A 57,388-nucleotide genomic window follows, 5' to 3' on the forward strand; every position below is an offset into this window, starting at 1 on the left:
TCAGTTTTCCGCGCAGCACTTCGCTTCCCGCGATGTGCGAATGCCCGAAGCAGATAATATCCGCTCCGAGCTCTTCTGCACGATAGTATACGTTTAACAAGGTCTGTTTTATACCGTGAAGGTGGCCGTGTGTGACCAGTATTTTTCTTGAACCGGCAGTTAGAAGAAGCTCGTCCTTAAAATCGCCGGCAAAATCGCAATTGCCTTTTACAACCGCATAAGGCTCCAATGCCGGATGCCCTGTTTCTAGCTCAGAGTCTCCGCAATGAATCATAAGGTCAACTTCTGCTTCGTGCCGTTTCGCAATGGTCTGGAGTTCTTCTTCAAGCCCATGGCTGTCACTGATAATCAGCACGTTCATGTACGAGCTCCCTCCTTATGCCTCCAAAAGCTTAGACAGCTTTTTAAGCGCGTCAGCCCTATGGCTGATTTTATTTTTTTCATCACTAGTCAGTTCAGCCATTGTCTTATCTTTATCTTTCACGATAAAGATTGGATCATAGCCAAAGCCGTATTCTCCTCTCGGTTCTTCAGCAATATACCCTTCAACATGGCCTTCGACTGTTTTTGTTTCCTCTCCCGGAATACTCACGGCCAATGCGCAGCGGAAACGGGCGGTGCGCTGTTCTTTTTCGATTCCTTTCAGCTCGCTGATCACTTTATTGATATTTGCCTGGTCGTCTTTCTGTTCCCCTGCATAGCGTGCTGAATAAACCCCGGGTCTGCCGCCAAGATTATCGATGGATAGGCCTGAGTCGTCCGCAATCACCATTTTGTTCACTGCTTTGGCAACAGCTTCTGCTTTCAGAATGGCATTCTCTTCAAATGTATGGCCTGTTTCTTCAATTTCTTCTGTGAATCCAATTTCAGCTAACGATTTGACATCATAGCCTTTTGGCTCAAGAATTTCTTTAAATTCCTTCACTTTTCCCGGATTATGTGTCGCAATAATTGCTTCTTTCATGATGATCAAGCCTTTCTGTCTTTATTTCAGTTCTGGCAGAGAATCCCCCAGCACTTCTTTTTGCTTGTCAATCAGCTCTTGAATTCCTTTTTCCGCAAGACCGAGAAGACCATTCAGATCCTCCCTTGAAAAAGTCGCCTCTTCGCCGGTTCCCTGCAGTTCCACGAAACGGCCGCTGCCTGTCATGATGACATTCATGTCAACTTCAGCAGAGGAATCTTCTTCATAATTTAAATCTAACAAAATTCCCTGTTCCTTATCAATTCCAACAGAGATCGCAGCGAGAAAATCCGTGATCGGATTTGTCTTGATTGTTCCTGCTTTGATCAGCTTGCCAATCGCAATCGCCATCGCAAGAAATGCACCTGTAATGGAAGCTGTTCTTGTTCCGCCATCAGCCTGAATGACATCACAGTCAATCCAAATCGTCCGTTCACCGAGCTTTTCCAGATCTACAACAGCCCGAAGCGCGCGGCCGATCAGGCGTTGGATCTCCATTGTTCTGCCGGAAATTTTCCCTTTAGAAGATTCTCTAATTGTTCTTTGATTAGTTGCCCGCGGCAGCATGCTGTACTCTGCTGTAATCCAGCCTTTCCCTCCGCCCCGCAAAAACGGCGGTACGCGGTCCTCAACAGACGCGTTGCAGATTACCTTTGTATTTCCCGCTGTTATTAGAACAGAACCTTCCGGATGGCTGATAAAATCCAAATCGAATGTGATTGGACGCAGCTCATCGTGTTGTCTTCCGTCATGTCTCATGTTTTACCTCCGATTGTATGTACATAAACCATTTTTGTCCCGGAATTGAATAAAGAAAGAGGCAGCCGGAACGCTAACCTCTTTCTTTCTAGTATATCAAAAATCCCAATTTAAAAACTACCCGTATTCACTTGAGAAGGTCTGGAGACCGGTTCTGTGAGCTTTTCGCCTTTTTCGTTTACAAGCTCTGATTTTCCATTCACTTTAACAGAGACGCCTTTTACATCCGGCTGTTCCGTTAACGTCAGCACAATGCTGTTCAGCACTTCTGAAGAAATCATTTTCGTCTTCTCATCGGCGCTGCCGAATATAGATTGATTGAAATCCAACGTCACGCGACCGTCTTTCATTTTCGGTTTGCTGACCAGCTTTACATCTTCATTGAAGTCTGTTAACAGCCCGCTCACCTTGCTTGGGCCTTTAGCCAATTCATTGATGGCTGCTGTAATGTCGTCTTTTTCCGAATTGTCGATTCGTTTCGTCACAGGCACGTAGTACTCACTGTCTTCGTTTTCCGCCAAATAGTAGACTGTCAGCGGGTGGGTAGCAGTGAGATCATTTACACCGGCTGTTTCCAAATTAATGCCGTCTTTGCGGCTTAAATCATCTGAGATCGGCGTCCCTCCTACAGGCATCTCCTTCAGCTCATGCCCGTTTATTCTCAGCTTCACTTTATCTATCGAACTGAATTGCGTCAGCGTCCACGTCACAGATTGAACGATTTTCTGTTCGTCCTCTTTCTTATAATTTTTGAACTCATTAGAGAAATCAGCTATCGCGGTTCCATCTTTTTTGATGTCAACGTTAACGGTTGTGTCAGCCGGCAATACTGCTCTGAAGCCATTCGGAAGAATTTCAGACACAGGCCCGCCCTGTACGAGGTATTCAAGCGCCTGCTTAGCCGTGCTCTCACTTTTAGGAAGAGGCAGCGTTTGCGCGACGACATACCCGTTTTTATCAATAAGATATAGCTCCCTCATAACAGCAGATGAGGCTTGATCCGTTTTTGCGGTATCACTCTTTTTATTCTCTGTTTTTTCGGCTGCTGTAGTATTTGACTTAGCCCCCGCTTCATCGTTCACGTATGTAACGTCTTGAGGCGGATCAATTTCCTTGGCTGCCTTATCAGATTGAAACAAACCGCATCCGGATAAAAGCAAGGCAGAGGTGAGACAAGTCGCACCAATGACTGCAGGTCCTTTTTTCAGCATACTTTTCCCTCCTAAGGATGTTTGTACTATTATGTATACGAGCCTCTTTAGGAAATAGACCGAAGAATTCCGGCAAAACAGAAAAAACCCGCAACATTCCGTTGCGGGAAAACCTATCTTTTAATCGGTTCTTGCAGTGAGATACATTCCACATGCCCCACTTCATGGCCAAACCAATCGTCTGCGATTTTTGCAAACTGATCACGCGCCCCTGTTGTCAGGAACTGATGATTCGGGGCAATCGGAGACTGGTTCAGCAGCCCTTTATAAGAGAGAATTGTGCTGACTTCCCGGGCTGTTTCATCGCCGGACGAAATAATGTTTACGCGCTCTCCCATATATCTTTGAATGGCTTCTTTTAAAATAGGGTAATGGGTGCAGCCTAAAATCAGCGAATCAATCGATGTGTCTTTTAACGGGTACAGCGAGGTTTTGACAATCTCGTCTGCTGTTTTGTCGAGAAACTTCCCGCTTTCCACAAAAGGCACAAGCAGCGGGCAGGCAAGGTTTTCAACCTTCAAATCAGGATTTAATGCCAAAAGCGCTTCTTCGTATGCATTGCTCTTAATCGTATTCTCTGTGCCGATGACACCGATATGCTGATTATCCGTCACTTTTATCGCTGCTCTCGCACCAGGCTGGATGACTCCGACCACCGGTATACCGACGCTGCGCTGGATGTCATCCAAAGCGATCGCTGTTGCTGTGTTACAGGCGATCACGAGCATTTTGATGTGGTGGTTTTCGAGTAAATAATTCGTCAGCTCCCACGTATATTGAAGCACCTCTTCTTCAGGGCGCGGCCCGTACGGACACCGTTTCGTATCCCCGACGTAGATAATATTTTCTTTAGGTAGCTGTCTCATGATTTCCTTCGCAACGGTTAAACCGCCAACCCCGGAATCAATGACCCCTATTGGTTGTTCCAACAAAATCGCCTCATTTTCTCTTCATTTCATGCTGCAGTTTCATCAAAGATTTTTCGAAGATGGCTATTTCTTCATCTGTAAACGATTCGAACATATCACGCAAATATTCCTGCCTTTTAGTAATGACCTCTTGGATAATCCGTTCTCCTTCAGGCAGCAGATGTATCCGGACAACACGTCTGTCCGCCGGGTCCTTGACCCGCTCAACAAGCTCATTTTTTTGCATGCGGTCGATTAAGTCCGTTGTCGTGCTGCATGCCAGATACATTTTGCCCGATAGTTCGCCGATTGTCATATCTCCCAGTTCATAAAGCCATTGCAGGCCGACAAATTGCGGCGGCGTAATTGCATATTGGTTAAGGATTTCTCGTCCTTTTTGCTTAATGATCGCGGCAATGTGGCGGAGAGACTTTTCAATATCCGCAACATGCTCCAAAGGTTTTGATGTCATTTGTCCATCCCTCACTCAAGGATCTCTTACGCACAAAAGCGTTCCGTGTCTATTTTCCTTCTTTTTTGAAGAAAATGCAAGACTCGCAGGAGAGAAATAGAGGACTTTAGTCAAACAACATCAAGCAAAAAAATTCATTTTATGACTTGCCTACGTTTTGCACAGCATTCAAAAATATGGTTTCGAATGTTCCAAACAAACAGCAATAACCGGCTCCTTCCTGAAAAGAAGGAATACCGGCAAGAATTAAAGCTCTAGCTCACCCATTCTAAGAAGCTCAACAACGGCTTGCGAACGCCCTTTCACACCCAATTTCTGCATGGCATTTGAAATATGGTTTCGAACGGTTTTCTCACTGATAAATAGCTCGCTTGCAATCTCCTTTGTTGTCTTATCTTGAACGAGCAATTCGAACACTTCTCTTTCTCTTTTCGTTAGCAGCGGCTTCGATTGAAATTCTTTCTCCTTCAAGTATTGTAACCCTCCTTGCTAAGGTGAGAGCGAATCAGAAACGAATGGGTTTTGATATAGTCGAGATATCATATGTAAGAAGGGCGCAGGGGGTGACGTTTACAAGAGAATTAGTTTATCGTGTATGGAGAAGCGTTTCTTTCTCATCATCCGTCCAGCTGACAGCCTTGCCGCTTTCCTTCGAGACTTGAACCATCACGACTGCTCCGGTGAAGCAAGGTTCGCCTTTGTGGTTCTCTCCGAGATAATGCAAGGTAAGAGATGAACTGCCGACAGCGCTTGTTTTCACATAGATGCGCAGCTCTTCATAAGGCATGACTTGGCGCAAATAATCGCACTGCTGGCTTGCCACAACTGTCATGGTCTGTTTGTTTTCACTCATCATATTCAGCTTTTTAAAATAAGAAATTCGCGCCTCCTCAAAATATATAAAAGGGGTTACATTATTCATATGCCCAAACATGTCCGTCTCGGAAAATCTTACGGATACCTCATTAAAAAAAGAAAAGGATCTTTTCCATTCTGGAAACGGCATATCAATATAAGCGGGAAGTTTCATCTTTTTTCATCTCCTTATTGTTTAAAAAAACCTCTCCCATGCGGAAGAGGTTTTTTCTTCTTATACTCTGTCGCTTCCGAAGAAATTGCGGAACGCTTGTAAGTTTGTGTCTCTATTTAAGGCTGCAATCGAAGTGGTAAGCGGAATGCCCTTCGGACAGGATTGGACACAGTTTTGCGAGTTGCCGCAATCTGCAAGGCCGCCTTCATCCATTAGTGCTTCTAATCGGTCAGATTTATTCATGGCGCCTGTCGGATGTGCGTTAAACAGGCGGACTTGAGACATCGGTGCAGGCCCCATGAACTTCGATTTGCTGTTCACATTCGGGCAGGCCTCGAGGCAGACGCCGCACGTCATGCATTTCGATAATTCATATGCCCATTGACGGCGTTTTTCCGGCATTCTCGGTCCCGGTCCTAGATCGTACGTGCCGTCAATCGGTATCCACGCTTTTACCCTTTTCAATGAATCAAACATTCTGCTGCGGTCAACCTGCAAATCACGAACCACTGGGAATGTTTTCATTGGTTTTAAACGGATCGGCTGTTCAAGCTGGTCGATAAGCGCCGTACAAGACTGGCGGGGTTTTCCGTTTATGACCATTGAACATGCGCCGCATACTTCCTCAAGACAGTTCATATCCCATGTGACAGGGGTTGTCTTTTCACCTTTGACATTAACCGGATTCCGGCGGATTTCCATCAGAGCGGAAATGACGTTCAGATTCGGGCGGTATGGAATCTCAAATTCTTCATCGTAAGGCGTGCTGTCGGCTGTATCTTGACGTGTGATAATAAATCGTATGGTTTTTTGTTCACTCATGATTATTTCGCCACCTTCTTCTTCGAGTAATCCCGTTTCCGAGGCGTTATCAGTGATACATCGACATCCTGATACTCAAATTCCGGCGCTTCATACGGGCTTACATGTTTAGCCATTGTTGTTTTGAGCCATTCATCATCATTACGTTCAGGATAATCCGGTTTATAATGGGCGCCCCGGCTTTCATTACGGTTGTAAGCGCCAAGGGTAATCACCCTCGCAAGCTGGAGCATGTTCGAGAACTGGCGTGTGAACATCGCCCCCTGGTTGCTCCATTTTGTCGTGTCATTGATGTTGATCTTTTTAAAGCGCTCCATTAATTCCTGAATTTTGTCGTCCGTTTTCAAAAGCTTGTCATTATGGCGGACAACCGTTACGTTCGCCGTCATCCACTCACCGAGCTCTCTGTGAAGAACATAGGCATTTTCGGTTCCGTCCATGCTCATAATATCAGCCCATTTTTCTTCTTCTTTTTTAACGTGAGCGTCGAATAAAGAAGAAGACATGTCTTCCGCTGAAGATTCTAAGCCGTTTACATATTTCACCGCGTTCGGTCCGGCCACCATGCCTCCGTAAATCGCAGACAGCAGGGAGTTTGCTCCCAAGCGGTTGCCTCCATGCATAGAGTAATCACATTCTCCAGCCGCAAACAGTCCAGGGATGTTTGTCATTTGATCGTAATCCACCCATAAACCGCCCATAGAATAATGGACCGCCGGGAAGATTTTCATTGGAAGCTTGCGCGGGTCGTCTCCCATGAATTTCTCATAAATCTCAATGATACCGCCAAGCTTAATATCTAGCTCTTTCGGATCTTTATGAGACAGATCGAGATAGACCATGTTTTCACCGTTAATGCCAAGCTTCTGGTTCACACACACATCAAATATTTCACGTGTCGCAATATCACGCGGCACCAGGTTTCCGTATGCCGGATATTTTTCCTCGAGGAAATACCACGGTTTGCCGTCTTTATATGTCCACACGCGGCCGCCTTCACCACGCGCTGATTCACTCATCAGTCTTAGTTTGTCATCGCCCGGGATGGCTGTCGGGTGGATTTGAATGAATTCTCCGTTTGCATAGTACGCTCCCTGCTGATAAACGATTGAAGCAGCAGATCCTGTATTAATCATGGAGTTCGTTGATTTTCCAAAAATGATCCCCGGTCCGCCCGTCGCCATAATGACCGCGTCAGAACGGAAGGATTCAATTTGCATGTTTGTCAGGTTTTGCGCAACAATTCCGCGGCAGGTTCTGTCATCATCTAATACAGCGCCAAGGAATTCCCAGCCTTCGTATTTTGTGACCAGACCCGCAACTTCGTATCTGCGCACTTGCTCGTCCAGTGCATAAAGCAGCTGCTGTCCCGTCGTCGCACCCGCATAAGCCGTTCTGTGATGCTGTGTACCCCCGAATCGACGGAAATCAAGCAGGCCTTCAGGCGTCCGGTTAAACATAACACCCATCCGGTCTAATAAGTGGATGATCGAAGGCGCCGCTTCACACATTGCCTTGACCGGCGGCTGGTTGGCAAGAAAGTCTCCCCCGTATACCGTGTCATCAAAATGTTCCCACGGAGAGTCACCTTCCCCTTTTGTATTGACCGCTCCGTTTATGCCGCCTTGCGCACAAACTGAATGAGAACGTTTGACAGGAACGATGGAAAACAGCTTAACCGCCATTCCTGATTCCGCTGCTTTAATTGTCGCCATGAGGCCGGCAAGACCTCCGCCGACTACGATAATGCTTGATTGACTCATGATAGCCCCTCTCCCTCTAGTAATCTAGTACTCTTAAACAAATGCGAAAATCGCTTTTAAGCCTACGTATGACAGTGCAACAAAAATAATCAGCGTAACGTATGTCGAAATTCTTTGAGAACGAGGCGTTACCGTGATGCCCCATGTAACAGCGAAAGACCATAAACCGTTCGAGAAGTGGAAAATTGTTGATAAAACACCGACAATGTAAAAGCCAAGCATAGCCGGAGAGCTCAAAATATTCGCCATCATGTCGAAATTGACCTCAGCGCCCATTTGTGCGGCAATGCGGGTTTCCCACACATGCCAGCTGACGAAAATAAGAGTGATGATACCGGTTACACGTTGCAGGACAAATAGCCAGTTTCTCATATAGCTGTATTGGCCTGCGTTATTTTTCGCAGTAAACGCTATGTACACACCATAAACTGCATGATAAATTAATGGTAAGAAGATAATAAAAATTTCCAAGGCATACCTGAAAGGCAGGCTATCCATAAAATGAGCAGCGCTATTGAATGCTTCAGCGCCCCTTGCGGCAAACTGGTTGACGACTAAATGCTGAATGAGAAAGATGCCGACCGGTATGACGCCAAGCAAGGAATGCAATCTTCGAAAATAAAACTCTCTGTTCCCAGACATTACTTTACCCCCTGTTTGATAAGTGCGAAATGTGCTAAATCTCTTCCTCCACTTCTTTCAATTGTAAGCACTTTATTAAGATTTATTGACAATTTCATTTTACTCCTCCCTCAAAAGGGCGTCAAGAAAACGCGTACATAAATTATAATTTTCCGAATTGATTAGTTGATTGAAAAATTTTATTTTATCAATATATATTTCTCGCTTAATTTTTCATAAGAATTACAGGATCATTCTGTAATCCTCCCCCCTGTTTGAGCTATAATATACGCAGGAGAGAGGGGAGACAGATATGAAGTCTAAATTTGAAGCATCTATTGACAACCTAAAAGAAATTGAAATGAACGCCTATGCCTACGAACTAATACGAGAGATCGTTCTCCCAGATATGCTTGGCCAAGATTACTCTTCCATGATGTATTGGGCAGGAAAACATCTCGCCCGTAAGTTTCCTCTTGAATCATGGGAGGAATTTCCGGCCTTCTTTGAAGAAGCGGGCTGGGGAACCCTCACCAACGTAAGCGCTAAAAAACAGGAGCTTGAATTTGAACTTGAAGGGCCGATCATTTCCAACCGGCTTAAACATCAGAAAGAACCTTGCTTTCAACTGGAAGCTGGTTTTATCGCTGAACAAATTCAATTGATGAATGATCAGATTGCCGAATCATATGAACAAGTGAAAAAGAGAGCCGATAAAGTGGTTCTGACTGTGAAATGGGATATGAAAGACCCAGTGTAATCAAAAAGGCGGTGACTGCATAGTCCCGCCTTTTTGATTGTCATTACACAGCTGAAGGGTGTTTTGAAAGCTCAAATGCATCGTGAAGCGATTCGACTGCTTTCACCATATCGTTTTCGCTTACGACGGTTGACACTTTGATTTCAGATGTGCTGACCATTTTGATTAAAATGTTTTTTTGCGCCAGTACAGCAAACATTTCAGCCGCTACACCGGGATTTGAGACCATGCCGGATCCGACAATGGATACTTTGGCCAATTTGCTTTCAGTCTCAATTTTCTCGAATTCCAGCGCGTCTTTATACTCTTCAAGCACCGCAACGGTTTGGTCTGCATCTTCTGTTTTGACAGAGAAGGAAATTCCAGTCTTGTCCTCGGCCTGCGTTTGGATAATGATATCCACGTTTATGTTTCTTTTGGCAAGTGTCGTAAAAATAGTAGACAACGTTGTCAGGCCGCTAGTCAGCCCGTAAATGGTTACCCTTGTGATTTGATCTTCAAATGCAATGCCTCTGACAATTAAATTCTGTTCCATGGATGATTCCTCCTCAATTAATGTCCCCGCTTCGGTTTCTGTACTTGATCGCACTTCTAACGGCACTTGGTAATTTTTCGCGAACTCAACAGCTCTCGGATGAAGAACGCCGGCGCCTAAATTGGCAAGCTCAAGCATTTCATCGTATGAGATGCCGGCAAGTTTTCTCGCTGATTTCACATAGCGCGGATCAGTTGTAAACACACCGGGCACGTCTGTATATATGTCACATTTATCAGCTTTTAAAGCGGCAGCCAAAGCAACTGCTGTTGTATCTGAACCGCCCCGGCCCAATGTCGTAATTTCACAATCCTCTGTCATGCCTTGGAATCCTGCAACAATGACGATTTTTCCTTCTTCAAGCCGGTCTGCTAAAACCGATGTGTCGATATCTGTAATTCTGGCGTTTCCGTGAACGGCCTCCGTACGGATTCCCGCCTGCCAGCCAGTATAAGACACGGCGTCATAGCCTTTTTCCTGCAATGCCATTGAGAGGAGTGAAATCGTGACCTGTTCGCCTGTCGCCAGCAGCATGTCCATTTCGCGTTTGCTCGGCTGGTCAGAAATGGCTTTTGCAAGGCCGACCAGTTCGTCAGTGGATTTTCCCATAGCTGACACGACAACAACGACTTGATGGCCTTTCTGTTTTTCTGCAATCGCGCGGTTTGCCGCATTTTGAATTTTTTCGACTGAGCCGACGGAAGTACCTCCGAATTTTTGTACAATAAGACCCATGATTACCACCCTTTACATTTTGGTTCGTGCGGGTGAGGAGAAAGAGCGCTTTGTCCACAATAAAAAAAGCAATGAGAGGAATACTCTCATTGCTTATCAATTAATCATCATGAATGATTATGAACAACGAGATAGCCCTCCAAGAAAATGATTTCTTGACAGCCTTACATTTATTCAATGCACGGCCAGCAAATAATACCGATGGGGTTTTATTTGCTTCGGCGACGCTCCCCTTTCAGCCTTTTTCACAGAATCCATCTTTCTCCAAAGGCATACTCTTGAAGTTCGCACCTCTATCTTCACCATATAACACGATCTATGAAATTAGTTCACATTTTATCAGATCTTATTGAAAAGGACAACATTATTTTTGCAATTTATCGTAAAGGAGCTGAGCCGCCGCAGCGGGAACACCCGCTTTTTTGATGTCCTCAAGGCTTGCTTCCTTCATTTTTTTAACGGAACCGAAATGCTTTAACAGCATTTTCTTTCTTTTCTCTCCGATACCCGGGATATCATCCAATACGGATTGAAACGCGCTTTTTCCGCGGATTTGTCTGTGAAAACTGATTGCAAAACGGTGCACCTCGTCCTGAATGCGCTGCAGGAGGTAAAATTCCTGGCTGTTTCGCTCCAGATACACCACCTCCAGCGGCTCCCCGATCAGTAAGTTTGAGGTTCTGTGCTTTTCGTCTTTCACTAAACCGGCGATCGGGATATCCAAGCCGAGTTCATTTTCAATGACATCCCTTGCAGCGTTGATCTGTCCTTTTCCTCCGTCAATGATGATCAGATCAGGCAGCGGCAGATTTTCACGAAGCACTCTTGTGTATCGTCTTCTGACGACCTCTCTCATAGAACCGTAATCATCCGGTCCTGTAACGGTTTTGATTTTATATTTGCGGTATTCCTTTTTGTACGGTTTGCCGTCGATAAACACGATCATCGCGGAAACCGGGTTTGTCCCCTGTATGTTTGAGTTATCAAACGCTTCAATTCTGTGCGGCGTATAAATATTCAATGCCTCACCGAGTTTCTGCACAGCCCCGATTGAACGCTCCTCGTCCCGTTCGATTAAGGAGAATTTTTCTTTCAGTGCAATTTTCGCATTTTTATGGGCCAGCATGAGCAGTTCTTTTTTCTGGCCCTTCTTCGGCTGGTGAACGTTTGTTTCCAGCAGCTGCTCGATCATGGATTGATCTACGCTGTCCGGAACTAAAATCTCCTTCGGAAGGAAGTGGTTGTTTTTTGAATAGAACTGTCCGATGAATGTAAGGAACTCTTCATCCGCTTCCTGATAAAGCGGGAACATGCTGACATCGCGCTCAATGAGCTTCCCTTGGCGGATGAAAAAGACCTGCACGCACATCCAGCCCTTGTCATATGCGTACGCAAATACGTCCCGGTCGACTAGATCGTTCATCGTCATTTTTTGTTTTTCCATCGTTGATTCAATATGGGCGATCTGGTCACGAAGCTCTTTTGCCCGTTCAAACTCAAGATTCTCAGCGGCTTCGTGCATTTTTTCTTCGAGCTCTTTTTTGACCTCATTATAGCCGCCCCTTAAGAAACGGGTAATGCTTTCAACCAGCTCTCTGTTCGTCTCTTCGGAAATGTCCTTTACGCACGGAGCAAGACATTGGCCCAGATGATAGTAAAGGCACACTCTGTCCGGCAGCTTGGAGCATTTTCTGAGAGGGTACAGACGGTCGAGCAGTTTTTTTGTTTCCCTTGCTGCCTGTACATTCGGGTACGGTCCAAAATATCGCCCTTTGTCTTTTTTGACATTGCGGGTGACAATCAGCCTTGGGTGGCGTTCATGGGTGAGTTTTATGAAAGGATAGGTTTTGTCGTCTTTGAGCATGACGTTGTATTTCGGATCATGCTTTTTGATCAGATTCATTTCTAAAATAAGCGCTTCAAGATTGGAGGACGTCACAATATATTCAAAGTCCTCGATTTCCGTCACAAGCCTTTGGGTTTTCGCGTCGTGAGAACCGGTGAAGTAGGAGCGCACTCTGTTTTTCAGCACCTTTGCTTTTCCTACGTAGATCACAGTCTGCTGCCGGTCCTTCATGAGATAACAACCCGGTTGATCGGGAAGGAGGGCGAGTTTTTCTTTCAGTTGTTTGTTCATATAGTACCCTTCCTTATATTTAATCCTTTGTTTCCAGTTTAACACGAACGTTTGTTTTTCTCTATGATTCACAATTGGCGAATAAAAAAAGCGATCCCTCAATCGGAATCGCTCTGGCATGTAAGCAGCCGAAAATTAAAGATGTTTGTTTACAAGCTCTTGAAGCGCTTCTTTCGGTTTGAAACCGACTGAAGTTTCAACTACTTCTCCGTCTTTTAAGATAAGAAGTGTCGGGATGCTCATAACGCCGTATTTTCCAGCTGTTTCTTGGTTTTCGTCTACATCGATTTTTACGATTTTCAGTTTATCTCCCATTTCTTGATCCAGTTCTTCAAGAACAGGTGCAATCATTTTACAAGGTCCGCACCAAGGAGCCCAGAAGTCTGCCAGTACGACGCCTTCGCTTGTTTCAGCTGAGAAAGATTGATCAGTTGCTTTTACGATAGCCATTATTGAATTCCTCCAATGTGAAATGATGATTTTTAGTATAGCATCTCCCATTCGTTCACGCTATCTTAATGCTTACAAATTATTTTTTCCTGATCATAACCGGTTTACTCATTTTTATCCGGGTTGAATGGGATGTGTCACTTTTATTAAAACACGAATCTGATAATGGCACCGATTACTACAATAGCCCCGATAATCATTAGAATAGTACGAAGCATGGGATAACATCTCCTCTTCACTGTCATGTACTTTACCATGCCCTTTTAATACTGTTTTAAAACATGAAAAAACGCCGGCACAAAGCGCCGGCGCTCTCGCGCGATTATGAATCAGCATGCAGCGTAAGCAAGACGACTGACATTGGCGGGAGTTTTACTTTCAGTTTGTTTTTGCTGAGCGTGTATTGTCTGAACGCTTCCGGTTTGACGTGATGAGGATCGTCAAATGTGTTATGTGCATTCATTTTTTCTGCCGTAAGAATGACTCCGGAATGGTCCGCTGCCTTGTGTAAGCCTCTCAGCTCGATCTCAGCCTCTGCTTGGTTTTGGTGATCGATGTTGCAAATCGTGATATTGATATCGCCTCCAGCTTGTTTTGACGCTGAAATGCTGATTTGCGGGAGCGTTTCACCCTTCCATTCATAGTCGGCACACAATACCTCTGTATCTAAAAGAGAAGCATCCTGGTGCACCTTAAACATATCAAACACATGATACGTCGGTGTCAAAAGCATCCGCTCTCCCTCAGTCAAAATCATCGCTTGAAGAACGTTTACTGTTTGAGCGATGTTGGTCATTTGCACCCGGCGGCAATGCTGATGGAAAATGTGAAAATGAGAAGCCGCCACCAGTGCATCACGTATGGTGTTTTGCTGATAAAGGAAACCTGGATTCGTGCCTGGCTCAGGATCAAACCACGTGCCCCATTCATCAATAATCAGCCCGACCCGCTGCTCCGGATCGTACCGGTCCATAATCGTGCCGTGTTTTTGAATCAATTCATCGATGTATTTGGCTTTTTTCATTGTAATGAACCATTCATCCTCCGTGAATTCTGTGGCTGATCCTTTGCCCTTCCAGAAATCGCCCGGAATCGTGTAATAATGAAGACTCAACCCGTCCATCAGGCCAGCGGCTTTTTTCATAAGCACGTCCGTCCAGTTAAAATCATCGACATTTGCGCCGCCTGCAATTTTATAAATTTCATTCCCGCTGTAATTGCGGACATAAGTCTGAAAACGGCGGTACAGATCTGCGTAGTATTCGGGATGCATGTTGCCGCCGCAGCCCCAGTTTTCATTGCCTACGCCAAAATATTTCAGCTTCCAAGGCTCTTCTCTTCCATTTTGTTTTCTCCAGTCTGACATGGGCGTGCCTTCTTCAAATGTCATGTACTCAATCCATTCCGCCATTTCCTGAACGGTTCCGCTTCCGACATTGCCGCAAATATATGGCTCGCATTCAAGCAGCCCGCAAAGCATCATAAATTCATGCGTTCCGAATTCATTTGATTCAATTGTACCGCCCCAGTGAGTGTTAAGCATTGTTTTACGGTCACCGACACCGTTTGCCCAATGGTATTCGTCCGCAAAACACCCGCCCGGCCACCTGAGGACAGGAATATGCAGCTGTTTGAGCGCTTCCAGCACGTCCTTTCGTATTCCGTTGATATTGGGAATGTCTGAGTCCGTCCCGACCCATATCCCCTCATAAATCCCTCTTCCTAAATGCTCAGCAAAATGACCGTATATATTTTTGTTAATGGTTCCTTTTACGATATCTGTTTGAATCACAGCTTGATGTTCAGACATGCCTCTGATCATTCCTTTCATACGAATATGAAAAGCACCACAGTCAAATATGTGATCTGTCGTTTGCCTGAGGAGTCAGCATGAATGTAAGCGCTTTTAAAGTAACCATATTATATATGTTCGTACATGTCAACGATATTTTCTATCTTATTTATATTTGTACGTATGTATTTATAAATTTAAAAACCCGGACTTTAAAAGTCCGGGTTTTCCTTTATGAGTGTATATTCAACTGTTTGAATTCCTCAGTTAATAACGGGACGACTTCAAATAAATCTCCGACAATGCCGTAATCGGCTATTTTAAAGATGTCGGCTTCAGGGTCTTTATTGATGGCGACGATCACCTTGCTGTTTGACATGCCGGCCAAATGCTGAATGGCGCCGGAAATGCCGCATGCAATGTACAAATCCGGGGTGACGACTTTCCCGGTCTGCCCGATTTGGAGAGCGTAATCGCAATAATCAGCGTCACATGCACCGCGAGAAGCCCCGACTGCGGCTCCCAGGACCTCAGCAAGCTCCTCCAGCGGCTGAAATCCTTCCTTGCTTTTGACTCCGCGGCCGCCCGCAACGATAATTTTCGCTTCAGAAAGATCAACACCGTCGGCTGTTTTTTTCACGACCTCTTGGATCACGGTACGGAGATCAGTTAGAGAAACATCAACGCTTTCGATGCTTCCCGACCTGCTGGTGTCTTTTTCTAAAGCTTGAATGTTATTAGGGCGAATCGTTGCAACAATCATCGGATCGGTGGAAATGACCCTTTCAAAAGCTTTCCCCGAGTAAATCGGGCGTGTGAACACAACATTCCCTCCGGTAACGCTTACATCTGTAGCATCAGAAATTAAGCCTGTTTGCAGCCGGGCAGCAAGCTTCGGCGAAAGGTCCTTCCCCATTGCCGTATGCCCGAATATGACTGAATCAGGCTTTTCTTGCTCAATCACACCTCTCATGACCTGGCTGTATCCGTCTGCCGTGTATGATTTCAGCTTCGGATCCTCGGCTGTGAGAACTTTATCTGCTCCGTAATGAATAAGTTCTTGTGCAATGCTTTGTACATTTTCGCCGATCAGAACACCGATAACTTCTCCATCGCCTGAAATGGTCCTTCCTGCAGCTATTGCTTCAAAGGTGACATTTCGTAATTCTCCGTCGCGTATTTCTCCGAGTACGATCACTTTTTTTCCCATTCTAACATCCCCCTGTTTCTTTGAATGTCCAAGCTTTAAATGACTTTAGCTTCGCTGCGGAGCAATGAGACAAGCTCTTTTGCCTGTTCGGCAGGCTCTCCCTGCAGAAGCTTCCCGGCTTCTTTTTTCGGCGGCAGAAAACGTTCAATGGTTTTCAGCTTTGGTTCGGCGTCCTCCTCGTCCAGGTCAAGATCATCAAGCTCAAGCTCTTCAAGCGGCTTTTTCTTAGCCTTCATAATTCCCGGAAGTGATGGATAGCGCGGCTCGTTTAAGCCCTGCTGAGCTGTGACAAGCAATGGAAGCGTCGTTTTGATTTTTTCAACATCCCCTTCGACATCCCTTTCTGCTTCTGCATCAGTTCCGTTGATGTCGAGTTTGGTGATCGTAGTGATACACGGAATGTCCAGGAGCTCGGCAAGCCTAGGCGCCACTTGTCCTGAGCCTCCGTCAATGGCAACATTTCCGCCGAGAATCAAGTCAAACTCCTGATCCTTCATATAATGGTATAACACTTGAGAAATGGAGTATTGGTCGGGTTCTTCGAGATCATCTTCTATGTTGATTAAAACGGCTTGGTCACATCCCATGGCAAGCGCAGTACGCAACTCTTTCTCCGCTTCTTCACCGCCGACCGTGACTGCGGTGATCGAACCGCCGTGCTTTTCCTTCAGCTGGATGGCTTCTTCTATCGCGTACTCATCATATGGATTAATGATCCATTCCGCTCCGTCATCCTGAATCTTTCCTGCTTCAATGACGATTTTTTCCTCTGTGTCAAACGTCCGTTTCATCAGTACAAATAGATTCATGATCATATCCCCTTTTATTCGCCTTTGAATTGAGGCTTTCTTTTTTCGAGAAATGCCTGGATGCCTTCCTTGGCGTCCTCTGACTCAAATGCTTCCCCAAATCGTTTTGCTTCAAGCTTTAAGCTTCCTTCGTAGGAATACACCTTGTTGGAATAAAGAAGCTCAAGCAAAGACGCAAGCGTTTGCGGGCTTTTCTCTGCAAACTTAGCGGCAAGTGCTTTTGCTTTTTCAAGCACTTCTGCCTCATCTTTTGCTCCAATTGAGACAAGTCCGAGATCAAGCGCTTCTTTTCCGGATATCGGTTCTCCTGAGCCGATGAGCTCTAGTGCCTTGGCTGTACCGACATATTTCGGAAGACGCTGTGTTCCTGCAAAACCCGGGATGATACCAAGGTTAAGCTCTGGGAGCCCCAGCTTAGCATCTTCTGCCGCGATTCTGATGTGACAGGCCATTGCAAGCTCCAGCCCGCCTCCGAGAGCAGCGCCGTGAATCGCTGCGATAATCGGTTTTGGAAAGCTTTCGATTCTCTCCATTAACTGCTGGCCGCGCTCAGCGAGCAATGAGGAATCCTCATTGCCTTTAAACGATGTGAATTCTTTAATATCAGCGCCGGCTGAGAAAAATCTTCCCTCGCCGTGAATGATAATGCTTCGTACGCCTGCATCTGTCTCACATTGATCAAGACAGGAAGACAGCTCTTCTAATATCTGGCTGGAAAGCGCGTTTGCCGGCGGATTGTGAATCGTCAAGATTGCCACAAATTGATCCACCGTAAGTGAAATTGCATTCATAGGACAGAACTCCTTTACTTATTGTGAATTCCGGATACCAATAATTCTAAAACGCTGTTTGAAAGCGCAACAAGATCGTACTTTTGGTCATTCATCACCCAAGTTGTCACGGTTTCGTCAATCGTTCCAAAAATCATCTGCCGGGCGAGGCGGACATCGAGGCCTTCTTTTATTTCGCCTGATTGTATACCTTCCGTCAAAATGCCATCCAAAATATTCAAGTAGCCTTTTAATATTTCGTTGATTTTCTGGCGCAGTTCCAAGTTGGATTGGCGTAGTTCAAGCTGAGTGACAATCGCGAGATTATGGTCACCTGCTAAAAGGGAAAAATGCTTTGAAATCACAAGCGCCAATTTCTCCTTCGCTGTTGTTTTTTCTTTAATGTCCTCTTCCATCCGCTCAATAAATTGGCCCATTTTTTCTTTGAAAAGAGAAATTAAAATATCTTCTTTGTTTTTAAAATAGAGATAGATGGTGCCGTCCGCTACTCCGGCTTGTTTGGCAATTTTGGATACCTGTGACTGGTGGTAGCCGTTTTCCGCAATGACTTCTACTGCTGCATCAATAATCTGCATATACTTTGGCCGTTTTTGCTTCAATGTTCATCGTTCCTTCCTATAGAAATGAATGACTATTCATTCATAATTTCATGATAAGAAGGATTTTCGGGTTTGTCAAGTTTATTCATAGGCGTTCTTTTTTATTTGATATGATGATTTTCCGCTTCTTCTTCAAGTAAACGCCTTCTTAAAATTTTTCCGACCGCCGTTTTCGGCAGCTCTTTTCTGAACTCATAGGCTTTGGGCACCTTGTATGGCGCCAGTCGGGATCTCGCAAAGGCGTCCAGTTCTTCTGCATCGGCATTTGCGCCTTTCTTTAATACGACAAATGCTTTTACTGTTTCTCCCCTGTAGGAGTCGGGCACACCTGCGACGACAATTTCCTGGACGGCTTCATGTTCATAAAGCGCTTCTTCTACTTCACGCGGGTAAATATTGTAACCTCCGGCAATGATGATATCCTTTTTCCTGTCAGCAATATAGAAAAAACCTTCTTCATCCATATAGCCCATGTCCCCGGTGAACAGCCAGCCATCTCTCAGAACAGCGGCGGTTTCCTCTGGTTTATTCCAATATCCTTTCATGACCTGCGGACCTTTTACAATGATTTCTCCATGCTCATACGGAGCGGCAAGCTCACCCGTCTCTTCAGAATAGATCGCGGCGTCCGTACTCGGCCAAGGACAGCCGATACTGCCCGGCTTGTTTTTCCCCCAGATAAAGTTGGCGTGCGTCACTGGGGATGCCTCAGACAAACCATAGCCTTCCACAAGCTTTCCGCCAGTCACCTTTTCAAATTTCTGCTTTACCTCCACAGGGAGCGCGGCTGATCCGCTAAGACAGCTTTTAATGGATGACAGATCATAATGCTGCAATTCGGGGTGATGCAAAAGACCAATGTAAATTGTCGGTGCCCCTGGAAAGAGCGTCGGTCTGTGTTTGTCGATGATTTTAAGTGTTTCAAGCGGATCAAACTTAGGAAGAAGAATCATTTCGAAGCCTAGTTTAATCGAATAGTTCATGACTGCCGTCAGTCCGTAGACATGAAAAAACGGGACAATGCCCAGCACTTTTTCAGCGCCTTCCTTCACATCGAACATCCAAGCGGCGCACATTTCAGTATTGGCCAAAATATTTTGGTGCGTAAGCATGACCCCTTTGGGATCTCCGGTTGTTCCCCCGGTATACTGGAGGACAGCGATATCATGCTCAGGATCGATCTTCGGGATTGTCAGGAGTTCAGTTTTTTCCTGCTTCAAACTGGAAGCGAACGTGTGAATGTTAGCTGTTTTGTCAAAGTCGATATGAACTTTTTGTTTTTGTGTGAGCGGATAAAGAATATTTTTCGGAAAAGGCAAATAGTCTTTTACGCTGGTGATCAAAATCTGTTCGACTATTGATAACGTTTTCATTTTTATTGCCTTCGGGAAAAGCAAATCTAAGGTGATGATCACACTTACTTCAGCGTCTCTGAGCTGATATTCAAGCTCATGCTCGGTATAAAGCGGGTTCGTCTGCACCACGATGCCGCCAGCAAACAAGACACCATAATAAGAAATCACTGTTTGTGGGCAATTGGGCAGCATAACAGCCACTCTGTCTCCTTTTTGCAGGCCATTGTACTGCAAAAAAGCTGCGAGTTTAAGAGCATCCGTCAGAATGTCATGAAAGGTGAGTTTTTTTCCATAAAAAGATATTGCGGTTTTGTCAGGGAATCGTGCGGCGGAGTCTGTCAGGATGGATTGCAGGGTTTTATTCGGCAACGGAAGCTCATGCGGGATATCGTCGGGATACTCGGCAAGCCACGGCTTTTGAGACTGCATAAAACCTCCCCCTTTCGATTTTAGAGTTCCACCCTATCATTATAGCAGATGGACGGCAAAAAAAAGAAAAAGAAAGGTAAATCTTTCTTTTTCTCATCATACGAACAGATATATAAGACCAATTAACAAAAAGATTCCCGCCGCGGCGAGCAGTACTTTTGCAAGCTTTTCCATCTATTCTCCGTCCCCTTATATTCCGGCTGCCACCACAAATGAAAGCCCGACAGAAATGACAAATGAAATAAAGCCGACAGCCCGGTTATCATTTTCGATTTCCTTATCAATTTTAAACCGCGGAGTCAAAAACTCAAAAATAAAGTAGCTTAAAAGAAGCATAACAAATCCGTAAACGCCCCAGCCGATCATTTGCAGCAGCGAATTGTGCTGGGAGATGGAATGCTGGAATACGTTTGCGATTCCTAAAATTTTTCCGCCGGTTGCCATTGCCACCGCAAGATTTCCTTTTTGAATCTCTTCCCAGTTTTTATAAGCCGTCACCAGCTCAAACACAGTCAAAAAGAGGACGAGGCAGAGAACCGCGACACTGTAATACGCCGCGATTTCCACAAGCTCGTTTTCCCAAAAATCACTCATGGCCATACTCCCTTTTATTTTAGTTCAACAACCGTAACGCCTGATCCTCCCTCACCTGCTTCACCGAAACGGGAGCTTTTGACGCTGCGGTGGTTCTTCAGAAGATCCTGCACGCCTTTTCTTAAAGCGCCGGTTCCTTTTCCGTGAATGATTGACACTCTAGGATATCCGGCTAACACTGCATCGTCCAAATATTTTTCAACACGGCTGAGGGCATTTTCATAGCGTTCGCCGCGAAGATCAAGCTCAAGCGATACATGATAATCCTTTCCCTTGACCGCCGTAATGATTTTTTCTTTTTTTGGCTCCGGAGCTGATTTGATAAACTCCAGATCTTTTTCTTTTACTTTCATTTTTAATATGCCGATTTGTACATTCCATTCATTGCCGCCGGTTTTTTCAAGCAATGTCCCTTTTTGCCCGAAGGTGAGAACTTTCACCTCATCACCTGGCTTGAAGTCACGTTTTTGCGTTTTCGTTTTTTCCGGTTTTTTGGACTTTTCAAAGGTAGGAACTGCGCCTTCTAACCGTTTCTTCGCGTTGATCAGCTCGTGATCCTTGAAGGATTTATGTTCTTCTTTTATGGAGCGCAATTCGTGAATAATATCTTCGGCTTCTTTCATTGCCGCTTTTACTTTATCAGCCGCTTGCTGTTCAGCCTCCTCGAGCATTTTGTCTTTTTTGCTGTTAAGCTCGATGATTTGCTGCTGCAGCTCTTTGTGCAGTTTTTCCGCTTCTTTTCTGATCGATTCTGTCTCAGAAAGCTCTTCTTCCGCACGTCTTTTGCTTTGTTCCAGCGACGCAATCATTGTATCAACTTCGTTATGCTCGGCCGTCATTTCTGACTTCGCCTGCCCGATGATATGGTCTGGAAGTCCAAGGCGTTTTGAAATTTCGAAAGCGTTGCTTCGTCCCGGCACACCAATTAAAAGTTTATAGGTTGGTGACAGCGTTTCGATGTCAAATTCAACGCTCGCATTCATGACGCCTTCTCTGTTATAGCCGTACGCCTTCAATTCCGGATAATGCGTCGTAGCTAACACTCGTGCATTGGTGCGATGTACGTCATCCAGGATGCTCATGGCGAGGGCCGCCCCCTCCTGCGGATCTGTCCCTGCACCAAGTTCATCGAAAAGCACAAGGCTGTTTTCATTGACCTGTTCTAAAATGCCGACAATGTTCACCATATGGGATGAGAACGTACTTAAGCTTTGCTCAATCGACTGTTCATCACCGATATCAGCGAATACGTGCTCAAATACCGCCGCTTCTGACCCTTCATCTGCCGGGATATGAAGACCTGATTGTGCCATTAAGGTTAACAGGCCTAACGTTTTAAGGGTGACTGTTTTCCCCCCGGTGTTTGGACCTGTAATGACAATGGTTGAAAAATCGCCGCCAAGCTCAATGTCATTGGCAACAACCTGATCAGGCGGAAGCAATGGATGGCGGGCTTTTTTTAAACGGATAAAGCCGGTGTCGTTCATCATCGGTTTTGTCGCTTTGACCGCTTTTGCATATCTTGCTTTTGCAAAAATAAAGTCAAGCCTCTGCAGCACTTGCAAATCTAGAAATAGCTCTTCTGTATGCTCTGCCGTTTTCTCTGTCAGCACACGCAAAATCCGTTCGATTTCTTGCTTTTCTTTCACTTTCGCCTGCTGAAGGGAATTGTTCATATCTACAATTGCCTGCGGTTCAATGAATAGTGTTGCGCCGGAGGACGAAGTATCATGCACAATTCCGCCGTAGCTTGATCTGTACTCCTGTTTGACCGGGATTACAAAGCGGTCATTCCGAATCGTAACAATCGTATCAGACAGCATTTTTGAAGCGGAAGAGGAACGCAGCATTGACTCTAACCGGTCTCTGATTCTCGATTCGAGTGTTCTGAGCTGCGTGCGGATTCCTCTCAATTTTTCCGATGCATGATCAAGCACTTCTCCGTGATCATCGATGCAGGAATTAATGTCCCGTTCTAAATCGGACAGCGTGATAAGCTGTTCAGCGTGCTGATGGATCAGCGGAATGTCAACACCGTCTTCAGCCATTTGGGTGATAAAATGTTTCATTTGTTTAACTGCATAAAGCAGGCCAGAGATTTCAGTGAATTCTGAAGGACTGAGAACGCTGCCGATTTCCGCTCGTCTTAATGCTCCTCTGATATCAACAAGACCGCCAAACGGCGCTCGGCCTCTCAGCCGGATAATGGCAGAAGCTTCGTCTACTTCATCCAGCTGTTTTTTGATTTCGTCTATAGAAGCAGAAGGCTTAAGCTGAAGAAGCATTTCTTTTCCGAGCGATGAAGCGGCATGCTCAATAACCTGTTCTTTCACTTTATGAAATTCAAGAGCTGATAATACTTTTTGCTGCACGATTGTGTGAGCCTCCTTACTTAATCGTTGCGCTTCAGGAATGCCTCTACGTCTTCAAGCGACCGGGCATTCAGAACGTTTTTCGTTTCCGTCCATCCTTTGCGCGCGGCAGTAACGCCAGTTTTCATATCGTCTAACATCTCAATATTATGGGCATCAGTATTAATCACCAATGTAACCCCTTGTTCGTTTGCTTTCAGTAAATGCTCTGTGCGCAGATCGAGGCGCGCAGGGTTAGCGTTGAGTTCAAGCGCCGTATTTGTTTTTTTCGCAAGATCAATCAGCTTATCAATATCGATTTCATAACCGGCCCGTCTGCCGATCAGGCGTCCGGTCGGGTGTGCGATAATGTCAACATGTTTGTTTGTCAGTGCCGTCTCAAGCCGCTTCATAATCACGTGTTCCGGCTGATTAAAACTTGAGTGAATCGATGCAATAACGATATCCATTTCCGCCAGCACATCGTCATCATAATCGAGCGTACCGTCAGGCAGGATATCCATCTCGACACCTTTTAAGATACGGAAGTTTTCGAACTCAGCATTCAGCGCGTCAATTTCTTTTGCCTGCTGTTTAAGTCTTTCTGCAGTAAGCCCGTTGGCGACCTTTAAATATTGTGAGTGATCGGTGATCGCCATGTATTGATAGCCTTTTTTGATGCATGCTTCAGCCATCTCTCTGATCGAAAACGCACCGTCGCTCCACGTTGAGTGCATGTGGAGATCTCCCTTGATTTGCCCGGGCTCTATCAGCTCAATGCTATCGCTGTAGGTTTCCACTTCCTGCCCGCTTTCACGGAGCTCCGGCGGAATCAGCGGCAGGCCGAAGTGCGCATAAAATTCACGTTCGCTCGGAAATGTTTTGATCTCACCGGTTTCAACTGTCTCAACGCCGTATTCACTGATCCGCTCGCCACGTTCTTTTGCGATTTGGCGCATCTTAATGTTGTGATCCTTTGATCCCGTAAAATGATGGAGTGTTGTCGGAAACTGCTCTTCCGTCACAAGACGGAAATCGACGCTCGTTTCATATTCAAAGGAAAGGATGACGGACACCTTCGTATCTCCGCTCGCGATCACGCTTTTGATGTTTGGCAGTGCAAGAAGCTGTTCCCTTACTTCAGCCGGCTGATCTGTAGCAATGATATAGTCCAAATCCTTCACCGTTTCCCGCGCTCTGCGAAGACTTCCGGCACGAGAAAATTTGATGATATGCGTAAATTGAGAAAGATGCTCCTCAATATCCCGCGCGATCCGGAGGGCATATCCGATCGGGAACCGCTCAGGCTGCTTTCCGGCTTCTCCGAGCGCCTGTAATATTTTTTCTTCTGATTTTTTGCCAAAACCCGCAAGGCCTTGCACTTTTTGCTGTTCACAGGCTTCCTTCAGAGATTCTGCATCATGTACGCCGAGCTCTTTATACAGCTTTGCGATTTTTTTGCCGCCGAGCCCCGGCAGCTTCAATAAAGGCACGAGTCCTTCCGGCACTTCTTTCTGCAACGATTCGAGCGTGCTTGACTTTCCTTCATCTATATACTCCTTAATGACGCTGTACGTTCCTTTTCCAATGCCGGACAGCGACATCATATCGTCCATTTCTGATAAGCTTCGGTCGTCCTGTTCCAGGGCTGCCGCTGCTTTTCGGAATGCGGACACTTTAAACGGGTTGTCCCCCTTTAGTTCCATATAGACTGCAATGGTTTCAAGCAGCCGGATAATATCTTTTTTATGCATACAATAACCCCCAGACGTTCACATATGTTTCCATCATACTCGAAAAAAACTTCTCCGGACAAGAGAAGTTTTTTATGCCCCGTACTGTGTCCACAGCTCTTCTAAAAGCCCTGACAAGTACGGTGTATGGTTAATGATCACATTTGCGAGAGACGATTGCCCCATCATTTGCTGCAACGCATCTACCGGCAGAACGGATGCGACATACAACAGCACAAATGTAAATAAATAGACTTCTAGAAAACCGAGAACGGCGCCCAGCAACTGGTTGATTTGTTTGATCACCGGAATGCCGGCGACAATACTCAAGAACGAGCCGATGATTCTCAGTAAGATTTTAGCGATGATAAATAAAACGATAAACGCAATCGCATTATAATAGGCCGCTTCTAAATTTCCCGTAAAAAAAGAAAGTGCCGGCTGTCCCGCTGAAAAGTCGGGTGCGGGAATCCACTTTAAATGCGGCGCCACATTTTTATAGAATAAAGCCGCAAAGGCGATCGATAAAATAAAGCTCGTCAAGCGGATAAACTGCAGGATAAAACCGCGTTTTAACCCCAGTAAAGTCCCCATCAGGAGCAAGATTAAGATGATGATATCCAGCATAGTTGTTCAATCCTTTTCTTTAAGCTGACGCTCCAGTTTTTCACATTTCTCTTGTAACTTAACATAATCGTGCACCACATTTACCGCTGTCAGCACTGCAAGTTTATTTATATCAAGGTATGGATTTTTTTCATTGATTTCTCTCATTTTATCATCAACAATTCCGGCGACATACCTCATATGGGCTCTGCTTTCTTCACCGACCATCGTGAAGTGCTGGCCGTAAATGTCAACGGTTGTTTTTGTTTTTTTGCCGTCAGACAACGTTTCTCCTCCATTCCGCGAGAATCCTAGTTCTTATCATAACACGTTTATTAAATGAATGGAAAGACGAGCCTCCCGCTGTTATGATACACTGGTATATACAGTGAAAAGTGTAAAAAAGGAGATTATTACGTGTCCCATTCAGTGATAAAAGTATCGTTGTCTGCTATTGACCAAATGAAAATGACGTACAGCGGTTCGCTTACCGCCTCTGTTCCGCAGGGAGCCGTTTTTCAGGCGAAACCGCCCGGCTGTACCATTACAGCATATCAATCAGGCAAGGTCCTGTTTCAAGGCAAAAACGCCGCGGCAGAATCCGCGCGCTGGGGAACAGCTGAGCCTCTGGAAAAGAAAAAACCGGCCAAAAAGCCGACTGATCCCCGCTATGCCCCTCCGGCGGATATCGCCGGCATGTCTGTTATCGGCTCTGACGAAGTCGGAACCGGAGATTACTTCGGTCCAATGACGGTTGTATGCGCGTACGTCGACAAAACCATGCTCCCTTTAATGAAGGAACTCGGTGTGAAGGATTCTAAGGATTTAAAGGATCCGCAAATCATCGAGATTGCCCGAAACCTGATTAAAACCATTCCGTACAGCCTGCTGGTGTTAAAGAATGAAAAGTACAACAGCATGCAGGAAAAAGGCATGAGCCAAGGGAAAATGAAAGCATTGCTGCACAATCAGGCGATCACCCATTTATTAAGGAAAATGGATGGAATAAAGCCTGAGGCCATTTTGATTGACCAATTCGCTGAGCCAGGCGTCTACTTCAATCATTTAAAGGGCAGAGACATTGTGAAGGAGCGGACCTATTTTAGCACAAAAGCTGAAGGTATTCACCTGGCTGTCGCCGCTGCTTCAATCATTGCAAGATATTCATTTTTAATGGAAATGGATAAACTGTCACGCGAGGCAGGAATGATGCTTCCGAAAGGAGCCGGTCCGCACGTCGATGAAGCGGCCGCCAAGCTGATCCTCAAAAAAGGGGCATCCGCACTCAGAGCCTTTACAAAACTCCATTTCGCCAATACGCAAAAAGCGCAGCGCCTTGCTGATAAAAAACGTTCATAGAAAAAAAGCTTGCAGATTACTCTGCAAGCTTTTTTCACCTTTCAGCGTGATTGAAAACCCTTGAAGTCTAGGAAAGGCGAGCATTGGAGCACAGCGAATGTTCTAATTCGTGAGCACCAACGCGCAGACTTGACAACGAATGCAAGGATTTGCCAAGACGCTGAGCTTGCAGATTTCTCTGCACGCTTTTTTATCAGCCTCTTAAAACAGCTTGATATGTGTCTTCTAACGCCTTCAGCACTTTACTGTGCGCTTTTGTCACTTCTTCTTCAGTCAGTGTTTGTTCAGGGTTAACATACTGGAGTGAGAAAGCGACTGACTTCTTGCCTTCCTCCATATGCTCTCCTTCGTATACGTCAAATACGGTTACCTCTTTCAGAAGCTTGCCGCCGGCCTCTTTAATGACGCTCTCGAGCTGGCCGCTTGTGACGGTTTTATCTGTTACAAGAGCGATATCACGTGTCACAGACGGATATTTCGGAATCGCCGTGTAAACAAGCGGTGCTGTTTCTGCTGCAAGTAACGCATGAAGATCAATCTCAAATACGTATGTTTCCTTTATATCCAGTTCTTTTTCCAATGAAGGGTGGACTTGGCCGATGAAGCCGATCAGAGAGCCATTCAGTAAAATGTTCGCTGTTCTGCCCGGGTGCAGCTGTTTGCGTTCAGACTGTACAAATTCAATGCTGTCTAGGACGTTGAGTTTGTCTAACAGCCCTTCGACAATACCTTTGACAACAAAGAAATCAACTGGTTTCTTCTCACCCTGCCATAGCTGCTTGCGCCATAATCCGGTAACAGCTCCTGCCACACGTTCTGTTTCAACAGGTTTTGTGTCCTCTTCCTTCGTCAGGAAAACGGAGCCGACTTCGTACAGTGCAACTGAGTCAGTCTGTCTCGCGAGGTTGTAAGAAACAGAATCAAGCAGATTCGGAACAAGACTGTGTCTGAGAATGCTTCTTTCTTCACTCATAGGAAGCGCAAGCACAGTGTTCAGTGATTTTTCAATCGCAAACGCTGCCGCTTTCTTCTCATTTGTCAATGAGTAAGTGATGGCTTGGGATAAGCCTGCGCCTTCAAGGAAACGTCTGACTTTACGGCGTTTTGCCTGATATGGCGTTAATCCGCCTGTTGTTCCCGCTGTCTCAGGAAGCGTAGACGGAATGTTATCGTAGCCGTACAGCCTTGCCGCTTCTTCGATTAAATCCTCTTCTATTGTAATGTCGCCGCGGCGTGATGGGATGGTCACAACGAGAAGATCATCCGCTTCACCAACCGTAAAACCGAGACGTTTATAAATGCTGATCAGTTCTTCTTTGCTGATCGTCATGCCTAGAACGCTGCTCACTTTGTCAGCAGATACATGAATGTTATTTGCTTCGATTGTCAGGTGATCTTCCTCAACCGTTCCAGCAAGCACCTCACCGCCGGCATACAGATGGATCAGCTGTGCAGCCCGTTCTGCTGCAAGGCGTACGCGCGCAGGATCAATTCCTTTTTCAAACCTTACGCTTGATTCACTTCTCAAACCAAGGTCCTTGGAAGCCTTGCGAACCGTCTGCCCGTTGAAATAAGCAGCCTCAAGCAAAATCGTTTTCGTCTCTTCCTGAACCTCTGACTCTGCTCCTCCCATGACACCGGCAACGGCCTGCGCTTTCGTTCCGTTTGTAATGACAAGGTGATCGGCAGACAGCTTACGTTCTTGATCATCAAGAGTGACGATCATTTCATTCTCAGCTGCTTTTCTTACTACGACTTCCTTAGAGCCAAATCTGTCATAATCAAACGCGTGAAGCGGCTGTCCGTATTCCAATAGGACAAAGTTTGTGATGTCAACAACGTTGTTGTGCGGACGAATGCCTGCATTCATCAGCTTTGTTTGCATCCAAAGCGGTGACGGAGCAATCGTGACATTTTTAATGATTTTTGCAGCATACAGCGGGTTCGCTTCTTGATCTTCGATTTTGACAGCAATGTAATCAGACGCTTGTTCTGAAACAGCCGGGTAATCCGTTTGCGGAAGCTTTACCTCAGTGTCTAAAATCGCCGCAACCTCGTAAGCAACACCAAGCATGTTCATGGCATCCGCGCGGTTTGGTGTTAAGCCAAGCTCAAGAATCGCGTCGTCAAGCTGTAAAGCCGCTAAAGCATCGCTTCCTGTTTCAGCGTCATTCGGGAATACGAAAATGCCTTCCGCATACTCCTTCGCCACAAGTTTGCTTTCAATCCCAAGCTCCTGTAAAGAACAGATCATGCCGTTTGATTCTTCACCGCGAAGCTTGGCTTTTTTGATTTTGAAATTGCCCGGCAGCACCGCTCCGACTGTTGCAACTGCGACTTTTTGTCCCTTATCCACATTCGGCGCGCCGCAAATGATTTGTACAGGGGCTTCCGCTCCGATATCCACAAGGCACTTATTCAGCTTATCAGCATTCGGGTGCTGCTCGCGCTCCAGCACATGGCCGATGACAACGCCTTTGATGCCTTCTCCTTTGTATTCAATTCCTTCAACCTCAATACCGGCTCTTGTAATTTTTTCAGCAAGAACAGCCGGGTCCATGCCTTTTAAATCAACATAATCCTCTAACCATTTATAAGAAACAAACATCCTTGCATCCTCCTCTTACGCCTGTTTAAACTGCGAAATAAATCTGACATCGTTTGTATAGAAATGGCGGATATCATCAATGCCGTATTTCAGCATCGCGATGCGCTCAACACCCATTCCGAATGCGAAGCCCTGATATTCCTTCGGGTCAAAGCCAGCCATTTTAAGCACATTCGGGTGAACCATGCCGGCGCCGAGGATTTCGATCCAGCCTGTTCCTTTACATACTGAGCAGCCGTTTCCACCGCATTTAAAGCATGTCACATCCACTTCTACTGAAGGCTCAGTAAACGGGAAGAAGCTTGGGCGGAGTCTGATTTCGCGGTCTTGCCCGAACATTTTTTTCGCAACGAGTTCAAGCGTTCCTTTTAAATCACTCATGCTGATGTTTTTGTCAACGACAAGCCCTTCAATTTGCATAAATTGATGAGAGTGCGTCGCGTCATCGTTATCACGGCGATAAACTTTACCCGGGCAAATGATTTTAACAGGCCCTTTGCCTTCATGCTTTTCCATCGTCCGTGTTTGCACAGGAGAAGTTTGCGTTCTCATCAGAGTCTCCTCTGTGATGTAAAAGCTGTCCTGCATATCGCGCGCAGGGTGTTCTTTTGGCAGGTTGAGCGATTCGAAATTGTAATAATCCGTTTCAACCTCTGGTCCTTCCTCGACTGTGTAGCCCATACCGATGAATAAGTCTTCAATTTCTTCAATGACAACAGTGAGCGGATGGCGGCCGCCGACTGCGACAGGGTTCCCCGGCAGCGTGACGTCGATTGTCTGTCCCGCAAGCTTCTGCTTCATTTCCTCTTCTTCAAGTTTTTCGTTTTTGACAGCAATCGCATTGGCGATACGCTCTCTTACTTCGTTCGCGAGCGCGCCCATTTTCGGACGTTCCTCAGCAGAAAGTTTGCCCATGCCGCGCAGCACTTCTGTAATCGGCCCTTTTTTTCCGAGATATTGCACCCGAATATCATTGACAACCTTTAATGAGCTTGCCGCTTCTACTTGTTCTAAAGCTTCTTGTTCCAGCTGTTTTAGCTTTTCTTCCATTTTGCATCCTCCTTTTATGTAAACAAACCGTCATATGTCTTTGGAAAACAAAAAAAACCCGCCCCTTATACAAGGGACGAGTTGTGGCCGCGGTACCACCCTTATTTCAGACAGACTGATGCTGTCGTCAGCTTCATTGACATAACGGAATCAGATTCCGGTTCACCTTTACGCGCAGTGTGGCGCGGTCCCGGCGACAACTCAAGAGGTGAAGCCAACTTCCGGCTGCGTTAAAAATGCTCTCAGTCAGCGGCATTTTCTCCCTGGAAAGCAGTTGATCAGAAATTGAGGTCCTCTGTCACGGTTTTTGAAATATTATGTTCTATTATAGAGAAATCCAACGCTTGACGCAACACTATCCTCGCAAGTGATACACGAGGATGGCAGCCGCAACTGCAACGTTTAGTGATTCAGCCTGTCCGTAAAGCGGCACGTACAGGTTCAAATCCGTTTTTTCCAGCAATGCAGCATCCACCCCTGCGCCTTCATTTCCTACAATGAGCGCAAAGGATTCAGACTGAGGGATCTCCCGGTAAGGCGCTCCGTTTTGCAGCGCCGTGCCGTACACTTTTACGCCCTCTGCCTTCAATTCGTCCACATATGACTGCAGGTTTTTTCTCACAACAGGAATATGAAAGTGAGATCCTTGCGCAGACCGCAGTGTTTTTCCGTTAAAGGCGTCGGCCGTGCCGTCACCGAGTACAACTGCATCCAAACCGGCCGCATCAGCCGTTCGAATCATTGTGCCTAGGTTTCCCGGATCTTGAACGGCATCAATCAGCAGCATCTTACGTGCCGTTGCCAGCTGTTCTTCAGGCATATGGCATACGGCGGCAATCTGCTGCGGCGTTTCGGTTTCAGTCACAGCTGAAAACGCATCTTCGCTCAGCACATAGCACTGGATACCCGCCTCAAGATCTGAAGGAATCTTTGTTTCATCCTTTACAAGAATTTCTTTCACCGTACCCGGGCTTTTCAGCGCCTCTTCAACGAGGTGTTCTCCCTCTATCAGAAATGTATTTGTTTTTGTTCGTTCTTTTTTTGTGTGAAGCTTTTTCCAATCCTTCACTTTTTGGTTTTTTGCTGATTCTATATGTTTCACTGTCTGTGTGGCGCTCCTTTTTTTAACATGATGTTATTATATCGCAAGAACAGCACATAATAAACCAGGTGCAGGGTTAGAATATACGTATTACATTTTAGGAAAAGGAGCGTTTTACATGGATCTTAATTTACGTCATGCCGTCATTGCCAACGTAACCGGCAATAATCAGGAACAGCTTGAGCATACAATTGTAGATGCGATTCAAAGCGGTGAAGAAAAAATGCTTCCAGGGCTCGGCGTTTTATTTGAAGTCATTTGGCAGCACGCATCCGAAAGTGAGAAAAACGAAATGCTGAAAACGCTTGAAGGCGGATTAAAACCCGCCCAATAAGACATGAAACCGGGTGACTGCGCCCGGTTTTTTTCTTATATAATAAAAACATGATGAGGGGGAACGCCATGTTTTTACAGCCATTATTAGCGAAAAAAATTATTGCTGAAGTCAAAAAAATGTACGAACGTGAGGTCATTATCGTAAACACGGATGGCCTTATTATGGCGAGCACAAACGATGAGCGAGTCGGACAATTTCATGAGGGAGCGCTTCTCTGCGCAAAAGAAAAACGCAGCGTCATTATTACAAGGGAAGATGAAAAAAGGTTAAAAGGAGTAAAGGCGGGCATTAACCTCCCTGTATTTTCTGATCATGATGTGATTGCTGTCTTCGGGCTGACAGGTGAGCCCGCTGAGATTCAGCCTTACGGGGAGCTGCTTCGAAAAATGACAGAGCTGTTTATTAAGGAATCATGGCATTTAGAGCAGTCCCAGTGGCGTGAAAGAATGCTGGAATCTTTTATGATCGATTGGCTGCAATTAAAAGAGTGGTCTTCGGGTTTTCTTGAGAAAGCTCAGCTTCTTGGTGTGGACCTTGCCTCCCGGCGTCAAATGATTCTGATTCAGGGATATGAGTGGTCACCTCATGATATTGAGCAAATGGGACGTAGCTGGAAATCCTCGTACCCTGCGGATTTGTTCATCAGGTGGGGAAATGAACGGATTTTGATTAATCACGAAGTGCCACAGCATGAACAAAGAGATCGGCTTTTACGGCAGATCCTTCACATTTGTTCGTTTGCCAATACCGCAAACAGCCAATTGGCAGCAGCTGGCGCTGGAAGGACTGTCGCAAGCTCCAGCCTGACAGATTCATACGAGCAAGCGGAAAAAGCGCTGGCTGTCAGCCTTAAGCGAAAAACGCCCATATTCGAAGAGGATCTGAAGCTTGATATGTGTCTGACGGAAATCAGCCCAGGGACCAGAAACGAATTTCCGCAAAGAGTATTCAGAGAGACGCTTCGGCATCAGGAACTAATGAGAACGATACGGACCTTCTTTCTACATGATTTGTCTTTGAAACAAACCGCAGAAGATATGCATATTCATATCAATACATTGCGTTATCGTCTGGCTAAGGCTGAACAGATGACCGGTTTGCACTTTGACCGCACCGAGGACATCGTCACGATGTACGTCGCACTCTATTTTTTAGATCAAGATACAAAATAGAAAGAGTTTTAGATTCATTTTTTGTATGTTTCTCCATGGAAAGCTTTTCTTTTTTTCTTTTACAATAGATTGAAAGCGTTTTTCAACAGGGGGATTGGTGAAATGATCACAAAGGATGTAAAAGGACAGCTGATTCAAATCGTGGGACCCGAAAACTTTGATGACTCAAAAGCCGGCCGGCTCGTTTATTCTTATGATGCGACGCCGCAGTTTCAATCTATGCCTGATGCCGTGATTGCGCCCAGGAATACAGATGAAGTTTCACAAATTTTAACGATTTGCAGAGAACATCGCGTGCCGATCGTTCCGAGAGGATCAGGGACAAACCTATGCGGCGGCACGTGCCCGACTGAAGGCGGACTTGTGCTTCTCTTTAAGCACATGAACAAGATTCTTGAGATTGATGAAGAAAATTTAACTGCCACAGTTCAGCCGGGCGTCATTACGTTGGATATGATCCGTGCAGTTGAAAGCAAAGGTTTATTTTATCCGCCCGATCCGAGTTCTATGAAAATATCAACCATCGGCGGAAACATCAATGAAAATTCCGGCGGGCTCCGCGGATTAAAATACGGCGTCACCCGCGACTATGTGATTGGTCTGGAGGTGGTGCTCGCAAATGGAGACATCATCCGCACCGGAGGAAAACTCGCGAAGGATGTGGCCGGATACGATCTGACGCGTCTTTTTGTCGGTTCAGAAGGAACACTCGGCATTGTGACAGAAGCCATCGTCAAACTTGTTCCAAAACCGGAAACCAAGAAGACGCTGCTTGCCCTTTATGAAAGCATCGATGCTGCTGCTCAAACGGTATCGGACATTATTGCCGCGAAAATGATACCCGCAACGCTTGAATTTCTCGACCAGCCTACACTATTGGTAATTGAGGATTATGCCAAAATCGGACTTCCGACAAGCGCAAAAGCAGTTCTGTTAATTGAACAAGACGGGCCGCTTGAAACCGTTGAACGGGATATGGAAAAGATTGAGGCGATCTGCAAAAAAGGCGACGCCGTTTCCGTTCAGACCGCACAAACGGAGGAGGAGGCATTCGCCCTGACTGAAGCTCGGCGCTCCGCCCTTTCTGCCCTTGCACGCCTCAAGCCGACGACGATTTTAGAGGATGCGACTGTTCCTCGCTCAGAAATCGCCAATATGGTCAAAGCGATTAATCATATTGCTGCTAAATACGATATTTCCATTTGCACCTTCGGCCATGCAGGAGACGGGAACCTCCATCCGACATGCACGACAGATATACGCAATGAAGATGAGATGGAGCGTGTCGAACAGGCTTTTGCCGAGATTTTTGAGAAAGCGATTGAACTTGGCGGCACGATAACCGGAGAGCACGGAGTCGGGGCCATGAAAGCGCCTTACTTGGAGATGAAGCTAAAAAAAGAAGGCATTGATGCGATGAAAGCGTTGAAAGCGGCATTTGATCCCCAGAACATATTAAATCCCGGCAAAGTGTTTGCAAAAGATGCCAGAAAACGTGTGGTGGCACAAAGATGACAACAGAAAAAGAAATGAAACAGATCCAAAATGAATTTAAAGAGCGTATGGATGAAGGTGAGTTATTAAATTGTATGCGCTGCGGATTTTGTCTTCCTTCCTGTCCGACCTATATCGAATCAGGGTTTCAGGAAACACACTCCCCGCGCGGGCGTATCGCCTTAATGAAAGCCGTGGCGGACGGTATGATTGAACCGGATGATGATGTCGAACGTTCGCTGTCACTTTGCCTCGGCTGCCGAGCCTGTGAACCCGTATGCCCATCCGGCGTGAAATACGGTCAGCTGCTGGAGGAAGCCAGAGATATTATCCACCAAAATAAAAAACACTCGCTTGGCGCACGTGTCATGCGAAAGACGGCTTTTCACGAGCTGTTTCCGCACCAAAACCGCATGCGCTCAGCTGTAAGCCTTATCGGTTTGTATCAGCGGTCAGGACTGCAAACCGCTGTGCGAAAAACCGGTATGCTTCGGGTCCTGCCTGAGCATTTGCGGACGATGGAAGCTGTTCTTCCTGATGTTCCAAAAAGCAAAGAAATGAACAATCGGCCGCATTTCCTGCCGTCCATTGGCCCCATGAAAAAACGGGTCGCCTTTTTTTCGGGCTGTTTAATGGATACGATGTTTTTACCGACTAACAATGCCACATTGAAGCTGCTGCAGCTGGCAGGCTGCGACATTGTCATCCCGCCTGAACAGGCTTGCTGCGGGGCACTGCATGGGCATAGCGGTGAAAAAAACGCAGGGAAAGAGCTCGCGAAACAAAATATTGCTGCTTTCGAAGCGTTAGACGTGGATGCTGTCATCACAAACGCAGGAGGATGCGGAGCCTTTCTTACTGAATATGATCATTTGCTGAAGGATGAACCGGAGTGGTCGGAGCGCGCCGCCGCTTTTGTTCAAAAGCTGAAGGATTTTTCTTCTGTTTTGGTTGAACTGGATTTCCATCAAATGGACTTAGCGCTCAGGACGCCCCAGGTCGTTACCTATCAAGATTCATGCCACCTAAGAAATGTAATGCATACGTCGCTTGAGCCCCGCCAGCTGCTCCAGAGCATCAAAGGGGCTGAATTCAGAGAAATGGAGAAAGCAGACAGCTGTTGCGGATCAGCGGGAATTTACAACATCGTCGAAGCTGAAATGTCTATGAAAATACTGGACAGTAAAATGGCTGCCGTCAAAGCAACCGAAGCGATCCTCATTGTAACAGCAAACCCGGGCTGCCTGCTGCAGATGAAGCTCGGGATTGAACGCGAAGGACTAAGCGGTAAAGTCAGAGCCGTTCACCTGGCTGATTTGCTATTAGAAGCAACCGGGCACAAAACAACATGAGAAAGCCCAAAACAGAAATTGTTTTGGGCTTTTGTTCGTTATTCCATCGGACTGCAAATTTCGATATAATGTCCATCCGGATCTGCGATATAGGCGACCGTCTGCCCCCATGGTTTCACTTTCGGCTCCCCGATAATCGAGACGCCTTGTTCTCTCATCCTTTTGATGACAGTTTCTACATTTTCAGTAACAAACCCGATTTCAAATGTGTTTGAAGCAGATGTTTCCGGAATATCCAGCGCTGTGATATCTCTAGCGCCTTCCCTCGTATTAAGCGCCAATATCGTCGATCCTGTTTCAAATTCGACATATGTGCCGTGTTCAGCACGAATCGGCAGTCCTAAAATATCCCGATAAAAATGAATAGCCCGCTTGCTGTCCGATACGTATAGAATAAGATATTTCATTGATAGATTCATTGCCACGCCCCCTCAGCATTCCAATAGTCCTTCTAGCCCGGTATAGATGCTTCCATCCTTAAACTCGGATCTCTCCACATCTGCGCCCACTTTTTCACGGCCGCCACAATAATGATGAAGCCTAACACCAGCATGATGATAGATAATACGCCATTCAATACACTATATCCTGCTGCTTCAGGATTAAGATATACATGGCGCACCATCCAATAGCCCGCATAGTTGACAGTGACATATAAATAGGCAAGCGGGATAAGACATGTCAAAATGTATCGGCGTTTATCGGCGATTTTCAACACGATGGTCGCTCCGATAATCAGCCCTACTGACGCCATCAGCTGATTGGAAACGCCGAACAGCGCCCAAATGGAACCGATATCTCCTGAATACAGCAAGTACCCCCACATCAAACAGGCAAGCGCGCTGGCAAATACAGAGCCCGGAATCCAGTCTGTTTTCTTCAGCGGTTTATATACCTCTCCGAAGAAATCCTGGATCAAATAACGGGCAACACGTGTGCCGGCGTCAATCGCTGTTAAAATAAATACCGCTTCAAACATAATGACAAATTGGAAAAAGTATGAGGCCAAATGGCTGAAAAACGGCATTCCGGTAAAAATATAAGTCATACCCACCGCTAGCGTGACGGCTCCCCCAGTTCTCCCTTCTAAGTCCAAGCCGATTTCCCTGCTCAATTCAGGCAGATGGACGACATTCATGCCAAGCGTACGGAAAACCTCAGGCGTGCTGTTAATCGCAAAGTAATCAGCAGGCTGTAAGGCGGTTGCCGCAATCAGTGCCATGATGCCGACAAGACACTCAACAAGCATTGCGCCAAACGCCACCGGCTTCATGTCACTCCATTTATTCAGCATTTTCGGTGTCGTTCCTGAGCCGACAAAGGCATGGAACCCAGAGATCGCCCCGCAGGCGATGGTTATTGAGATGAACGGCCAGACAGGTCCTGCCAGCACAGGCCCGCCGCCTTTTACGAATTCTGTAAACGCAGGAAACGGAATGGACGGATTGACGACAAACACACCAACAATCAAAGCGATAAAAACACCGATTTTCATAAAGCTGCTTAAATAATCACGCGGTGCGAGAAGCAGCCAAACAGGAAGCGCAGCGGCAAAAAACGCATAAACAGGGAGCGCGATTGCAAGCGTTTTCGTATCTAGTGTTAAAAAGTCACCGAGCGCGGTAGTCTGTACCCATGGGCCGATAAAGACTCCTGTCAATAAAAAGAGAAAACCGACCGTTGACGCGAGCTTTAAATTTCCCGTTTTCTTATAAAATAAGCCCACGCCCATCGCAATCGGAATCGTAATCCCTACCGCAAATGTCCCCCACGGATTGCGTTCAAGCGCGTGCAGCACGACCATCGAGAGACCCGCCATCGTAATCGTGATAATAAACAGCATGGACAGTCCCGTACAAAAGCCGGCAACAGGGCCAAGCTCATCCTTCGCCACTTCCGACAGCGATTTTCCGTTTTTGCGCATTGATGCAAACAGCACAACAATATCATGGACGGCTCCCCCTATTACCGCCCCGATTAACAGCCACAATAACCCCGGCAAATAGCCAAACTGCGCCGCCAGAATTGGTCCGACCAGCGGCCCGGCCGCTGCGATCGCGGCAAAATGGTGGCCGAACGAAACCCATTTATTTGTAGGCACATAGTCTTTCCCATCCTCAAGCGTGTGAGCGGGTGTCGGCTTGTCATCATTCACTTTGAGAACCTTCACCATCATAAATGTTCCGTATAAACGATAGACAATAGCCAAAATACACATTGACGCTATCACGATTGTAACCGCATTCATTTTCTCCCATCCCCTTTGCTATTTTTCATAAATATATCATAATTTCATGGGGAAAAGCGGTCATTTTTTCCTATACAAAAAAGCCGGCTGGGATGGGCCGGCTTGAGGCAGTTAGTTTAGTTCAATGTCTCCAGATGTTGTACGAACTTTTAAACGGTTAGAGGGGCTATCACCTACATAACCTACAATACGGTGCTCTGATTTTTCTTTATACAAGATGTGATCGAGATTGGCCGCGGCATCACCTGAGTCAGCCTGAAAATCCACTGCCAAAGATGCAGGTTTTTTCTGATACTCTACTGACACACTTCCGCTCGTAGTGACGATGTCGATCTCTTCGTTCTGATGATCCTGAAGAAGATCAATATCCCCGGAAGTTGTCTTATAGTTCACCTTTTCAGCTGTTGTGCGGCTGCTTTTTATTGATCCGCTTGTTGTCTTTACTTCACCTTGGCCGAATGAATTTTGGTCAGTTTGAATTTCTCCACTCGTTGTTTTTAGCGTCAACTCTTTTTCGATGCGTGTATGCTTCAGCTCAATATTTCCTGATGTAGAGTCAGCAGCTGATTGATCCGCTTGCGTATTTTCTATCAAAATATCGCCAGAGGTTGTCGTTACGGTTATCTCATCATACTTCTTTTCCGGAATCGTGATTGTGATTTTCATATCCTTTTCACTGCCCCACGGTATAAAAGAGATGATATTCTCGCGTGCTATTTGATTGATTGTTAATGAATTGCCATCTTGGCTCACATCGAACAGCTTTTTGCTTTTATCACTGACTTGCCCTTCAGCAGCTACCTGAATATCATCCGTTTGCCCGCTTTTGACCTCTGCATGCATCGAGCTCGTTGTTACCTCAATTTTTTTAATATCTGCAGGATCATATGTTTCGGCAGCTTTCACCTCTTCTTTTGTAAAATCCGAGGTAGCAGCAGAGATGACAGCCCCGATTACCCCGACTGCAAATACTGCGATCAATCCTATTATGATTTTTTTCATGTCTGCGCCCCCGTCACCAGCTTTAAATTATATCTGATATATCGCAAACTCATGCCATACAGCAGCTTGCCTAAATGCCACAGCCCTATACACAAGAGCAGCCCCAGACTGCCAAACACGAGTGATAAAAAGAACTCCAGCATCATGTGCGTATTCATTTGAAACATCACCATGCCGACAAACATTATTGGTGATACAGAAAGTGCAAGCGCCGCCCCGCATAAACCCACGTACACTCCAAAAATGCCAATAGCTGGTCCCAGCACAAAAATCAAATTTAAGATGTTTATCGCTGCTGCTGAACATGCCATCTGAAAGAGGTTCTTCTTAGGGCGCTGCACTGCTGGAGCAGTTTCCGTGACATCTGGCACCAATTCCTTTGCTATTTGTTTTGGGGAGCCGAGTTCCCTGATGATGTCCGCTTCCGGCCTGCCTTCTTTCATCCCTTCTGTAATATGTTCTTCAAAATCAAATAAGATCTCATTCCGCTCTTCTTTAGAAAGCGGCTGTAGCGCTTTACTTAACTCCTGTAAAAACTGTTCTTGATTCATCGTTCTCCTCCCCTTGCCGCATCAATGATTTGATTGACAGATGCTGTGAACTGATCCCATTCTGCCAGCAGCAGTTTCATTCGCATGAAACCAAGCTTTGACATCGTGTAATATTTTCTGGCAGGCCCTTCGGAAGACGGCGCCATATATGTTTCTAAATATTCTTCTTTCGTCAGTCTCCTGAGAAGAGGATATAAGGTGCCTTCAGCTATCGCCATGTGTCTGGAAATGTTTTGAGAAAGCTCATATCCGTATTGGTCTTTTTCGGATATTAATACAAGCACACATAGCTCTAATGCTCCCTTTTTGAATTGAGCATTCATCATAAGATCCTCCCTGCGGCTGGTCAATTTTGTTTATTTTTCCCATCACTTATCCATATGGTAACATCCACTACTGAACATTACAAAGTACTGAATGATATCTACTGAGAAAAAAGAAAAACCGGAGAGAAATCTCCGGCTTTGCTTCTCTTATGATTGTTTTTTCAGGCGGATCACATTCCAGGAAAGCGGCGTGAAATGAGCAGTTAAGCCGTTTTCGCTAACAGACGATGTTCCGTTGGAATGCGGGACGACATTCTTTCTGTTATGCTGGTTTGTCGCTTTGATATCCTGATGCTCAAGTACGATGTGCTCTGCGATTTGGTAGGATTCAAAGCCTCTGAGCGAAATCTCCGTCTCCATCTGATCCTCAGCCTTGTTTACCGCAAAAATAGTGAGGGTTTTTTCCTCTTCAGAGTACACAACAGCAGCATCAACATATGGCACATCAGTAAAATCAGAACAGTCGTACTTCGGAGAAGAAATAAGCGGTTTCAGTGACTCGCCCCTTCCGTAAACAGAAGCATGCATGTATGGATAGAAAATCGGCTGTCTCCATGCTTCTCCGCCTTTTTCCGTCATGATCGGCGCGATGACATTGACAAGCTGCGCAAGACACGCGATTTTCACGCGATCTGCGTGCTGCAGCATCGTAATGAGGAGCGAGCCGACTAATAAGGCATCTTCAAAATTGTAAATATCCTCTAAAATCGGACGCGCAGTGATCCAAGGCTCGACTTTTTTATCAGCCTCATTTGAGTGATACCATACGTTCCATTCATCCAAAGAGAGATTGATTGTTTTCTTGCTGCGTGTTTTTGCTTTTACATAGTCACAGGTTGCGGCGACAGATTTAATGAAATGATCCAGATCCATGGAACGGGCCAAATAGTTTGGCAGATTGTTATCCCGGTTTCCGTAGTAGGTGTGAAGAGAGATATAGTCAACATGCTCGTACGTATGCTCAAGCACCTTCGCTTCCCAATCGATAAAGGTCGGCATGCCGCTGTTTGAGCTGCCGCAGGCAACAAGTTCAATTGATGGGTCAACCCATTTCATGACCTTTGCCGTCTCTGCGGCTAGCCGTCCGTATTCATCAGCTGTTTTGTGGCCGATCTGCCACGGTCCATCCATTTCGTTTCCTAAGCACCATGTTTTGATGCCGTACGGCTGTTCATAGCCATGTGATCTTCTTAAATCACTCCAATAAGAGCCTTTCGGATGATTGCAATATTCAACGAGATTACGGGCGGCATCTATGCCTCTTGTGCCGAGATTGACGGCCATATTGACCTCGGTGTTCACCTTTTTTGCCCAATTTAAAAATTCATTTGTTCCCACTTCATTGGTTTCTGTCGTTTGCCATGCCAAGTCAAGCCGTCTCGGGCGATTTTCAACTGGTCCGACACCGTCCTCCCAGTTGTATCCGGATAAAAAGTTTCCGCCCGGATAGCGGATGATCGGAACCTGTAATTCTTTAATCAGCGACTGGACATCTTTTCTAAACCCATCTTCATCCGCTTCAGGGTGATCAGGCTCATATATGCCTTCGTATACCGCACGCCCCATATGTTCGATAAACGATCCGTAAATCCGTTTGTCTACTTCACCGATTTTATATTCTTTGTCTACAATCATTCGCGCTTTTTTCATCACACGTTTCCTCCTTCATTAACCTTTGACTCCCCCTACCGTCAGGCCGGAGATAAAGTATTTTTGGAAAAACAAGAAAATGATAATGACCGGCAAAATTGCAAATACCGAGCCGGATATAAGCATGTCATAGTTGTTGCCATAAGGGCTCAGCAAGCTGGAAAGCCCAATTGGAAGCGTAAACATTTCTTTCGACCGAAGCACAATCAGCGGCCACAAGAAATTGTTCCAGCTGTTTAAGGACTGAAGGATGATCATCGCGCCGAAAGCCGGTTTCATCAGCGGTGCCATAATCCTGAAAAAGATGCCAAATTCCGTACAGCCGTCCATTCTTGCAGAATCCAACAGATCTCTTGGAAGACCAAGCGCATATTGCCTAAAAAAGAATACGGCAACAGGTGAAACGATAAACGGCAATATGACACCCGTATACGAATCGATCAAGTGCAGTCCGACGGTTAGCTTAAACAGAGGAAGCATCATAACCTCCAGCGGAACCATCATGATAATCAGCACAAGAACAAAGATGATACTTCTGCCCTTAAAATCATAAACCGCAAGCCCGTACCCGATCATCGAAGAAAAAAACAGGGTGAGCACGGTTGTGAAAAGCCCAAGCACAAGGCTGTTAAAGAACCATTTGAAATAAATACTGCCGCCGTTAAACAGAAATGTATAATTGTCAAGACTCATTACTTTAGGATCAATGTCAAGATTCAGCCCCACACGCAAAAGCTCAGATGACGGCTTTAAGGATCCTAAAAGCAAACAGAAAATCGGAAAAATATACAATAGGCTCAGCATCATAAAAAACAGAGTCAGCGCAATTCTGTAAACGCTAAACTGAGGACTGTTCCGCAACATTTATCCCTCCCCCTTAAACGAGCCTGAAAGCTTTAATGAAATCAGGCTGACAACAAGTATCACAATCAAAAGCACAATGCCGATGGCCGCTCCGTACCCCATTTCGTTGTAGGCAAGCCCCTGCTGATACAAATATCCGACAAGCGTCAGACCAATATTACCCGGGGAATTATTTTGCCAAAGCACGTAGCTTTCCTCAAACATTCTGAAGCCGCCGATAATGCTGATGGTCAGCACATATACGGTAACAGGCTTGAGAAACGGCAGCGTGATGTGTCGGAATTTTTTCATCGTATTCGCCCCGTCTATATCAGCAGCTTCGTACAGCTCTTTCGGCACATTTTGCAGGCCTGCTAAAAAGTAAAGGATGTTGATTCCCATCCATCTCCACGAAGCAAGCAGCACCATCAAAAACATGCCGGTATGTTCATTGTTCATCCAGTTCTGGGGTGATAAGCCGAGTTTGAGTAGGATGGAGTTAGCCAGAGACGTTTCCATTTCTCCGAAGATCAGCCGAAAAATGATCCCTGCGACAATGGTGGAGGTCAATGCCGGTATGAATAGCGCTGATTTAAATATATTTCGAAATTTGACCAGCTTTGAATTCAGGAATATGGCCAGAAGCAATGGGACAGGAATCAGCACGATCAGCGTCCAAAAGGTGTATTCCAGCGTATTCCAAAGGGCGGTATAGAACGTCGGGTTGTTTAGCGCTGTATAATTAGACAATCCGACAAACGACACCTCTCCCGGCAAAATTCTTTGAAAGCTCATGATGAAGACACTAATGATGGGGTATAGAAAAAATACGAGAAAGGATAAAACGAATGGCGCTGTAAACAGATAGGGCGCCGCTTTTTTCGAATAAAATAGATCTCGCCAGCCTGATTGTTTCGCAGCTGAAGGAACGGGATGAACCGTTCCCGTTTTCACAGGTTTCATGAGAACCTCCCCGCTTTCACTTTTTGAATGGGATTCTATTTCTGTTTCAGTTCACCTGCCGCTCTGTCCAAGGCTTGTTTAGGCGTTTTTTGCTGGGATTTAAGCGCGTCGAACAATACGCTTCTGTTGACAAGGTCTGAAGCCTTGGCAAAATCCTCATGTAAATAAATTGGATTGATTTCATCCTTGATATCGAGCAGCACAGAAAAAATGCCTGTTCCGTTTTGGAAGTAATCCGTGTATTTGTTTTTCTCTTTCAATTCCTTGGAGCTCCAAACATCCCAGCGAAGCGGGTCAAACCCGAGTACGCTCCAGAGTTTTTTATTTCCTTTTTTAGAGCCCTTCGCAAAGGCCAAAAACTCTTTTGCTAACTCAACATGCTTGGATTGCTTCGGTACAACGGTTGCCGTACCGCCCAAGCCTGCCGAGCGGTCGCCCCCCTCTTTCCATGCCGGGAGCGGTCTGATGGCAATCTTCCCTTTCAGATCAGGCATATAATCGATAAATCTTCCCATATACCAAATCGGCATGAGGACTGAAGCAGCTCCTCCTTGGTTCATAAAACCGTAGTATTCTTCACTGTGATGCCCGCCGCCTGGAGCAGGAACCATCGTTTTATCATTGATCATGTCTTTTAAATATTGAAGTGTTTTTACGTTGGTGTCATTATTGAGGATCAGCTTGCCGTTTTTATCAAAATAGCCTGAGTTTTGCTGTGAAATCATAGATAAGAAGGTTCCGGAATCATTTGTTTCCACCGTTCCCATCGGCTTCCCGGTCACTTTGCGCACTTTCTGTCCGGCTTTATGGTAATCATCCCATGTTTTAATATCGTCAGGATTGACGCCGGCTTTTTTCATCACATCCATGTTATAAAACATGACTGTTGTCCCTACATGCGTATCGAGTCCGTAAAGCTTTCCGTTTTTGCTGTACAGGGTCAGCCGCGCCTCTACGAATTTATCGCGGTCCTTTTCAATCAGCGGAGTCAAGTCGGCAAGCGGTATGTCAGAGCCCTTCAAAAAGTTTGAAAAACGGGCCAATTCCACATCGGCAATATCAGGGACGCCTTCTCCCGCTATTAAGGAGATAGATAAGTTATCATGCATTTGCCCATACGGATAAACGACCGTATTCAGCTTAATTTTGCGGTCAGGATATTTTTTGTTCCATTCCTTCACCATTTCCACATAGAACTGCTCATGAAGCCCGTTAAATGTCCAAAAGGTCAGCTCAGTTTCACCCGATTTGCCGGATGATTTTTCTGCTGAACACCCGGCAATGAGTAATGTCAGCAGCATCATGAGCACAAGAAAACAGACAGTCATTTTTTTCATCTGCGTTACCCCTTCCATTCGAGGTGCGGGCTATTCATATAGACCATGATTGATCAGCGTTTTGTTTTCATTGATCATTCTTAATCCGGTGCAGCGGTCTCTTAAGGTGTGCGCGTGTCTGAAGGCATTTTTGACGGAATCCTGCCCGACACCGATTTCATCAAAATACGCAGGGCCTCCGGCTGATCTCAGCCAGTCAGCGAGCACTTCTCCTTCCGGGAGTGTTTGATAAGCCGATTGGATGGCTTGCCGCCGGCTTGGTGAAAATTCGTTCAATCCCTCATCCTTTGCGAGCTTTCTGTATGTGTCAGTTAATAAAACAGCGGCACAGCCCACCTTTGCTCCATGAAGAATCTGAGGCCGTTTTTTCTCCATTAATTCCATCTCAATCCAATGTGAAATATGATGCTCGCCGCCTGATGCCGGGCGGGAATGATCTAAGGCCAGCATGACAAGCCCCGATACGATTAAAGACTCCATCAACACCCGTATGCCAGTTTCCGTTTTCATCGCGATGTCTTCTGTGTGTGCGATACAGGCGTCAAGCGCCTCTTGAACGATCTTAGCTCCTGCTGGCGAATAAGGCTCACCGGCAAGATGCCGGGATATTTCCCAATCTGCTAAAGATGTTATTTTACCGAGCATGTCACCAAACCCAGCCGCCACCATTGATTGCGGTGCCGCTTTTAATAGATCCAGATCAGCGAACAGCGCAGATGGGGCCTTCGTTTGAATGGTTGTTTTCGTGCCGTATAAAATAATCGGCGCCCCGGCTGATGTAAAACCGTCTACAGATGGAGCAGTCGGATAAGAAATAAACGGCAACTCTCTCTGAAACGCCGCAAAGCGGACGATATCATGAATCGTGCCCGAACCGACTGCAATCATGACATCCGTTGTTTGTTTTGTATGGATCAGCGCATGAATGAGCGATCGTTCATCAGCTGTCACATCTCCGGCTTCATTTTCTGGAATGATCAGGCACTCGCCCTGAAATCCTGCTTGATTCAGCCGGTTTTCCAAATCAATTCCTGCAATGCGGTGTGTATTCGCGTCGCAAACAAGGACAATATGTTTGTAGTTTTTTCGTTTTACATAATCCAAAAGCGAATCAGCTGCTTGTTTACCGAGAACAATTTCTTCAACTTTTATAGGAGACGTCTCTTCTCCGGCGTGTTCAAAAGCACGCTGAACGTCAGCTGCGATACGGTTCATATCAGAATCCCCTCCTCAGCCAATTTGGTTACATCCTCTATGGACTCCAGCACATAATCCGGCGTATACAAACGCTGTTCTCCCGGTTTCGCAGAACCAGTAAGCACTAAGGCGCTTTTCATGCCATAAAGCTTTCCCATTGCAATGTCAGATTCAATGCTGTCTCCTATAATCATGCATTCATGTGCGGACAGCCCCATTGCTGTACAGGCAGCCTCAGCCATCAGCCATGACGGCTTTCCAACAACAAGTTCAGTCTTCGCTTGAGCGGAAGCCTCTATCGCCCCAATCATTCCGGCCACATCAATGGCATTTCCGTCTTCGTTTGGAAAAGAGCGGTCTTTGTTTGTAGCAATGATACGAGCGCCGCCGGCAGCCGCTTGAAAGGCTTGATTTAAATCTTTGTACGTAAGTGTTTCGTGAAGGGAGATGACGAGCCAATCCGCTTCCTTCGGTTCGTTCGCACGCTGCACACCGGCCAGTCTCAGCTCGTCAACCAAACCTTGTTCTCCAAGCACCCATACCTTTGAAAAACGATAATGTTTTTTCAGAAAGGCTGCCGTTACACTCGACGACAGAACAATGTCGTTTACATCCGCTTCAATCCCCGCTCCAAGAAGTTTTTTTCTGCACATGGCACGGGAGATATTCCCCCGGTTGCTTAAAAAGACGATTTTCTTTCCCATTCTCCTAAGCGTTTTGATCGCTTCTCTTGCTCCTTCGATCAACTCATTTCCTCTGAATACAGTACCGTCCAAGTCAATCAGAATGCCAGCCGGTGACACAGGCGTATCATGACTGGCCATAATACGCATTTGCTCCGTGTTTTCGATAAAAATGCTTTTCATGCAGGACTGTATTAATTGGGGTTACATCCTTGTTCAGCATAATGGAGTGATAGGCCATTTCGGCAACCGTTTCTAATACAACTGCGTTATGAATGGCATTTAAGGCATCCGTTCCCCAGCAGAACGGTCCGTGATTATTCACGAGCACACCCGGCACCTGTTCGTAGTTATGCTGCTGAAAGGTTTCCGCTATGACTTTTCCTGTATTCAATTCGTACTCATGAATGATTTCTTCATCGTACATTTCTCTAGTACACGGAATCGCACTGTCAAAATAATCAGCATGAGTCGTGCCTAAAGGCGGAATGTCTCTGCCTGATTGCGCCCAGCTTGTCGCCCATTGAGAATGGGTATGAACTATTCCCCCGATATTCGGAAAGGCTTTATATAAATAAACATGGGTAGGTGTATCTGAAGAAGGCTTAAGCGAGCCTTCGACGACTTCTCCTTCAAGGTTCAAAACAACCAAGTCATCTGCTGTCAGGTCGCTGTATTCGACTCCGCTAGGTTTGATGACAATTCTTTCTTTTTCACGGTCAATGCCGCTGACATTTCCCCACGTAAAGGTTACCAGCTGATGCTCTTGAAGCTTCAGGTTGGCAGCCAGCACTTCTTTTTTTAATGTTTCAAGCATGCTCCATCACCCTTTATCAATTCTTTTTGGCGGCAGATGAAAATTGAAGATTTTTGATGGTTTTCAGACGCTTCATGACATGGTTTTCTTTTCCGAAATAATGAACCAGCTCTTTATATTCAGCGTACAATTTTTCATAGACCGCGGCATTTTCGGCATTTGGCGTATAAGATATATCTTTCAGTTTTCCCATGTTCGCCGCTGCGTCTTTGATGTCGTCGTATCCGCCTTTTTCTTTGCCTGCTGCAAGCGCGCCGAAAATGGCAGATCCTAAGGCTGGGGCTTGCGGTGACCCAGAGATTTTAATGTCCATGTTTGTCACATCCGCATAAATCTGCATGACAAACGGGTTTTTCTCAGCAATTCCGCCGGCTGCGAACAGCTCCTCAATCGGAACCCCGCTTTCTTTGAACGTTTCGATAATCATCCGTGTTCCGTAGGCTGTCGCTTCAACTAACGCTCTATAAATCTCTTCAGGCTTCGTCAGCAGGGTCATGCCAAGCAGCATCCCTGTTAAATCTGCATCAACAAGAGTTGAACGGTTGCCATTCCACCAATCTAAAGCAAGCAGGCCGCTTTCACCCGGCGCTTGATGGTTTGCTTTCTCACTCAGCAGCTCATGAATGCCAATGTTTTTTTCCTTTGCTTCCTCTTGATACGCTTGCGGAACACACGTTTTCACAAACCAGTCAAAATGATCGCCAACACAGGACTGTCCGGCTTCATATCCCGCATAGCCCGGGAGAATTCCGTTGTCCACAACGCCGCACATCCCTGGAACGATATGCACCTCTTCACCAAGAAGAACATGGCACGTTGAGGTTCCCATAATCATCAGCATTTTCCCTGGCTCTGTGATGCCGACCGCCGGCACGGAAACATGAGCATCCACATTGGCAACCGCAACAGCCGTTCCCGGAAGAAGCCCTGTCAGCTTTGCCATTTTGTCAGTCAGGCCGCCGGCTTTTTCCCCTACTGAATGAATCGGCCCTGCCAATTTATCTCTTGTAATCGTTTTCATTGAAGGGTTTAATTTCTCAAAAAAACCATCTGACGGATATCCCGCTTTTTCACTCCAAATCGCTTTATACCCTGCAGTACAGTTGCTTCGCTTGAGCGAGCCGCACAGCTGGTACACGATCCAGTCCGCAGCCTCGATGATCCGGTCAGCCGCTTCATAAATGTGAGGCGCTTCCTCAGCTATTTGCATGACCTTTGGAATCATCCATTCTGATGAAATTTTTCCTCCGTACCGCTGTAAAAAAGCCTCTCCTTCTTCTTCCGCGATTTGATTGAGCCGATCAGCATGTTTTTGTGCCGCATGATGCTTCCAGAGCTTCACATAGCTGTGCGGCTCCTCTTCATATTCAGGCAGCATGCACAACGGCTGTCCGCTGCTGTCAATAGGAAGGATTGTACATGCCGTGAAATCAATCCCAATTCCGATAATGTCTTTTGGTTCAACGCCCGTCTGTTCAAGTAAAGACGGAATGGTTGTTTCCAAGACTTCGAGATAATCAGCAGGGTGCTGCAGCGCCCAGTCGCGCGGCAGCTTTTGGCCCGTTTTGGGCAGGACGGTATCAATGACAGCATGCCTGTATTCTTTTACAGCAGACGCAAGTTCCTCCCCTGTTTGGACATGAACCAACACCGCTCTTCCAGATAAAGTTCCAAAATCAACCCCTATAGTGTAAGCCATGTGACATCCCCCTCTACTTTTGAAGCCGGTAAAGCGCCTCGTTCCATTTTAACTCGTGTTTCAGTTTATGAATTGTCGTATCACGGGAAATGAGAACACTTTCGATCCCCGCCATTTCCGCCCAATCAAGCATTTGCTCCGCTGTCAGTTCATAAGACAGGCAGGTATGGTGTGCGCCGCCGGCTAAAATCCATGCCTCCGCTGCTGTTTTCAATGACGGCTCCGGCTTCCAGAGAACTCGGGCCACCGGCAGATTCGGCATGTCTTTTTCAATTTCCTGGCCGTTGACTTCATTCAGCACAAGGCGGAAACGCCCGCCAATATCAACAATGCTGGCTTGAATGGCCGAACCGCTGATGCCGTTAAATACAAAACGCGCAGGGTCCTCCTTGCCGCCGATCGAAAGCGGGTGAACCTCGATTTTCGGCTGATCCAAAGCGACAGTCGGACACACTTCAAGCATGTGAGAGCCCAGAATCATTTCATTTCCCGGTTCAAAATGGTACGTGTAATCTTCCATGAAGGAAGTTCTTTTTCCTTTGGCCATGATTTTCATCATCCGTACAAGGGCCGCTGTCTTCCAATCCCCTTCACCGGCGAAACCGTAACCTTTCTCCATCAGGCGCTGAACGGCAAGTCCCGGCAGCTGTTTCATTCCGTGCAGCACTTCAAACGATGTCGTAAACGCTGTGTATCCGCCTTGTTCAAGAAAAGCGGTTAAGCCTAGTTCAATTTTCGCCTGCTCTTTAATGGACGCTACCTTTGCTTCGTCACGTTTTGTTTCCTCGCTGATCACATATAATCTGTCATATTCCGCATAAAGCGTGTCAACCTCGTCGTCCGTAATGCGATTCATCACTTCAACAAGATCTCCGATGCCATATCCGTCAACCTGCCAGCCAAATTGAATATGCGCTCCGACCTTGTCTCCGTCGGTTACCGCGACATGACGCATGTTATCTCCAAATCTGGCAACCTTAATATGTCTGCTTTCATTTAATGCAGCCGCCGTATCCATCCACTGGGACATTTCTTTTTTCACTTCTTCATCATCCCAATAGCCGGCAATGACTTTTCGGCTAAGCCCCATTCGCGAGTTGATGTAACCGTACTCTCGATCGCCATGCGCGGATTGGTTGCTGTTCATAAAATCCATGTCAATCGTACCCCACGGAATATCGCGATTATATTGGGTATGCAAATGCAAAAGCGGTTTTTGATAAGAGGAAAGGCCTTCTATCCACATTTTTGCAGGGGAAAATGTGTGCATCCATGTAATAATGCCAGCGCACGTCTCACTGTACTCCGCTTCTCTTAACAGCTCTCTAATCGTTTCCGGTGAAGTGACGAGGGGCTTATGAACCATTTTATATCTGGAAGAAACCCCGCTGAGCCCCTCACAAATGCTTTTCGCATGCTGATCCACCAGTTCCAGCGTTTCTTCCCCGTATAGGTGCTGGCTTCCTGTCACAAACCAGAATTCATAATCCTTTGTCTGAAGCATGTAAACTGCCCCTTTCCCATAAAATAAAACGCTTTCAAACACAAGAAAAAAGATACGTACTAATGATAGAAAACAAACCTATAAATAATAATTTGTACGAACAACTTCATTATAGTAATTGACTATTACACTGTCAATCTTTTCTTTTAAAAAAAGCCGGGCTCTGCCCCCGGCTTTTTGATTCAATAGGACGGCCAGCCCGAGCTCCAATTCAAATCATTGATAAGAAGCTTTGGAATGCCGTTGTTATTGGCATCATAGGCATGGCGAACAAGAATGTTTCCATTTACAATATCCTGGCCTCCAGGTCCTTTCCACTGGTCATTGCCCGAATCCAAAATGGTGCCTCCGCCTTCGAGCATGCTTTTTCCGCTTTTATCAAGATAAGGTCCTGTAATGTTTTTAGATCTTCCGTAAGCAATTTTGTACGTACTGTTTACGCCGGCACAGCATTTATCAAATGAAACCATTAAATAGTAGTAACCATTTTGATACGTAAGAGTAGGGGCTTCCAGCGCACCGCCATTATTCGGTCTGGCTGCAATCGAATAGAGCGAGCCTGTAGGCTTCATCGTATTCTTATCAAGCTTGGTCAGCTTAATGCCCGTCCAAAACGAGCCGAACGCGAGCCATGGGTTGCCATCCTTGTCGAATGTCAGCTCCGGATCAATGGCGTTATAATTATTTGAGCTTGTCGAACGAATCACCAAGCCCTCGTCCTTCCAACTCCCCGAACTGATGCTTGTGGAAGATGCCAGGCCAATGGCAGATGTATTGCTTCCAAAAGAAGAAACAGAATAATACAGCCAGTACTTTCCGTTATAGTATTGGATGTCCGGCGCCCATTGGTTTGGCTCGTAATTCGGCACATAATTGGACCACCACGATAGCGGTGTGCTGAAAATAGATTTTTGTACGGTCCAATTTTTAGCGTCTGAAGACTTCAACACCCGCAGTCCCCGTTCTTCCGTAAGCCCGGTGCCGAGCGCATACCATGAGCTCCCCTCTTTAATCATAGTCGGGTCATGAAGCAGCTCATTGGATGCACCCCAAAACGCGGCCTCTGCGGGAGCAGCGGAAGTGAATAACAAACCTGCAGCCAGAGCGGCACTCGAAAAGTGAAAGAAACGTTTCCATGTTTTTTTTGTTTTCAATTTTGTTCATCCTCCCTTAAATTAGAAAGCGCTTACAAAATAGATTGTTTACCCTCCCTTCCTTTCAAATGAGCTGGGTATCGTAGATCTTCATGTTCAGGACATTTTCGGTATCCTCTTTATTGTAGTCACTCCGCTGTAATTTGTACAGACAAAAAAATAGAATCCGCCTGTTGAGGCGGATTCCTCCGTATCTTTATTGGTACGTAATTTCATCAACCGTTTTACGATCTAGCTTCTTAATGACTTCTGTAATTAACTTAACGGCGTTTTCATAGTCATCACGATGCAGCATGGCTGCGTGCGTATGAATGTAGCGCGTTGCAATGGTAATGGACAGCGCAGGAACGCCATTTGCCGTCAAATGGATGGCTCCCGAATCAGTTCCGCCGCCGGCAATCGAATCAAACTGGTACGGAATGCCTGCTTCTTCCGCGGTAGCGACAACTGCATCGCGCAAACCTTTGTGAGAGACCATAGATGCATCGTAAACGATAATCTGCGGGCCTTTACCCATTTTGCTTTGCGCTTCCTTCTCGGAAATGCCAGGCGTGTCTCCTGCGATTCCTACATCGACCCCAAACGCAATATCAGGCTGTATGGTGTGTGCAGCCGTTTTCGCTCCCCTCAGGCCGACTTCCTCCTGCACGGTTCCGACGCCATACACAATGTTTGGATGATCAGTGTTTTGTAAGTTTCTTAATACATCAATTGCAATCGCACAGCCGATGCGATTGTCCCAAGCCTTTGCGAGCAGGAATTTTTCATTGTTCATAACCGTAAATTCAAAATGCGGAACAATCATATCTCCCGGGAGCACGCCCCACTCCAAGGCTTCTTCCCGGCTTGAAGCTCCGATATCAATAAACATATCTTTTATTTCCACTGATTTTTTTCTTGCTTCAGGAGACAAAATATGAGGCGGCTTAGATCCGATAACCCCTGTGATTTCTCCTTTTTTTGTGACGATGGTGACGCGCTGGGCAAGCATAACCTGAGCCCACCAGCCGCCAACGGTTTGAAAACGGATAAAGCCTTTATCTGTGATTTGTGTCACCATAAAGCCGACTTCATCCAAATGTCCGGCGATCATAATTTTCGGGCCATTTTCTGCACCAGTTTTTTTAGCAATTAAACTGCCCAGTCGATCTGTTGTCACCTCATCAGCAAATGGTTCTATGTATGATTTCATCACTTGCCTTACTTCTCTTTCATTGCCCGGTATGCCTTTTGCATCTGTTAAATCTTTCAGCATGGTCAATGTTTTATCTAATTTTTCCATGTTTCAAACCCTCCTTCATCAGTCCTGCATTCTTATTATACAAAACATGGCGCTAACCATACGACTATTTCACTTGAAAATCGGGTATATGTTTTTAGAACTTTCTTTTAGAAAAAGTGAAACTTTTTTCTATGCTCTTCGTATTACATCAGATCATCACAATAAGGGAGGTGCCTTCACACAATGTTTGTCATGGTTCTAAGGATTATTTTGCTTGCACTTTTTGCTTATTGTATTTATGCCGTGGTCAAATATGTCGCGAATCCAAAGAGAAGGCTTAAGCTGGCCCAATCAAAAGAACATTTTTATATTATCGATGAACAGAACAATACCCGAAAGAACTTTCAGCTGACGTATAAAGGCGTGCTTTTTGAAGGAGAAAAGCATATTCCTTCCAAAGATCATCCGCTGTTTATTCACACCATCTTTGTCTGGACAGAATCTCCTGAGAAGCTGAAGCATTTCTCTGCAAAAGATTTTGAGAACATTGAAGAAAAAGTGCTGGAACGATATCCAAATTGTAAAATTGACTGGGACCAGCCCATTAAACTTGCAAAAAAAGCAGAAGAGCGTTAAAACGCTTTTCTGCTTTTTATAAATCAAACGGACTGTAGTAAATACCAATGAGAATCGCTTCTATTACCAGAAGGAGCGGTACTCCGTACTTAAAAGAAGCGTGTTTCGTTTTATGTCTGAAGGTTTGCATGCCAAGCCAGACACCGAGCGCTCCAAACACGATGGCTATCAGCCACAGCCGGTCTTCAGAAATTCTCCATTTGTGCTGCTGCGCTTTGCGTTTGTCAACGCCCATCACCCAAAAACCGCACAGATTCATCAACACCAAATAGACTGCAATAACCATGTTGCCTCATCCTTTATATAAAAAAGCCGCTCTACTGGAGAGCGGCTCTATATGATTACTTGTTTAATTGAGCTTTAGCAGCATCAGCAAGCTGATTGAATGCAGTAAGATCGTTTACAGCAAGATCAGCAAGCATTTTACGGTTTACTTCGATACCAGAAAGCTTAAGACCGTGCATTAAACGGCTGTAAGAAAGGCCGTTCATGCGAGCAGCTGCGTTGATACGAGTGATCCAAAGTTTACGGAAATCACGTTTTTTCTGACGACGGTCACGGAAAGCATAGTTTCCAGATTTCATGACCTGCTGGTTAGCTACTTTGTATAATGTATGTTTTGAACCGAAATAACCTTTTGCTAATTTAAGAACCTTTTTACGACGCTTACGCGCAACAGTTCCGCCTTTTACTCTTGGCATTAAATTTCCCTCCTAATTGTTCCTTATCCGATTACTTGATGTTAGCAAGCATTTGTTTGATACGTTTGAAGTCTCCTGCACTTACAACAGCACTCTTGCGAAGCTTACGCTTTTGCTTTTGAGATTTGTTAGCGAATAAGTGACTTGTATACGCGTGAGAACGTTTTAACTTCCCAGAACCTGTCTTTTTAAAACGTTTAGCAGATCCGCGGTGAGTTTTCATTTTTGGCATGGGATTTCCTCCTTATTGCTTTTCGTTTTTCGGCGCGAGCATTAAGAACATGCTGCGGCCGTCCATTTTTGGTTTTGTTTCGACAGTCGCAACCTCAGCACATGCTTCAGAAAAACGGTCTAACACACGCTGACCGATTTCTTTATGAGTGATTGCGCGTCCTTTAAAGCGGATAGAAGCTTTCACTTTATCGCCTTTTTCAAGGAATTTAATCGCATTGCGCAATTTCGTGTTAAAGTCATGCTCATCGATTGTCGGACTTAACCGAACTTCTTTTAAGTTAATGATTTTTTGATTCTTGCGTGCTTCTTTTTCCTTTTTCTGTTGCTCAAATCGGAACTTACCGTAGTCCATGATTCGGCAGACAGGCGGTTTTGCATTCGCTGCAACTAACACAAGGTCAAGATTTGCGCGGCCGGCGATTTCAAGTGCTTCCTGACGGGACTTGATGCCAAGCTGGTCGCCATTTTGTCCGATTAAACGGACCTCACGTGCACGGATACCCTCATTAACCAATTGATCTTTGCTAATAATGAGCCACCTCCATAGTTTCTTCGAATTGATTCACAACTCATTTTGACTGCATTCTGCAGGCAAACAAAAAGTGTGGGCATTATAAAACACCCACACTACGAACATCTGTATCAATAAAAATGTACGGTCAACCTGCCAACTACATGCATGTGTCAATCAGGTGAGAAGCGGGTGCTTCTGCTTGTGATTTATATTCAATTCAATAACTATTCTACACAATACCGGATCTTTAGTCAAGGACGACTTATCCGGAACAACTTTTACATTGTAACATGGGTTTTCTATGAGCGCAAGAGAGAAAAAGAAAATCTTTCATCCTCAACCAGAATGTGAAGAACCAACAACTCCCCAACCTACTCCCTATTTCGCAATTTACAACAAAACCACCGACAGGAAGAAATGTAAAACAAAGTTAATCTCTGACCGATATAAGAAGCAGAAGGGAGCCTGACACATGAACAAACTGATACAGCTTGCTTTATTTTTCACATTGATATTAACCGGTTGCTCGAATAGCAGCACATCTTCCGAACCAAAAGTCGAAACTGTTAAGACAACTGCAGCATTTCCTGAAAAGGAGCTGGAGAAAGAGCTAAAAAAACTAAAACCCGTTTCATTAGACACGAAGTTCGAGAGTCCACTCGCTACTGAGTTAGGAAAGCGGAAGGCAAAAGAAGAAGCTGAAAAGCAAAGACAAATCGCCGCCGAGAAAAAGCTTGAAAAAGAGCGGGAGGCGAAACGAAAGAAACAGCAGAAGGAAGCAGCAGAGAGACAGCGATTAGCGGAAGCAGAAAAACAAGCTGAACTTGAAAGACAGCGACAGGCAGCAATCCAAAAAGAGCAGAAAGCGAATGCTGAAAAAAAGCGGCAATCGCAGGCACAACGGCAGCAGACCGAGGCACCCTCATCTAATTCTTCCTCGAGCCAGACAGATAAAACCATTCAACAGCCAGCTTCAGAGCTTCCTGATGACGATGGTTATGGTTATGAAGAACGAAAAAAGTGGCATGACGATCAAGTAGAATGGGGCATTAAACAAGGGTATATCGATCCCGAAGACGCACCATAAAAGAAAAAAGCCAGGGCTGAATGCCTTGGCTTATCCTCCAATCAACTGCACGAACACAGGAATGACAAGAACCGTTACCACTCCTACTACGACAACCGCAATACTCGCCATCGCAGCTTCAACTTCTCCCATCTCAATCCCGACCGCTACACCAAGTGCATGTCCGGATGTTCCGAGAGCCAATCCTTTAGAAATCGGATTCTTTACTTTAAACACCTTCAAGAACAATGCTCCGAGCGCATATACGATGACAGCGTTAAAGATGACCGCAAAGGCTGTGATGTCGCTGATGCCCCCGATGCCTTTTGATAAAGGAAGCGCAATTGCCGTTGTAGCCGCCTGCGGAAGCATGCTTTTCATTACGGCCGAATCGAGATGAATGCCTTTTGCGAGCAAATAAACAATCGTGACAGAGCAGATAGACCCGGCAATAATGGAGGCCATGATTTGCCACCAGTATTTTTTAAGCTTATCTCTTTGTTTGTACAAAGGAATGGCAAAAGCAATCGTTGCCGGTTCCAGGAAAAACTTAATGATTTCTCCTCCGTTATTATAGTCTGCGTAGGAAAAACCGCCGATTTTTAAAAATGCGATCCCAAGCACCATGGCAACAAACAAAGGAGTGAAAAGGAAGAAGCCTTTTGTTTTCTTAAATAAAAAGGTGCCGATGCCGAATGCAGCAAGTGATACGACAATCCCAAAATAAGGACTCATTGTGCTTTCCATGTGATGAACCTCCTGTTTCCTTAATGGTGAACAAGTTCGTTATTGTTCTGCGGGCTTTGCACTGTTTTTGTTTTCATGTCCGCTGCAGTTTTGCGATTTCCGCCCAGCGAAAGAATCAGCTGAGAAAACAATCCCGTAGCCCCCAGCAAAATAATCGTTGCGAGCAGAATGACAAGAACAATTTGCAGGCCGTATTGCTGCATCACACCAAGCGAATTCATAACAGATATACCTGACGGAACAAATAAAAATCCGATCAGAGAGGTTAAAGACGTTCCGAGCGTTTCCACTTGTTCCAGTTTAATGACTTTCAAACATAATAGGAGAAATAATAAGACCAACCCTACAACCGATGCGGGGATAGGTATTGGGACAATAGCGGCA

The 57,388-nt window shown here is 45.7% G+C and carries 58 protein-coding genes, 2 pseudogenes, 1 riboswitch and 1 other annotated feature (2 of these 62 cut by a window edge); of the genes and pseudogenes, 9 read left to right on the forward strand and 51 right to left on the reverse strand.

Annotation, left to right across the window (positions count from 1 at the left end):
• The 11 genes from CDO84_RS13390 to sdhC form a co-directional block, all read right to left on the reverse strand.
• Positions 1–361 carry the 5' portion of a metallophosphoesterase gene (locus tag CDO84_RS13390; RefSeq protein ID WP_014664882.1) on the reverse strand. The gene continues 149 nt to the left of window position 1, outside the view, so only the first 361 of its 510 coding nucleotides appear in the window; the start codon lies at positions 359–361; its stop codon lies beyond the left edge, outside the window.
• A gap of 15 nt (positions 362–376) precedes the next feature.
• The gene (locus tag CDO84_RS13395; protein WP_082032955.1) at positions 377–973 is read right to left on the reverse strand and encodes an XTP/dITP diphosphatase; all 597 of its coding nucleotides are present in this window, start codon (positions 971–973) and stop codon (positions 377–379) included.
• Positions 974–985: 12 nt separating this feature from the next.
• Positions 986–1,723 (reverse strand): ribonuclease PH, encoded by a 738-nt coding sequence (gene rph / locus CDO84_RS13400; RefSeq protein WP_003246039.1) that lies wholly within the window; start codon positions 1,721–1,723, stop codon positions 986–988.
• A gap of 110 nt (positions 1,724–1,833) precedes the next feature.
• Positions 1,834–2,934, reverse strand: coding sequence for a spore germination protein GerM (gene gerM, locus CDO84_RS13405; RefSeq protein WP_014664884.1), 1,101 nt, complete (start codon positions 2,932–2,934; stop codon positions 1,834–1,836).
• 113 nt (positions 2,935–3,047) lie between these two features.
• Positions 3,048–3,866, reverse strand: a complete 819-nt coding sequence (racE, locus tag CDO84_RS13410; protein WP_081483635.1) for a glutamate racemase — start codon at positions 3,864–3,866, stop codon at positions 3,048–3,050.
• Positions 3,867–3,873: 7 nt separating this feature from the next.
• Complete coding sequence (locus tag CDO84_RS13415; protein WP_003229573.1) at positions 3,874–4,314, reverse strand: MarR family winged helix-turn-helix transcriptional regulator; 441 nt, start codon at positions 4,312–4,314, stop codon at positions 3,874–3,876.
• A 246-nt stretch (positions 4,315–4,560) separates the two neighbouring features.
• A complete protein-coding gene (gene gerE, locus CDO84_RS13420; RefSeq protein ID WP_003184172.1) occupies positions 4,561–4,785 on the reverse strand; it encodes a spore germination transcription factor GerE in 225 nt (74 codons plus the stop codon).
• A gap of 115 nt (positions 4,786–4,900) precedes the next feature.
• Positions 4,901–5,344: an acyl-CoA thioesterase gene (locus tag CDO84_RS13425; protein WP_040082240.1), complete on the reverse strand. Its 444-nt coding sequence runs from the start codon at positions 5,342–5,344 to the stop codon at positions 4,901–4,903.
• A gap of 60 nt (positions 5,345–5,404) precedes the next feature.
• Positions 5,405–6,166, reverse strand: a complete 762-nt coding sequence (gene sdhB / locus CDO84_RS13430; RefSeq protein ID WP_040082239.1) for a succinate dehydrogenase iron-sulfur subunit — start codon at positions 6,164–6,166, stop codon at positions 5,405–5,407.
• A gap of 2 nt (positions 6,167–6,168) precedes the next feature.
• Positions 6,169–7,929, reverse strand: a complete 1,761-nt coding sequence (gene sdhA / locus CDO84_RS13435) for a succinate dehydrogenase flavoprotein subunit (protein ID WP_014664887.1) — start codon at positions 7,927–7,929, stop codon at positions 6,169–6,171.
• A gap of 33 nt (positions 7,930–7,962) precedes the next feature.
• Complete coding sequence (sdhC, locus tag CDO84_RS13440; RefSeq protein WP_003222512.1) at positions 7,963–8,571, reverse strand: succinate dehydrogenase cytochrome B558; 609 nt, start codon at positions 8,569–8,571, stop codon at positions 7,963–7,965.
• 292 nt (positions 8,572–8,863) lie between these two features.
• Here sdhC and CDO84_RS13445 point away from each other — a divergent pair, with 292 nt between their 5' ends.
• Entirely contained in the window at positions 8,864–9,310 is a 447-nt protein-coding gene (locus tag CDO84_RS13445) for a YslB family protein (RefSeq protein ID WP_003222508.1), read from the forward strand.
• Positions 9,311–9,353: 43 nt separating this feature from the next.
• On the opposite strand, the gene CDO84_RS13450 is transcribed toward CDO84_RS13445, so the two are convergent.
• The 14 genes from CDO84_RS13450 to zapA all read right to left on the reverse strand — a co-directional run bounded on the left by CDO84_RS13450 (position 9,354) and on the right by zapA (position 25,721).
• Positions 9,354–10,580, reverse strand: a complete 1,227-nt coding sequence (locus CDO84_RS13450) for an aspartate kinase (protein ID WP_040082237.1) — start codon at positions 10,578–10,580, stop codon at positions 9,354–9,356.
• Between the two features lie 124 nt (positions 10,581–10,704).
• Positions 10,705–10,884, reverse strand: a riboswitch (Lysine riboswitch).
• Positions 10,885–10,944: 60 nt separating this feature from the next.
• Positions 10,945–12,717: an excinuclease ABC subunit UvrC gene (gene uvrC / locus CDO84_RS13460; RefSeq protein WP_040082235.1), complete on the reverse strand. Its 1,773-nt coding sequence runs from the start codon at positions 12,715–12,717 to the stop codon at positions 10,945–10,947.
• Between the two features lie 135 nt (positions 12,718–12,852).
• Positions 12,853–13,167: a thioredoxin gene (gene trxA / locus CDO84_RS13465; protein WP_014664890.1), complete on the reverse strand. Its 315-nt coding sequence runs from the start codon at positions 13,165–13,167 to the stop codon at positions 12,853–12,855.
• 322 nt (positions 13,168–13,489) lie between these two features.
• Positions 13,490–14,977, reverse strand: coding sequence for an alpha-L-arabinofuranosidase AbfB (gene abfB, locus CDO84_RS13475; RefSeq protein WP_040082531.1), 1,488 nt, complete (start codon positions 14,975–14,977; stop codon positions 13,490–13,492).
• A 214-nt stretch (positions 14,978–15,191) separates the two neighbouring features.
• Positions 15,192–16,169, reverse strand: a complete 978-nt coding sequence (gene etfA / locus CDO84_RS13480; protein WP_014664892.1) for an electron transfer flavoprotein subunit alpha — start codon at positions 16,167–16,169, stop codon at positions 15,192–15,194.
• A gap of 35 nt (positions 16,170–16,204) precedes the next feature.
• Positions 16,205–16,978 (reverse strand): electron transfer flavoprotein subunit beta, encoded by a 774-nt coding sequence (gene etfB / locus CDO84_RS13485; RefSeq protein WP_014664893.1) that lies wholly within the window; start codon positions 16,976–16,978, stop codon positions 16,205–16,207.
• A gap of 14 nt (positions 16,979–16,992) precedes the next feature.
• Positions 16,993–17,769 carry an enoyl-CoA hydratase gene (locus tag CDO84_RS13490; RefSeq protein WP_014664894.1) on the reverse strand — a complete coding sequence of 259 codons (777 nt, stop codon included), beginning with the start codon at positions 17,767–17,769 and terminating at the stop codon, positions 16,993–16,995.
• Between the two features lie 14 nt (positions 17,770–17,783).
• Entirely contained in the window at positions 17,784–18,368 is a 585-nt protein-coding gene (gene fadR / locus CDO84_RS13495; protein ID WP_040082234.1) for a fatty acid metabolism transcriptional regulator FadR, read from the reverse strand.
• A gap of 101 nt (positions 18,369–18,469) precedes the next feature.
• Positions 18,470–20,152, reverse strand: a complete 1,683-nt coding sequence (gene lcfA, locus CDO84_RS13500; RefSeq protein WP_040082232.1) for a long-chain-fatty-acid--CoA ligase LcfA — start codon at positions 20,150–20,152, stop codon at positions 18,470–18,472.
• A 189-nt stretch (positions 20,153–20,341) separates the two neighbouring features.
• Positions 20,342–20,746 carry a DUF350 domain-containing protein gene (locus CDO84_RS13505; RefSeq protein ID WP_003222485.1) on the reverse strand — a complete coding sequence of 135 codons (405 nt, stop codon included), beginning with the start codon at positions 20,744–20,746 and terminating at the stop codon, positions 20,342–20,344.
• Positions 20,747–20,760: 14 nt separating this feature from the next.
• Entirely contained in the window at positions 20,761–23,118 is a 2,358-nt protein-coding gene (locus CDO84_RS13510) for an endonuclease MutS2 (RefSeq protein WP_040082230.1), read from the reverse strand.
• Positions 23,119–23,138: 20 nt separating this feature from the next.
• Positions 23,139–24,851: a DNA polymerase/3'-5' exonuclease PolX gene (gene polX, locus CDO84_RS13515; protein WP_014664898.1), complete on the reverse strand. Its 1,713-nt coding sequence runs from the start codon at positions 24,849–24,851 to the stop codon at positions 23,139–23,141.
• A gap of 72 nt (positions 24,852–24,923) precedes the next feature.
• Entirely contained in the window at positions 24,924–25,457 is a 534-nt protein-coding gene (locus CDO84_RS13520) for a CvpA family protein (RefSeq protein ID WP_014664899.1), read from the reverse strand.
• 6 nt (positions 25,458–25,463) lie between these two features.
• Positions 25,464–25,721 (reverse strand): cell division protein ZapA, encoded by a 258-nt coding sequence (zapA, locus tag CDO84_RS13525; protein WP_040082228.1) that lies wholly within the window; start codon positions 25,719–25,721, stop codon positions 25,464–25,466.
• Between the two features lie 132 nt (positions 25,722–25,853).
• On the opposite strand from zapA, the gene rnhC reads away from it, so the two are divergent.
• Positions 25,854–26,795 carry a ribonuclease HIII gene (gene rnhC / locus CDO84_RS13530; protein WP_040082220.1) on the forward strand — a complete coding sequence of 314 codons (942 nt, stop codon included), beginning with the start codon at positions 25,854–25,856 and terminating at the stop codon, positions 26,793–26,795.
• 193 nt (positions 26,796–26,988) lie between these two features.
• On the opposite strand, the gene pheT is transcribed toward rnhC, so the two are convergent.
• Positions 26,989–29,403 (reverse strand): phenylalanine--tRNA ligase subunit beta, encoded by a 2,415-nt coding sequence (gene pheT / locus CDO84_RS13535; RefSeq protein ID WP_040082218.1) that lies wholly within the window; start codon positions 29,401–29,403, stop codon positions 26,989–26,991.
• Positions 29,404–29,418: 15 nt separating this feature from the next.
• Positions 29,419–30,453: a phenylalanine--tRNA ligase subunit alpha gene (gene pheS / locus CDO84_RS13540; RefSeq protein WP_040082217.1), complete on the reverse strand. Its 1,035-nt coding sequence runs from the start codon at positions 30,451–30,453 to the stop codon at positions 29,419–29,421.
• A gap of 81 nt (positions 30,454–30,534) precedes the next feature.
• Between pheS and CDO84_RS13545 the strand changes: the two are divergent.
• Positions 30,535–30,742 (forward strand): annotated as a pseudogene (locus CDO84_RS13545) (hypothetical protein).
• Between the two features lie 66 nt (positions 30,743–30,808).
• Here CDO84_RS13545 and CDO84_RS13550 read toward each other — a convergent pair.
• Positions 30,809–31,555 (reverse strand): TrmH family RNA methyltransferase, encoded by a 747-nt coding sequence (locus CDO84_RS13550; RefSeq protein ID WP_014664902.1) that lies wholly within the window; start codon positions 31,553–31,555, stop codon positions 30,809–30,811.
• 118 nt (positions 31,556–31,673) lie between these two features.
• Between CDO84_RS13550 and sspI the strand changes: the two genes are divergently transcribed.
• The 4 genes from sspI (at position 31,674) to CDO84_RS13570 (ending at position 35,910) form a co-directional block, all read left to right on the forward strand.
• Positions 31,674–31,889: a small acid-soluble spore protein SspI gene (sspI, locus tag CDO84_RS13555; protein WP_003222464.1), complete on the forward strand. Its 216-nt coding sequence runs from the start codon at positions 31,674–31,676 to the stop codon at positions 31,887–31,889.
• A 68-nt stretch (positions 31,890–31,957) separates the two neighbouring features.
• Positions 31,958–33,064 (forward strand): CdaR family transcriptional regulator, encoded by a 1,107-nt coding sequence (locus tag CDO84_RS13560; RefSeq protein ID WP_040082215.1) that lies wholly within the window; start codon positions 31,958–31,960, stop codon positions 33,062–33,064.
• Between the two features lie 102 nt (positions 33,065–33,166).
• The gene (gene glcD / locus CDO84_RS13565) at positions 33,167–34,579 is read left to right on the forward strand and encodes a glycolate oxidase subunit GlcD (RefSeq protein WP_014664904.1); all 1,413 of its coding nucleotides are present in this window, start codon (positions 33,167–33,169) and stop codon (positions 34,577–34,579) included.
• The gene (locus CDO84_RS13570) at positions 34,576–35,910 is read left to right on the forward strand and encodes a (Fe-S)-binding protein (protein WP_040082214.1); all 1,335 of its coding nucleotides are present in this window, start codon (positions 34,576–34,578) and stop codon (positions 35,908–35,910) included. The genes glcD and CDO84_RS13570 overlap by 4 nt, the downstream gene beginning before the upstream one ends.
• A 38-nt stretch (positions 35,911–35,948) precedes the next feature.
• On the opposite strand, the gene CDO84_RS13575 is transcribed toward CDO84_RS13570, so the two are convergent.
• From CDO84_RS13575 to CDO84_RS13655, 17 genes and pseudogenes are all read right to left on the reverse strand, one after another.
• On the reverse strand, positions 35,949–36,317 hold the full coding sequence (locus CDO84_RS13575) for a VOC family protein (protein ID WP_231560772.1): 369 nt from the start codon (positions 36,315–36,317) through the stop codon (positions 35,949–35,951).
• Positions 36,232–36,419 (reverse strand): annotated as a pseudogene (locus CDO84_RS21745) (hypothetical protein). Before CDO84_RS21745 ends, CDO84_RS13575 begins: the two are co-directional and overlap by 86 nt.
• Positions 36,362–38,158 (reverse strand): carbon starvation protein CstA, encoded by a 1,797-nt coding sequence (cstA, locus tag CDO84_RS13585; RefSeq protein WP_040082211.1) that lies wholly within the window; start codon positions 38,156–38,158, stop codon positions 36,362–36,364. The pseudogene CDO84_RS21745 and the gene cstA overlap by 58 nt, the downstream one beginning before the upstream one ends.
• Before the next feature lie 111 nt (positions 38,159–38,269).
• A complete protein-coding gene (locus tag CDO84_RS13590; RefSeq protein WP_040082208.1) occupies positions 38,270–39,160 on the reverse strand; it encodes a DUF4097 family beta strand repeat-containing protein in 891 nt (296 codons plus the stop codon).
• Positions 39,157–39,711, reverse strand: a complete 555-nt coding sequence (locus CDO84_RS13595; RefSeq protein WP_040082207.1) for an HAAS signaling domain-containing protein — start codon at positions 39,709–39,711, stop codon at positions 39,157–39,159. The genes CDO84_RS13590 and CDO84_RS13595 overlap by 4 nt, the downstream gene beginning before the upstream one ends.
• On the reverse strand, positions 39,708–40,034 hold the full coding sequence (locus tag CDO84_RS13600; RefSeq protein WP_003222447.1) for a PadR family transcriptional regulator: 327 nt from the start codon (positions 40,032–40,034) through the stop codon (positions 39,708–39,710). The genes CDO84_RS13595 and CDO84_RS13600 overlap by 4 nt, the downstream gene beginning before the upstream one ends.
• A 150-nt stretch (positions 40,035–40,184) precedes the next feature.
• Positions 40,185–41,687, reverse strand: a complete 1,503-nt coding sequence (gene abfA, locus CDO84_RS13605) for an alpha-L-arabinofuranosidase AbfA (protein WP_040082204.1) — start codon at positions 41,685–41,687, stop codon at positions 40,185–40,187.
• 18 nt (positions 41,688–41,705) lie between these two features.
• On the reverse strand, positions 41,706–42,551 hold the full coding sequence (araQ, locus tag CDO84_RS13610) for an arabinooligosaccharides ABC transporter permease AraQ (RefSeq protein WP_040082200.1): 846 nt from the start codon (positions 42,549–42,551) through the stop codon (positions 41,706–41,708).
• Complete coding sequence (locus tag CDO84_RS13615) at positions 42,552–43,493, reverse strand: arabinooligosaccharides ABC transporter permease AraP (protein WP_014664913.1); 942 nt, start codon at positions 43,491–43,493, stop codon at positions 42,552–42,554.
• A 35-nt stretch (positions 43,494–43,528) separates the two neighbouring features.
• On the reverse strand, positions 43,529–44,830 hold the full coding sequence (locus CDO84_RS13620) for an arabinooligosaccharides ABC transporter substrate-binding protein AraN (RefSeq protein WP_040082193.1): 1,302 nt from the start codon (positions 44,828–44,830) through the stop codon (positions 43,529–43,531).
• A 30-nt stretch (positions 44,831–44,860) separates the two neighbouring features.
• Positions 44,861–46,045: a sn-glycerol-1-phosphate dehydrogenase gene (gene egsA, locus CDO84_RS13625; RefSeq protein ID WP_040082192.1), complete on the reverse strand. Its 1,185-nt coding sequence runs from the start codon at positions 46,043–46,045 to the stop codon at positions 44,861–44,863.
• Entirely contained in the window at positions 46,042–46,860 is an 819-nt protein-coding gene (gene araL, locus CDO84_RS13630) for a sugar-phosphatase AraL (protein WP_082032977.1), read from the reverse strand. Before araL ends, egsA begins: the two co-directional genes overlap by 4 nt.
• On the reverse strand, positions 46,838–47,527 hold the full coding sequence (gene araD / locus CDO84_RS13635) for an L-ribulose-5-phosphate 4-epimerase (RefSeq protein WP_040082189.1): 690 nt from the start codon (positions 47,525–47,527) through the stop codon (positions 46,838–46,840). Before araD ends, araL begins: the two co-directional genes overlap by 23 nt.
• 16 nt (positions 47,528–47,543) lie before the next feature.
• A complete protein-coding gene (gene araB / locus CDO84_RS13640; RefSeq protein WP_040082188.1) occupies positions 47,544–49,226 on the reverse strand; it encodes a ribulokinase in 1,683 nt (560 codons plus the stop codon).
• A 13-nt stretch (positions 49,227–49,239) separates the two neighbouring features.
• Entirely contained in the window at positions 49,240–50,730 is a 1,491-nt protein-coding gene (araA, locus tag CDO84_RS13645; RefSeq protein WP_040082187.1) for an L-arabinose isomerase, read from the reverse strand.
• A 182-nt stretch (positions 50,731–50,912) separates the two neighbouring features.
• The gene (gene abnA, locus CDO84_RS13650; RefSeq protein ID WP_040082185.1) at positions 50,913–51,884 is read right to left on the reverse strand and encodes an arabinan endo-1,5-alpha-L-arabinosidase AbnA; all 972 of its coding nucleotides are present in this window, start codon (positions 51,882–51,884) and stop codon (positions 50,913–50,915) included.
• Positions 51,885–52,080: 196 nt separating this feature from the next.
• Complete coding sequence (locus tag CDO84_RS13655; RefSeq protein WP_014664922.1) at positions 52,081–53,166, reverse strand: M42 family metallopeptidase; 1,086 nt, start codon at positions 53,164–53,166, stop codon at positions 52,081–52,083.
• A 183-nt stretch (positions 53,167–53,349) separates the two neighbouring features.
• Between CDO84_RS13655 and ysdB the strand changes: the two genes are divergently transcribed.
• Entirely contained in the window at positions 53,350–53,742 is a 393-nt protein-coding gene (ysdB, locus tag CDO84_RS13660) for a sigma W pathway protein YsdB (protein ID WP_003229493.1), read from the forward strand.
• Between the two features lie 16 nt (positions 53,743–53,758).
• On the opposite strand, the gene CDO84_RS13665 is transcribed toward ysdB, so the two are convergent.
• The 4 genes from CDO84_RS13665 to infC are packed head-to-tail and all read right to left on the reverse strand — an operon-like array spanning position 53,759 to position 55,209.
• A complete protein-coding gene (locus CDO84_RS13665; protein ID WP_040082184.1) occupies positions 53,759–54,028 on the reverse strand; it encodes a DUF1294 domain-containing protein in 270 nt (89 codons plus the stop codon).
• 55 nt (positions 54,029–54,083) lie between these two features.
• On the reverse strand, positions 54,084–54,443 hold the full coding sequence (gene rplT / locus CDO84_RS13670; RefSeq protein ID WP_014114727.1) for a 50S ribosomal protein L20: 360 nt from the start codon (positions 54,441–54,443) through the stop codon (positions 54,084–54,086).
• A gap of 31 nt (positions 54,444–54,474) precedes the next feature.
• Positions 54,475–54,675 (reverse strand): 50S ribosomal protein L35, encoded by a 201-nt coding sequence (gene rpmI, locus CDO84_RS13675; protein WP_003222418.1) that lies wholly within the window; start codon positions 54,673–54,675, stop codon positions 54,475–54,477.
• A gap of 12 nt (positions 54,676–54,687) precedes the next feature.
• Entirely contained in the window at positions 54,688–55,209 is a 522-nt protein-coding gene (infC, locus tag CDO84_RS13680; protein WP_010886591.1) for a translation initiation factor IF-3, read from the reverse strand.
• A 58-nt stretch (positions 55,210–55,267) separates the two neighbouring features.
• Positions 55,268–55,398 (reverse strand) — a sequence feature (ribosomal protein L20 leader region).
• 265 nt (positions 55,399–55,663) lie between these two features.
• Here infC and CDO84_RS13685 point away from each other — a divergent pair.
• Positions 55,664–56,278: a hypothetical protein gene (locus CDO84_RS13685; RefSeq protein WP_040082180.1), complete on the forward strand. Its 615-nt coding sequence runs from the start codon at positions 55,664–55,666 to the stop codon at positions 56,276–56,278.
• 30 nt (positions 56,279–56,308) lie between these two features.
• Here the strand turns inward: CDO84_RS13685 and lrgB are convergent, their stop codons facing one another.
• Complete coding sequence (gene lrgB, locus CDO84_RS13690) at positions 56,309–57,004, reverse strand: antiholin-like protein LrgB (protein ID WP_003229482.1); 696 nt, start codon at positions 57,002–57,004, stop codon at positions 56,309–56,311.
• 20 nt (positions 57,005–57,024) lie between these two features.
• A protein-coding gene (gene lrgA, locus CDO84_RS13695; RefSeq protein WP_040082178.1) for an antiholin-like murein hydrolase modulator LrgA crosses the window boundary here: on the reverse strand, positions 57,025–57,388 show its 3' portion. The gene runs 77 nt beyond the window's last position; 364 of the gene's 441 nt are visible here — the last part of the coding sequence; its start codon lies off the right edge, out of view; the stop codon is at positions 57,025–57,027.

Origin of the sequence: Bacillus sp. MD-5, from assembly GCF_002201875.1 — a bacterium.
In the GTDB taxonomy this organism is placed as follows: Bacteria; Bacillota; Bacilli; order Bacillales; family Bacillaceae; genus Bacillus; species Bacillus stercoris.

What these genes read in the sequence shown, in the direction of transcription:
- gerM (WP_014664884.1), bottom strand. Translation starts at nt 2,934, where the DNA reads ATGCTGAAAAAAGGACCTGCAGTCATTGGTGCGACTTGTCTCACCTCT.
- CDO84_RS13450 (WP_040082237.1), bottom strand. Translation starts at nt 10,580, where the DNA reads ATGGGTCTTATTGTACAAAAATTCGGAGGTACTTCCGTCGGCTCAGTC.
- abfB (WP_040082531.1), bottom strand. Translation starts at nt 14,977, where the DNA reads ATGTCTGAACATCAAGCTGTGATTCAAACAGATATCGTAAAAGGAACC.
- araD (WP_040082189.1), bottom strand. Translation starts at nt 47,527, where the DNA reads ATGCTTGAAACATTAAAAAAAGAAGTGCTGGCTGCCAACCTGAAGCTT.
- sspI (WP_003222464.1), top strand. Translation starts at nt 31,674, where the DNA reads ATGGATCTTAATTTACGTCATGCCGTCATTGCCAACGTAACCGGCAAT.
- uvrC (WP_040082235.1), bottom strand. Translation starts at nt 12,717, where the DNA reads ATGAACAAACAACTGAAAGAAAAACTCGCCCTCCTTCCCGATCAACCG.
- CDO84_RS13590 (WP_040082208.1), bottom strand. Translation starts at nt 39,160, where the DNA reads ATGAAAAAAATCATAATAGGATTGATCGCAGTATTTGCAGTCGGGGTA.
- cstA (WP_040082211.1), bottom strand. Translation starts at nt 38,158, where the DNA reads ATGAATGCGGTTACAATCGTGATAGCGTCAATGTGTATTTTGGCTATT.
- araA (WP_040082187.1), bottom strand. Translation starts at nt 50,730, where the DNA reads ATGCTTCAGACAAAGGATTATGAATTCTGGTTTGTGACAGGAAGCCAG.
- trxA (WP_014664890.1), bottom strand. Translation starts at nt 13,167, where the DNA reads ATGGCTATCGTAAAAGCAACTGATCAATCTTTCTCAGCTGAAACAAGC.
- CDO84_RS13415 (WP_003229573.1), bottom strand. Translation starts at nt 4,314, where the DNA reads ATGACATCAAAACCTTTGGAGCATGTTGCGGATATTGAAAAGTCTCTC.
- egsA (WP_040082192.1), bottom strand. Translation starts at nt 46,045, where the DNA reads ATGAACCGTATCGCAGCTGACGTTCAGCGTGCTTTTGAACACGCCGGA.
- pheT (WP_040082218.1), bottom strand. Translation starts at nt 29,403, where the DNA reads ATGTTTGTTTCTTATAAATGGTTAGAGGATTATGTTGATTTAAAAGGC.
- CDO84_RS13505 (WP_003222485.1), bottom strand. Translation starts at nt 20,746, where the DNA reads ATGAGTGATTTTTGGGAAAACGAGCTTGTGGAAATCGCGGCGTATTAC.
- sdhA (WP_014664887.1), bottom strand. Translation starts at nt 7,929, where the DNA reads ATGAGTCAATCAAGCATTATCGTAGTCGGCGGAGGTCTTGCCGGCCTC.
- polX (WP_014664898.1), bottom strand. Translation starts at nt 24,851, where the DNA reads ATGCATAAAAAAGATATTATCCGGCTGCTTGAAACCATTGCAGTCTAT.
- CDO84_RS13620 (WP_040082193.1), bottom strand. Translation starts at nt 44,830, where the DNA reads ATGAAAAAAATGACTGTCTGTTTTCTTGTGCTCATGATGCTGCTGACA.
- sdhB (WP_040082239.1), bottom strand. Translation starts at nt 6,166, where the DNA reads ATGAGTGAACAAAAAACCATACGATTTATTATCACACGTCAAGATACA.
- CDO84_RS13600 (WP_003222447.1), bottom strand. Translation starts at nt 40,034, where the DNA reads ATGAATGCTCAATTCAAAAAGGGAGCATTAGAGCTATGTGTGCTTGTA.
- etfB (WP_014664893.1), bottom strand. Translation starts at nt 16,978, where the DNA reads ATGAATCTATTTGTACTGATGAAACGGACGTTTGACACAGAGGAAAAA.
- CDO84_RS13595 (WP_040082207.1), bottom strand. Translation starts at nt 39,711, where the DNA reads ATGAATCAAGAACAGTTTTTACAGGAGTTAAGTAAAGCGCTACAGCCG.
- CDO84_RS13655 (WP_014664922.1), bottom strand. Translation starts at nt 53,166, where the DNA reads ATGGAAAAATTAGATAAAACATTGACCATGCTGAAAGATTTAACAGAT.
- lrgB (WP_003229482.1), bottom strand. Translation starts at nt 57,004, where the DNA reads ATGGAAAGCACAATGAGTCCTTATTTTGGGATTGTCGTATCACTTGCT.
- CDO84_RS13520 (WP_014664899.1), bottom strand. Translation starts at nt 25,457, where the DNA reads ATGCTGGATATCATCATCTTAATCTTGCTCCTGATGGGGACTTTACTG.
- rpmI (WP_003222418.1), bottom strand. Translation starts at nt 54,675, where the DNA reads ATGCCAAAAATGAAAACTCACCGCGGATCTGCTAAACGTTTTAAAAAG.
- rplT (WP_014114727.1), bottom strand. Translation starts at nt 54,443, where the DNA reads ATGCCAAGAGTAAAAGGCGGAACTGTTGCGCGTAAGCGTCGTAAAAAG.
- araQ (WP_040082200.1), bottom strand. Translation starts at nt 42,551, where the DNA reads ATGTTGCGGAACAGTCCTCAGTTTAGCGTTTACAGAATTGCGCTGACT.
- araB (WP_040082188.1), bottom strand. Translation starts at nt 49,226, where the DNA reads ATGGCTTACACTATAGGGGTTGATTTTGGAACTTTATCTGGAAGAGCG.
- CDO84_RS13685 (WP_040082180.1), top strand. Translation starts at nt 55,664, where the DNA reads ATGAACAAACTGATACAGCTTGCTTTATTTTTCACATTGATATTAACC.
- abfA (WP_040082204.1), bottom strand. Translation starts at nt 41,687, where the DNA reads ATGAAAAAAGCGCGAATGATTGTAGACAAAGAATATAAAATCGGTGAA.
- sdhC (WP_003222512.1), bottom strand. Translation starts at nt 8,571, where the DNA reads ATGTCTGGGAACAGAGAGTTTTATTTTCGAAGATTGCATTCCTTGCTT.
- lcfA (WP_040082232.1), bottom strand. Translation starts at nt 20,152, where the DNA reads ATGCAGTCTCAAAAGCCGTGGCTTGCCGAGTATCCCGACGATATCCCG.
- CDO84_RS13575 (WP_231560772.1), bottom strand. Translation starts at nt 36,317, where the DNA reads ATGAAATATCTTATTCTATACGTATCGGACAGCAAGCGGGCTATTCAT.
- CDO84_RS13425 (WP_040082240.1), bottom strand. Translation starts at nt 5,344, where the DNA reads ATGAAACTTCCCGCTTATATTGATATGCCGTTTCCAGAATGGAAAAGA.
- rph (WP_003246039.1), bottom strand. Translation starts at nt 1,723, where the DNA reads ATGAGACATGACGGAAGACAACACGATGAGCTGCGTCCAATCACATTC.
- pheS (WP_040082217.1), bottom strand. Translation starts at nt 30,453, where the DNA reads ATGGAAGAAAAGCTAAAACAGCTGGAACAAGAAGCTTTAGAACAAGTA.
- CDO84_RS13570 (WP_040082214.1), top strand. Translation starts at nt 34,576, where the DNA reads ATGACAACAGAAAAAGAAATGAAACAGATCCAAAATGAATTTAAAGAG.
- CDO84_RS13490 (WP_014664894.1), bottom strand. Translation starts at nt 17,769, where the DNA reads ATGAATGCAATTTCACTTACGGTGGATCAATTTGTGGCAATCTTGACG.
- CDO84_RS13665 (WP_040082184.1), bottom strand. Translation starts at nt 54,028, where the DNA reads ATGGTTATTGCAGTCTATTTGGTGTTGATGAATCTGTGCGGTTTTTGG.
- araL (WP_082032977.1), bottom strand. Translation starts at nt 46,860, where the DNA reads ATGCGTATTATGGCCAGTCATGATACGCCTGTGTCACCGGCTGGCATT.
- CDO84_RS13560 (WP_040082215.1), top strand. Translation starts at nt 31,958, where the DNA reads ATGTTTTTACAGCCATTATTAGCGAAAAAAATTATTGCTGAAGTCAAA.
- etfA (WP_014664892.1), bottom strand. Translation starts at nt 16,169, where the DNA reads ATGGGAAAAAAAGTGATCGTACTCGGAGAAATACGCGACGGAGAATTA.
- ysdB (WP_003229493.1), top strand. Translation starts at nt 53,350, where the DNA reads ATGTTTGTCATGGTTCTAAGGATTATTTTGCTTGCACTTTTTGCTTAT.
- glcD (WP_014664904.1), top strand. Translation starts at nt 33,167, where the DNA reads ATGATCACAAAGGATGTAAAAGGACAGCTGATTCAAATCGTGGGACCC.
- CDO84_RS13615 (WP_014664913.1), bottom strand. Translation starts at nt 43,493, where the DNA reads ATGAAACCTGTGAAAACGGGAACGGTTCATCCCGTTCCTTCAGCTGCG.
- CDO84_RS13445 (WP_003222508.1), top strand. Translation starts at nt 8,864, where the DNA reads ATGAAGTCTAAATTTGAAGCATCTATTGACAACCTAAAAGAAATTGAA.